This is a genomic window from Anaerobacillus arseniciselenatis (assembly GCF_001865995.1).
GTDB lineage: Bacteria > Bacillota > Bacilli > Bacillales > Anaerobacillaceae > Anaerobacillus > Anaerobacillus arseniciselenatis.
In genome coordinates this window covers 230,687-288,357 of the sequence record NZ_MLQQ01000001.1, presented here as the reverse complement: position 1 = coordinate 288,357, position 57,671 = coordinate 230,687, and the positions used below count along the sequence as shown (strand labels likewise).

Here is a 57,671-nt window from a genome sequence, read left to right as displayed (position 1 = left end):
TGAAGGAGAATTGGTTGCGCGTTGGATCATTGAAAAAGCACATGTGAAAAAACCTGTGAAACGACTTTGGATTTCGTCTGTCACTGATAAGGCAATTAAAGAAGGCTTTAAGAACTTAAAGCCAGGCAAACAATATGAAAATTTATTTGCTTCTGCTGTTGCTCGCTCAGAGGCGGATTGGTTTGTCGGTATGAACGCTACGAGAGCGTTGACGACAAAGTTTAATGCGCAACTTTCTTGTGGGCGCGTACAAACACCTACAATAGCGATTATTGCTAAACGCGAAGAAGAGATTAAACAGTTTAAACCGAAATCGTTTTACGGAATTGCTGTGCAAACTGATAAAAATTTAAAGCTTACTTGGCAAGATGAAAAATCCAAGGATCTGAAAACATTTAATAAGGAAAAAAATGACGAGATACTAAAGCAGCTAAAAGGTAGTAAAGTTGCCGAAGTGGCAGAAGTAACTAAAACAGCGAAGAAAAGCTTTGCACCACAGCTTTATGATTTAACAGAACTACAACGTGATGCAAACAAAGCCTTTGGTTATTCGGCAAAAGAAACACTTTCGATTATGCAAAAGCTTTACGAACAACATAAAATTTTAACGTATCCGAGAACAGATTCGCGATTTATCTCAACAGATATTGTTGATACGCTAAAAGAACGGGTTAAAGCCTGTGGTATTGGACCTTATGCAAAAGCGGCAGCGAAAATTGCGAAAGTACCAATTAAGGCAAACAAATCATTTGTCGATGACAGTAAAGTGTCTGATCATCACGCCATTTTACCAACAGAAGAATTTGTTAACTTATCAAAACTCTCGGATAAAGAACGAAAGATTTATGATTTAGTTGTTAAGCGCTTCTTAGCTGTTCTTTCGCCACCGTTTTTATACGAGCAGACGAAGCTGAAAGCAAAAATTGTTGGAGAAACGTTTATTGCTAGTGGTAAAATCGTTCAGTCCCTTGGTTGGAAAGAAGTTTATGAAAATCGCTTTGAAGATGAGGAAGACGGCGATTTAAAAGATCAACAGTTACCAAACATTACGAAAGGTGACAAACTTACGATTACATCGTTGAGGCAAACATCGGGTGAAACGAAGCCACCAGCACCGTTTAACGAAGCGACACTTCTTTCAGCAATGGAAAACCCAGGAAAATATATGGTAGAAAACGATAAAGATCTTGCGAAAACACTTGGGAAAACAGGTGGATTAGGAACGGTAGCCACTCGGGCCGACATTATCGAAAAGCTTTTTAATACGTTCCTTATTGAAAAAAGTGGCAAAGATATTTTTGTGACAGGTAAAGGAAAGCAGCTTCTTGACATAGCACCTGATGACTTAAAGTCACCAGCCTTAACAGCGGACTGGGAACAAAAGCTCGAAGCAATTTCGAAAGGTAAACTAGATAAAAATAGTTTTATTAATGAAATGAAAAGCTACTCTAAACTCGTTGTAAATGAAATTAAAAACAGTAAGAAAAAATTCAAACATGATAATCTGACAGGAAGTAAATGTCCTGAATGTGGGAAGTTACTACTTGAAGTGAATGGAAAGCGTGGAAAAATGCACGTCTGTCAAGATCGTGAGTGTGGCTATAAAAAGACGATATCTCAAACATCGAACGCTAGATGTCCAAACTGCAAGAAAAAGTTAGAGCTTCGTGGTGAAGGTGAAGCGCAAATTTTCGTATGTAAATGCGGGCATCGCGAAAAACTGTCAACCTTTAAAGAACGTAAAAACAAAGAGAAAAACACGAAAGTATCGAAAAAAGAAGTTTCAAAATATATAAAGCAGCAAAATAAGCAAGAAGACGAACCGTTTAACAATCCGTTTGCCGAGGCGTTAGCGAAGTTGAAGAAATAGTTAAGAATATCTGATTAAAAGAGGTTGGGCCAAAACAAGTGTCAGACACCGTTTCACACCTACATATAGACATACATTAAAGCCTTTTTGTCTATATAAAGTAGTTTACTTGTTGTGTCAGACACTTTTGGCCCAACCTCTTTTTAATTTAAAAACCTCACATGAGTAATTAAGCCGTTTTCAATTTTATATACGGCTACGACATGGCGTTCTTCACTTGAGCCACGAGATCCAGTCACGCGTTCTTCATCTAATACATAATTTTCAAGAACAATACGAGAAACTAAGCGGCAATGAAGATCTGGACTTTCTTGAAAAAGAAGATCATAACGCTTTCGCATTGCGTCTTTATTCTCCATTAAAATGTTCCCTGCACCATCTTCAACAACACAGTTTTCAGAATAACACTCCATAAATGCATCGATATCTCGATTGTTATAGGCTTCTAATTGTCTTTGCGCAGGTATTGAAATGTCTGACATAATGTTACCTCCAACTTTTTTTTACTACGCTTGTATTATACACTTTTTTTAGTTGGCTAGTTGGTTTGTTGGTTAGTTAGATAGGAAAAAACACGATTAATACATATTTTTACTTTAACAGGATATTGCCAAGCTAATAATTATCATTCTTGTTTTAGAAGATGGTTGTTTTTATATGAAAATAAAATTGCTGGCCGAGTTTCTTGAGCTAGCCTCTAAAATTCGGCAGATAAAAAAATGCAGGAATTTTAAAGGCTTTCTAGAATAATAGTAAATTAGGCTGATTATTATTCAAGGAGGCATTTTTATGAAGATTATAACTAGTAAAATATCAATACTAGTCGTCATATTTACTTTAGTTTTTAGCTTTTTACATGTTGTACCAACTGAGGCGAATAATGACTCATTTCATTACGTAGCACTTGGTGATTCGCTTACTGTCGGTTTTGAACCGCAACACCTTTGGGACTCTGATGCAAAAGTTTACGGGTTTGTTGATCGTGTATTTGAAGAGGCATTAAGCTTTAATGCTGAGGCTACGATGTCTAATTATGGTGTCATTGGTTTAACTAGTACGGGACTTAAAAATCTTCTCGTTAGTATGGATGAAGAGAAATCGGTTAGAAGATCTGATATTCAACCTTGGTTATTAGATCCTCGCTTAAGGCAAATCATTGGAGACTTTCCAGCAATGAAGGAAGATATTAAAAAAGCAAATTTAATGACGATAACGATTGGTGGAAATGACTTCGGTGCAAGAACGTACTTAGATATTCGTGACCTTGACGATAAACAGCTACAGCAGTTTTTAGATGAAAGAATTGAAGTGTACAGAAAAAATATTGAAACAAGTTTAAATATTATTTTTCAATTAAATCCCGATGTAAAAGTTGTTATTACCGACCAATACAACCCTTTTCCACACTTTAATGGAGAGATGTATGAAAAGTTAAACCTTCTTACTACTCAATTTTCGAAAGAAGTAAAAGAGGTTGTATACAGCTATCAGGAGGATGATTTTAACATTGTTTTAGCACCAATAGCAGATTCATTTGTGCATAGAGAAGCATTATTTACCCACATTTTAAGGGCAGACATTCACCCTAACCAGCGAGGATATGAACGCATCGCCAATGTCATTACTGAAACTGTCTGGGGTGGTGAAGAAGAAACGAGTTCATATTCTTTTACAAGGTTATTAAAAAATTGGGTTTCTAATAATTGAGTGAATTTCATAATTACAAATAACGAGCCACATCACGCAATATATAGTTTGCAAATGGTTTTGACGGCAACTATATATTGATCTTCGTGGCGAAAATAATGAATTATGAAATTCATTAAATTAATCAAAAATTTACCAGATGTTCACATGCATCGTGATGCTAATTTTTATGAAAAAAAGTCCGGTCGAGTTCTCGAGTGAGCCTCTAAATTTTGTTAGAGGTTTAAAGCGAAGCGAGAGAACTCGGCCGGCATTTACATTTCTAGATGGTGACGGGACCTGTCATTAATGTTTTGTAAGATATTTGCCTTTAAAATCCTCCTAATTAGGTTGCATTGATTAGTACATACTAAAAAAGTGCCAATCGGGCTACGTACATAATTACTGCGGATTTAATATAGAGGAGTGGAAAATATGTATCGGTTATATACGCATAATGATTTAGACGGGGTTGGGTGTGGGATTGTCGCTAAACTAGCGTTTAATGGTAATGTAGAGATCCGCTACAACTCTTTAATGGGTTTAGATTTTCAAGTTACACGGTTTCTTGAAAAGCCGAAAAAAGGTGACTTTGTTTTTATCACCGATCTTTCTGTTAATGAAAAAAATGAAAAAGGTCTAGATGATTATGTCAGTAAAGGTGGTCAAGTCCAGTTAATTGACCACCATAAAACCGCTCTTCATTTTAACAACTATAGCTGGGCGGATGTACAAGTTGAATATGAAGACGGCCGTTTAGCATCAGCAACTAGTCTTTTTTATGAATACCTAAAAAATGAAGGATTAATTACAGCGACGGAACCCCTCGATTATTTTGTTGAGCTAGTTCGACAATATGATACGTGGGAGTGGGATAAAAACGATAATAAAGAAGCAAAGCAGTTAAATGATTTATTTTTTATGCTTTCTATTGATGAATTTGAGGAACGGATGGTCGAAAGGCTAAAGAAGAATGAGGCGTTTCGTTTTGACGAGTTTGAAGAAAAGATACTAGAGCTTGAAGAAGACAAAATTCAACGTTATCTTCGTAGAAAAAAGCGTGAAATCGTACAAACGTTTATTGATGACTTTTGTACGGGAATTGTTCATGCGGAATCGTATCATTCAGAGCTAGGAAATGAACTGGGAAAAGACAATCCTCACCTTGATTATATAGCGATTGTTAGTGTCGGTGGCAAAAGAATGAGCCTTCGAACGATTCATGATCACATTGATGTATCAGATGTTGCAGGAAATTATGGCGGTGGAGGACATGCGAAAGCTGCAGGGTGCTCGCTTACACCTGATGCTTATGAAGCGTTCGTTGCAGAACCTTTTAAAATAGAGCCGATGCGCGCTGATGCGTTTCGAAACCAATACAATTTAAAGGAAGCGCCACATGGCTCCCTTTATGAAAACCGCGGTGATGATCAATTTTTTATTTACGCAGCAGATCAGAAAAACTGGCTAGTTGAATGGAACGGGTCATTAATCGAAGAGGAGTTTTCCACCTTTAAAGAAGCAGAAAACTACGTTAAACGCTATCATTCAGCGTGGCTCGTACGAGATGAATTCTTTATTCGCTTCCTTATGGAAAATGCCATCGAGTATAGGCAATTGAAATTAACGGAAGAATTAGATGAAGACGTAAAGCCGTATATGAACGTTACTAATGAAAATGAAGCCGATCAACTTCATCATTAGAAATAACAAAGGGACTGTCCCAAAAGAAAGTGTCAGACACCGTTAGGCACCAAATATAGACGGATAATAAATTAATACGTCCATATTTAGAAGTTCTACATGGTGTCAGACACTTATGGGACAGTCCCTTTGTATGAAAAAAGAGCGAGTGATTTCCTGAACGAGCCTCTAAAATTCAATAGAAGTTTAAAGCGAAGAGAAGGAAATCGCTCGTTCTTTTATATAGGAGATGGTTACGTTTTATATGAAATATCCGCTATTTACGGATTTACTTTATCATATTCCTTTGATCATTATTGATTTTGTTTCTTGTAATTGCTGCTGGGCTTCTTCTAGCTGCTCACGTTGTTCTGGAGATGCATCTGTCAATAAATCATTAATTTCCTCATCAAGCTCCATGATCTGATTCATAATAAAAGGATATTCAGTCGGGTCATTTTGTTGAATTAACTTCACATCTAACAATTCTTTATGAGCACTATCAATCGCATCTTGTGCTTTATGTAAATATTCATCAACTTGATCTTTTTGTAGCATGGATCCCGCCTCCGTTTCACTCATTTCACTTTCTAATTATTTGTTTTAATTTTATCTTTTATGCAGGATGTCGTCGATCCGTAATACCTCGGGTATGTTTTAAACTAGTACAAGTGGGTATTGATTGAATATAAGTAAAAAGATTAAGCGAACTTAAATTAATTTATTTATAAAGGGGAGATTTACTTTCGTGTAAAGATAGGAAACAAAATCGGACAAGCATAACAAATACTATAACTTTACAAGGAGAGTTCAAAATGGATAAACAAAAAGGGTTAATTTTAGGAACTGTGATTGGTGGTGTAGTAGGAGCGACAGTTGCTGTACTTACGACACCAAAATCTGGGCCAGAGCTGCGTGATGATTTAAATGAACAATATGAAAATAGTAAAAAGAATGCTGAGGAAGCAGCAAGTTTATTAAAAGAAAAATTTGATGCTTTTTCAAAAACTTTAGATGAGCGATCTGCAGATATTTCAAAAAAGGTAGTGGAAGAAGGTAACCATCTTTTAAATGAAGCGAAAAAAACACTTGAAGAAATTCAACAAAAAGATGAGATTAGTGCAAAAGAAATTAGAAAATTAGTGAAAAGTATAATGAAAGAAGAGTTTGAGTCCGGAAAGGAAATAGGGAGAGTTGTTAAAAGTGAAATGAAAGATGTTCAAAAAGAACTAAATAAGGAATTAGAGGCTGTAGTAAAAAAGATTTCATAAATTATTCAACATTTTAAGGAGTGTTACAATGTTACACAATATGAAAGAGTTGAGTAGCTATGATATTTTAGCGACAGATGGTTCCATCGGGACGGTACACGACCTTTTAATTGATGACAAGTATTGGACGGTACGCTATTTAGTTGTTGACACGATGAAGTGGTTACCTGGGAGGAAAGTGTTAATATCACCAATGTCGATTAACGACTTTGATTTTGTTAATGGCAATGTGGCGTTATCATTAACAAAAGAAATGATTAAAAATAGTCCTTCTATTGAGGCAGATTTTCCAGTTTCTAAAAAGTATGAAATCGAATATAATAAATATTTTGGGCTCAGGCCTTATTGGAGTGGTGAAAGGACTTGGGGGTCATATTTTTATCCGACCGAATTAGCGAGGGTACCAGTTGAGAATGATGAAATCGTTGGTGAAGTCGAGGATCCAGAAAGCTCAAATTTACGAAGTTTTAAAGCGATTTCTGGTTATGGAATTGAAGCAAAAGACGGAGATATTGGTCACGTAGAGAACTTTGTCATCAATGATGAGACATGGAATGTTCGCTATTTAGTAGTCGATACGAAAAATTGGTGGCCAGGAAAACATGTTTTAGTTTCACCACATTGGATTAACTATATTAGTTGGGTAGATAAGGTCGTTCGTATTGACTTATCAAGAGATACCATTAAAAACGGTCCTGAATATGATCCGAATCAAAGTATTTCAAAAGAATTTGAAGATGAAATATTTACAAAGTACGATAAAGATAGACCGTGGTTCTGGTATTAATTTTTGAAGGTGAGGGGCTATCCCCTCGCCTTTTAGATGATGTTCAAAAAGTCCGGTAACACAAGCTTGCGAATCTCTTCGTTGGCTCGCTTCTGCGCTGCTTCTGCGGTTACTCGTCGCACGCAAACATTGCTCATGTATTAATTAATAGCATACATTCTGCTGCTCGAAGCTTCACCGCCTCGACCTTCTCGGCTCTGGTTATCCTCCTTTTTGAACACGTACTTTTACAATTTTTTTAAAAGTAATGTCCTATAATGTTTTATTGTGCAAGTTTTTCGAGGGAACAGCCACTTAATTAATCAATGCTTGTAGTGGTGCAGGAATTCTTCCGCCGCGCTTAATAAGTTTTTCAGAACTGAAAGGATTGACTCCCATGACTGGAGCTCTTCCCAGTAAACCGCCAAACTCCACCATTTCACCTTCTTTTTTACCAGGGACAGGAATGACACGGACAGCTGTTGTTTTTTTATTAATCATCCCGATCGCTGCTTCATCTGCAATCATCGCAGATAAGGAAGCGGGTGATACATCGCCAGTAACAGCGATCATATCAAGACCTACGGAACAAACACAAGTCATCGCTTCAAGTTTAGACAATGTAAGTGCGCCTTCTTCAATACCGCGAATCATCCCGTTATCTTCACTTACTGGAATAAAAGCACCGCTCAACCCACCAACGTATGAGCTAGCCATTGCTCCACCTTTTTTAACGGCATCATTCATTAAAGCTAGCGCTGCAATCGTTCCGTGTGTTCCGACTCTTTCTAAGCCAATTTCTTCTAGTATTTCTGCAACACTATCGTTAACAGCGTTTGTAGGGGCAAGTGATAAATCCATAATCCCGAAAGGTACGTTTAAACGTTCTGCGACAACACGACCAATTAATTCACCAGCTCGAGTGATTTTAAAGGCGGTTTTTTTAATAACTTCTGAAACAACACCGAGATCAACATCTGGATAACGGCGTAATGCATTGAGAACAACACCTGGGCCACTAACGCCAACATTTAAAACGACTTCACCTTCACCAGCTCCGTGAAACGCACCTGCCATAAATGGATTATCTTCAACAGGATTACAAAACACAACGAGTTTTGCACAGGCAATTCCATTTGCATCCTTTGTTCGTTCGGCTGCTTCTTTTATGATGAGCCCCATTTGTTGAACAGCATCCATATTAATTCCTGTTCTCGTTGTGGCAACGGAGATCGAAGAACAAACACGTTCCGTTACACTTAAAGCTTCAGGTAATGCATCAAGTAATGTTTGCTCACCTTTAGAAATTCCTTTATGAACTAAAGCAGAGTAGCCGCCAATAAAGTCAACCCCGAGCTTTTTAGCAGCTTTATCAAGTGTTTTCGCAAGCTCTATCGCTTGTTCTTTCGTAGCATCACCTAAAATTTCAGCGATCGGTGTTATAGAAATTCGTTTATTAATGATTGGGATTCCAAATTCTTTTTCAGCGGTTTCAGCAACTGACGTTAAATTTTTTGCATACGATGTGATTTTTTCGTATACACGCTTATTCATTTTTTCAAAGTCTGAATCAGCACAATCACGGAGGCTAATCCCCATCGTTACAGTGCGGATGTCGAGGCTTTCCATTTGTACCATTCTAATCGTTTCTTGCATTTCCGAAAGTGCTATATTCATCATTCATTCCTCCTAGTTTCTATACACGATGCATCGCTTTAAATAAATCTTCAAGCTGAATATTAATTTTTAAACCCATATCTTCGTTGATCGGATCGAACTGTTCCTGTAACTTCTCAAGACTTTCAATTTCTGAGACATCGACAAGCATCATCATTGTAAAAAAGTCTTGGAGAATCGTTTGACTAATATCGAGAACGTTTACTTGATTATCCGCTAATACGTTTGTTACCTTTGCGATAATTCCGACTTGATCTTTCCCAATAACACTAACAACTGCACGTTTTTTTTCCATTTTCATCACCTCATTAAATTTTAAAGCAAGCTTTTTGGGGTATAGTGCCATTTTAGTGGTTTACCCCTGTAAATAATTAAAGTTAAAGAATAATAAAAAGAGATTGGGGTTAAACCAATCTCACAGGCCATAGAATAACGTACAAAAATATGTATTAGTTACTCTTCTGTCCTTTTGCCTGAGATTGTGAATCCTTCGGCGCCGCAGAAGTTGCGGACTCTCCAGAAGCTGCTCCTACTATAGTTTTATCCATAGTATTCATCGCGTGCTTTTTACACTATTAGAATTTAAAAGTTGATACGATTTAATGAATTTCATAATTCAATATTCCCGTCACTAAGATCAATGTATAGGTGCACCAAAACACTTTGCAACTATATATTGTTTGATGTGACTCTTTTTTGGTAATTATGAAATTCACTTGATTGTAGAAAAAATAATTAAGAAGATAGTACCAACTTTAAAAATAATAGTCAAGATAAATTTTCAGTATTTGTCGAATGTTTAAAAATTAGACAAGGATTTAGATTTTTTTCTTTTATAAGAAATAATACTCTATTCCAATGCGATATTAAAAGTAATGCTCTTATGAATTGATTTCTCGTAACTTTTGATCGTTAGGTAAGAAAAACGTTAATAAACCTAGGAGGGGTAATGAAACAACGAAAAGCATTGTGTTTGTTAATCCGAATAAATCAGCAAGGATCCCTAAGGCGACAGAACCTAAAGCACCCATTCCAAAGGCAAGTCCGACAATTAAGCCTGAGACCATCCCGATTTTTCCAGGCACTAATTCTTGTGCATATACGACAGAAACAGAAAAGCTTGATAAAATAATAAAGCCGATGGCACCTAAAAGTACATAGGACATTGCTTGCCCAGCATGTGGTAAATAAAGGGCAAGAGGAGCAGACCCTAGCATCGAGATTAACAGCATATTACGTTTTCCGTAACGATCAGCTAGAGGACCTCCAGCAAATGTGCCAATCGCTCCCGCTGCTAAAAATATAAAGATATATATTTGCGACTGTTGAATCGTTAAGCTGAATTGTTCAATTATGTAAAATGCATAAAAGTTCGTAATACCAGCGTGGAACCAAGACCGTGCAAATACTAAGAAAACTAGTAACGTAATCGCAAAAATAACAAGTTTACGAGTTTGTGAACTTTGCTTAGTAGTCGTTTTCTTTGCTAGTTTTGTTTTAGCGATTATTGCGACTTGTTCTGAATACCACCTTGCGATATAAAATAATAGGCCGATAGCAAGAGCTGCAACAAGTGTAAACCAGATTGCCCCAAATTGCCCTAAAGGAACTAAAATGAGTGCGGTGATGATCGGAGCTAATGCTTGTCCGGCATTACCGCCGACTTGGTAAATCGATTGTGCAAACCCACGCCGGTTCCCTGCAGCCATATAAGCAACACGAGAGCCTTCAGGATGGAACGTAGCTGAACCTAGTCCAATTAAGATGACCGACATAACAACAAGCCAAAACGATGGCGCCAACGCTAAACCTAATACACCAATAAACGTGAAGCATAAGCCGATTGGTAACGCATATGGGGATGGTTTCTTATCCGTATATAAACCAACAAGAGGTTGGATTAAAGAAGAAGTGAAATTTAAAGCAAAGGCAATAATACCTAACTGTGTAAATGTTAGCCCCATGGATTGTTGTAAAATTGGAAACATCGCCGGAACGACGGCTTGGATCGCATCATTTAATAAATGCACAAAGCCAATGATTAACAAAATGTTATACATTGTCTTTTGTTCAGGTGCTGTTTTTGATAGTTGTTTTTGTAGTTGCATGATTTGTTCTCCTTCATAATAAATCTTCTAGATTAATCTTAGCACTTTGTGGAAAATATTTGTATGGAAAAGTTGGTTTGTTGGTTAGTAGTTTGTTGGTTAGGAAGGGCCTCGGCCTGACTATTCTATATTAGCTGGTGAGGGGTGCCCGTCATGTTGGTTTTGTATGAAAAAAGGCAGACACTTTCGTGAACGAGCCTCTGAGATTCGTAAGAAGGTCAAAGCGAAGTGAAGGAAAGTGTCCGCCTTTTCACCTTAGACGGTGACGGGTAATCGTCATGCTGGTTTTATATGAAAAAGGCAGATGATAAGATAAAAACTATTAATCTACGACATTTTTTGATATGATTAAACTTATGAGTTTTTCAAAGTTATAAAATTATATCTAGAACGATTAACTAACAATCAGGAGATGATATTTTGTCTAATAAAGATTCGTTAATGATTATTGATGGCATGGCCTTGCTCTTCCGAGGATTTTACGCCACTTCATATAGCGGTTATATTATGAAAACGAGTAAAGGTGTTCCGACGAATGCGATTTATGGCTTCGTGAAATATATGCAAGACGCGATTCGAACATTTCAACCAACTCATGTACTTTGTTGCTGGGATATGGGGGCAAAAACGTTCCGTAATGAACTTTTCCCTGCGTATAAAGCAAACCGTGGCGAGCCACCTGAAGAGTTGATTCCGCAATTTGATCTAGTAAAAAAAGTAGTTGATAGTTTTAATATTCCAAATATCGGTGTTGAGGGCTATGAGGCTGATGATTGTATTGGCACTATTGCTAAAAAATATAGTGATCAGTTACAAATTCAAATTTTAACTGGCGACCGTGACACTTTGCAACTTGTAACCGAAGCGGTTCAGCCGATTATTATGAAAAAAGGAATGTCCAACTACGAAGTGTACACACCTGAAAAATTACTAGAAGAAAAAGGGTTAACACCAGCGCAATTTATCGATTTAAAAGGTTTAATGGGTGATCCAAGTGATAATTTCCCTGGTGTAAAAGGTGTTGGTGAAAAAACAGCGATTAAGTTGTTGACACAGTACGAATCAATTGCTGGGATACTAGAAAACTTACCAAACCTTTCAAAAGGAATTAGAAATAAAATCGAGACAGAATTAGACATGCTCCATTTATCGCGAAAACTTGCTGAGATTCATTGTGAAGTCCCTGTCGAGATTGAACTAGACAAATGCATTCGTAATATGGAAGAAGAAAAAATTATTGCGATGTTACAGGAACTAGAATTTGAACGTCTCCTTAAAGATGGTTCTTTTATTGAAGGATTAAAAGTAAATGTCGAACCGTTAGTGTAAAGTAAATAAGTCGGAATTATCATACCAATCCCTACTGTCTGGAAAAGCTTAGATAGTGGGGATTTTTATGGTTAGTTTGATAGTTGGTTTGTTGGTTAGTGGTTAGGACCTTCCCGTGACATTTTAGGTTAGATGGTGGCGTCAGGAATGACGACATATATGAGGGTTTTGTATGGAAAAAGGTGGGTGTTTTTGCGAACGACCGTCTGAGCTTCGATAGAAGGTCAAGGTGAAGTGAGTGAAAGCACCCGCCTTTTCCATGTTAGATAGTAATGTTTTTCGTCATTACTGTTTTGAATTTATTTGTAACTTTCTTATTCTTTCTCTCGTCTATACATAAAATGGAAAGTGGAGGTCGATGATATGAGAACCAATTGGAAATATTTCATAACAAGTTTAATGTTACTAATTTTCTTGCTTATTACTGGATGTAGTAGTGGTACCGAATTTGCTAAAGATGATGGACAATACATGGCTACGGAAGAGGCTGCTATGGATTATGATGACGCGAGTGGTCGAAGTGGCTTTAGTAATTCTTCTGCTGAAATACCTAAAGCACAAAGTTTTAACTCAACAGAACGAATGATGATCTATAACGCAAATCTTTCAATTGAAGTAAAGGATTATCATAAAGTTGAAGCTGAAATTCAAGAAAAAGTTAATAACACGGGTGGTTATATTGTTGAATCAAGTATTTATTTTAGTGGTGAAGATCGAATTAGTGGGAACTTAGTTGTAAAAGTACCACAACAAAATTTTCATAGTTTTATTAATGAAGTGGAATCAAATAGCATCAAAGTAAATGAGCGTCGTGTTCATGGGAATGATGTAACGGAGGAGTATATTGATCTAGAATCACGTTTGAAATCAAAACGTGTCGTTGAAGAAAGGTTACTTGGGTTTATGAAGGAAGCAGAAAGAACTGAAGATTTATTAAAGATTTCTAGCGACTTATCAAGAGTACAAGAAGAAATTGAGCAAACCCTTGGTAGAATGAATTACTTAGAAACGAATGTTAATTATTCTACTGTGACTATCCATATGTCTGAAAACCTTGTAAATGTCGCTACTATTCAAGATAGTGAGGCGTTAAACACATGGGGAAAAGCTAAAGGATTGTTTATAGATAGCATTAATGGGGTTATCTCATTTTTTTCAAATGTCATCATTTTCTTGATTGGTCGAAGTCCAATTATTGTGCCTTTAGCATTAGTAGCACTCTTGATCACTTATTTTGTTAGAAAAAAAGGGAATGCTCAACCTCCTTATGAAGGATAAATGAAATTAGGGCTGTCCAAAAAGAAAGTGTCAGACACTTATGGGACAGCCCTGATTTTTTGTTCAAAGAGAAGTATTTGAACTTTTCGGTAAAAAATATAATGAAATTTTGTTGTTAAAAAAATGCATGATCGCTTTTTATGAAGCGCGAGCTAGAATGAAAAAGGGGCGGAAAAAAATTCATTAATTTGAAAAAATTCATTTATAATACATGACATTTGTCACCACTTCTTATTACTAGGTAATAAAACATTGCATTTGACCTCACAAATTGGTACGATTTTATTAACAACATAGGTAAGATCATATTACTATCTGGTAATAATTACAGTTAGTAGCTAAAGTATATACAGACTGAATGAAAACGCTTGTCAGACGAGGCGTGAACCTTTAAGGAAAGCGGAGTTACCATAGAGGGTAATGAGTATGGACTCAAGGGTGAACAACGAAGTATGCGAGCGTTTGTCGGCAGTCTGAAATTATTACTAGGTAATAATTATCCATATATCTTATGTTTAATTGAACTTATAAATGAGGGGGAGCTCTGTTGAATATTCCACAGTTAAAAATTGCTCATATGACACCAAAGGTACCAATTATGCAAGGAGGTATGGGAGTTGCTATTTCGTTAAGTGGACTAGCTTCGGCTGTTGCCAACGCTGGCGGAATTGGTATTATTTCAGGAACAGGTATTCCGATAGAGGAAATGAAAGCCGAAATTCGCAAAGCACGCGAACTGACGAATGGCGAAGGATATATAGGCGTTAATGTTTTATTTGCGATGACAGATTTTCAAAATACGATAAAAGCTGCGATGGAAGAAAAAGTTGATTTTATCATTTCAGGTGCAGGTATTTCCCGTGACATGTATCAGTGGGGGAAAGAATACGGTGTGCCAGTTATCTCAATCGTATCTTCAGGTAAATTAGCGAGAATTTCACAAAAACTCGGAGCTGCAGCTGTTGTTGTAGAAGGATTTGAAGCAGGTGGCCACTTAGGAACGGATCGTCCACTTTTTGATATTTTGCCTGAAGTTATTGATGCTGTAGATATTCCAGTAATAGCTGCAGGTGGTATATTGACTGGTGAAGACGTGGCTAAAGTCCTTAAAATGGGAGCAAGTGGTGTACAAATGGGTACTCGCTTTGTTGCTAGTGTCGAATGTGATGCGCCAGATGCATATAAACAAAAATATTTACAAGCTGAAGAAGGAGATACTGTTTTAGTAAAAACAACAGTAGGTCTTCACGGAAGAGCGATTAAAAATAGCTTTGTTGAAAAAGTAAACAACTTAGAGAAAATAAAAATTGAAAAATGTCATTCGTGTCTTAAACAATGTAATTACCAATTTTGTACGTTAGATTCTCTTGTTCAAGCTGTAAAAGGGAATGTCGAAAATGGAATTGTGTTTGCGGGATCAAGAGTTCCTGAAATTAAAGAAATTCTTCCTGTACAACAAATTATTAACGATATAGTCGATTCATGTAACCGTAGCTTATCGGTAGAACCAATTAAAACGAATGAAAGTATTTCTTAAATTAAAAATAAGGGGCTGCCCAAAACAAAGTGTCTAACACTTTGGGGACAGCCCCTTATTTTTGTATCAATATATGTCAATGCTTATATAAAAGGGAAGAAAGCTTTCACTACATTTGTGCTAGAGCCAACCTATTAAAAGTATTGGAGTGGTTTATATGGATCGACAACAAATTGACAAAGGCTTAAAAGGTTTACAAGCGTCATTAAGGTCTTCAGGAGTTGAGATTAGTGAAGTGTACATGGATTTGATGCGTGAAAAATTGAGCGGTGAGATTAATGCCGAACAATTTATTCGAAAAGTAAGGGAAAACGCTAAAAAATAAAATGTTAGGTGTGAATTAACAAGTTACGCTTCTTTATTTGCTAGTCACAAAACAAGCCAACAAATTGTAATTGTTTTTCAATTTATTTTCAAATGTTCTCTATCCTTACATTCCTGCATATTTTGTAACAAAGGAATGTGAGGGGGAGATACATTGAATCGCTTTGCATATTACAGTGAAGATCCCGAACAGGTTGAGGAATATGTAAAATCAATTTTGCCATTTATCTCTGATATTCGTGAATTTGAGCTGTATTATATAGATAAAACACCTTATATCGAAGTTATTGAAAGAAGTGGACACCTCCATCGAAGGGTCTTTTATAGTCGAAAAGAATTTGATGCAAGTATAAAGAACTCTTACCGAAAGCTTATCAAACAGCATAACTTCACGTTTATCTTGAGAGATGACACCTTAAACGAAGTTTGGTTAAACACAAACGGGAAAATGATTGAAACGTTAAATATTCTTCATATGTTAGGAATTAAAGAATTTCATCATTATCGACATAAAGCATCGTACAAAGCAACAAATCTTAAGCCTAATCATGATTTAAATATATTAGTTGAGAACGATGCAGCTAAAAAACAATTTTTAGCTAAATTTCGATTTCCTTACGCATGTAAACGAATTAAAGCTGTTGAGTATATTCAACAATTTGGTTACTTAAAACCATACGCAACGAAGTTTGATTATGGCAACGACCTTTCTTATTTTGATAAAAATACGATACGTGAAGCAGAAGCATTTGAATATGCTACCAATAATTCGTTTCTTTTTGAAGATGAAGGTATTGATTTAAATACTGCCAAACGCATTTTTGAAGAAGTCGGAAAGCTTTCAGGTGGAGATGTTAATATCGTCCTGTTTTCGGATTAGTTGCGTGAGTTACTTTAAATAAAAACTCATGGTAGCAGCTTTGTCCACATATATATTAGCAACAAACGAAATATGTGGAGGACGGTATGCTGAAAAGAGCAGAAAGTTATTTAACGGAAATAACGGCGACGGTGATTTTCTTTATCATTGGATATCTTTTTTATATGAGTTTGAAAATGTCGGGAAAGACATTATTAATACCTGATTCAATATTAATCTATAATACAGTTTTTGTAAGTATTTTAATAGAAGCACTTCCGTTTGTTTTAATAGGTGTATTTGTTTCAGGAGCTATCCAAGTTTTTATTACTGAAGATCATATACGTCGCCTTATCCCGAAAAACCCCTTTTTAGCAGTGACGTCTAGCTGTGTCATTGGGGTAATGTTTCCCGCCTGTGAATGTGGTATTGTTCCGATTGTGCGTCGTTTAGTCGCTAAGGGGGTTCCTATATACGCAGGGGTAGGCTTTCTATTGACAAGTCCGCTTATAAATCCAGTTGTTATCGGCTCAACGTATATGGCTTTTGGTAATGATGGTAAAATAGCCTTATTACGCATGTTGATCGGTTTTATTGTCGCAATGATTGTAGCAATTGTTATTAGTTTCTTTTTTAAACATGGACAAGTAAGAAAAAAGGTCACTGACATACCTGTATCTAAAGAAATGAACCGTGCACCTTTAACTAATAGAATCAAAGAAGCTTGTCGCCATTCGATCGATGAGTTTTTCGGAGTTGCTAAATTTTTAGTGATGGGGGCTCTATTAGCAGCGTTCGTTCAAACATATGTATCAACAGGTTCACTGCTCGGAATTACGGAGGATCTCGTTACTTCAACGCTTATCATGATGGGACTGGCATACGTATTAAGTTTATGTTCAGAAGCAGATGCTTTTATCGCGGCATCGTTTCGCCACCTCTTCCCGACAACAACACCTATTTTAGCGTTTTTAGTGTATGGACCAATGCTAGATTTGAAGAATACGTTTATGCTCATGGGTGCATTTAAATTTCGTTTTGTGATCACATTAATGTTTTTAATAACGGTTACAGTGTTTGCTATTGTATTGTTAATAGCTTGATAAAGATTTACATGTAAAAAAGAGGCTGGGGGAAAGTAATAGTGAACTTTTCAATTCAACATGCCATAAAAGCGTTGCTTCTATTAGGCTTTACTGCATTTTTATTTAAACTTCACTATAGTGGTGAAATATTAAAATATGTTAATCCGAAGTTTATTATTTTTACCCAAATCGCTTCTATTATTCTACTGGTTATGTTTTTTATTCAAGTGAAACGAGTATGGGAAAACAGTGACAATATTGACTGCGCGTATCATGAGCAACATGAAAAACAGTTTTCATTTGGACAACTTTTTGTATATTTACTAGTGTCATTACCGTTGATTACAGGTTTATTATTAGCCCCAAAAGAATTAGATGCTAATTTTGCAGAAAAACGAGGGATCCTTTTTCAATCGAAAGGAAACGAGAAGGAGAGTGGCGATTGTGGTCAAGGGGAGGAGCCCCCTAGAACTGCTTTACAAGAAGAATTGATTGAAAAAATGCTTGCAGAGTCACCGATAGTTATGTCAAAAGAAAATTTTTCCTCTTATAGTGATGTTCTTTTTCAAAACCCAGAAATATTTAAAAATAAACAAATTTTTTTAGAAGGGTTTATTTTAAAAGGTGAGCAATTAAAGGAAAATGAATATGTCGTTGGTCGTTTTTTAATTACTCACTGTGTCGCTGATGCTACGGTGATCGGTATTTTAAGTGAATTTAAGGACGGTGTTACGTTTCCGGATAATAGCTGGGTTAAATTGTTAGGAACGGTTAATGTTGCGAATCATAATGATAAAAAGCTCCCGTTGATTAAAGTAACTCATTGGAAATTGACCGAAAAGCCGGAAGAGCCATACGTTTATCCACCACAGAAAAAAAAGTCTAAAGCCAACTGAGAAGGGGTGTCCTAAAAGAAAGTGATACCGTTAGACACCCAATTAATTAGTGGCTCTTAAAAGTTGATATCTGCTCTTTTGTTTCGTATTTTCTCGCCTTTCAATCAGACTCATTTGCAATAATAAAAATGAGGTTAAGCTTAATATGAGTAACGTTCCGACAATGACTCCAGACCAGCCCCAGTAATGCCAAAAGAAACCTAAATAAAAGCTCCCAAGACTGCCGCCTACATAATACGAAGTGAAGTAAAGTCCAGATGCGGAAGCTTTGGCAAACTTCGCTCGTTTACTAACCCAAGCATTCAGTGTTGAATGCGCAAAGAAGAATCCAAAACTTAATATGAGCAAGCCAACAATAATAGTAATGAGGTTGTTCACTAGCATCAGCAATGTTGCGATAACCATAAGCGAAATACCGATAGCGATCGTTAATGATTGAGACCATACCGTAATTGCTTTTCCAGCTAGTGTGGAACTAACTGTCCCTGATAAGTATGTTAAAAATAAGAAGCCAATAATTACCGTCGGTAACGAGAACGGTGGTGCGGTTAGTAAGTAGGTGACATAATTATAAAGCCCCACAAAGATAAAAAAGTGTAATCCACCGACAAAAAAGGCTAGGCGTAGCTTTCTGTTTTTTAGATGGGCCAGATAATCTTGAACCGCCTTATGTCGATCAAATTTTCTTGGCTGAAAATGATCCGACGGTGGTAAAAGCTTAAGGAAAAATAGAAAAAATATTAAACTTACAAAACCAATCGCGATAAAAGCAATTCTCCAATCATAAACATCTGTGAAAATCCCACTTAATACACGACCGCCCATCCCTCCAATTGAGTTCATGCTAATATAAATGCCAATTGCGACAGTTAACGCCCGTGGAGAAAACTCTTCACCGATATAAGCTAGTGCAACCGTAGGTATGCCGGCGATAAAAATCCCTTGTAAAATTCTTAGCAGTAAAAAAGCTTCAAAGCTTTGTACAAAGGCAATTGAAAAAGTAACAATAAACAGTAAAATCATCGCTACAATCATCACATTTTTACGACCAATGGCGTCTGACACTGCGCTATATAAAAAGAAAAAGACCGCAACAGTAAGTAAGGCAAAAGAAACTGTCAAACTCGCTGTAAGAGGTGAAACCGAAAACTCTTCACTTATGATCGGAAGTAGTGGTTGTGTAAAATAAAGGTTACTAAAGGCGATAAAAGCTGCTAACCCAAGTGCTATTGAGGCACGCCAGAAATTTTTTGACTTTAATTCAATCATCGTTATCCATCCTTCATGTAAATGTAGTTAATTTATTAATGCTTTCAAATTAAAGCAAGAGAGATCACCATCTAATAATGAAAAGGCGGATGATTTCCTTCTCTTCGCTTTGACCTTCTAGTGAATCTCAGAGGCTCGTTCACGAAATCATCTGCCTTTTTTCGTACAAAACCAGCATGATGATAAACTTAAACATTTACGATGTAAAAGGCTGGTGATTTCCTTTCCAACTAACCAACTGTCCAACATTTACACACAAAAAAGTTTACCGTCATGAGTGCCTTGTATTGGAACTGCTTACTATTTCATCTTACCGTCGCATTTAAGATAAATAAAATATATAATATTTATTAAGTTCATAAAAAATATTTATGTTAAAATGTTAGATAAAAATCGACTGGGGGGAAAGGTGTTGGAACTCCGTCAACTGCAATGTTTTTATGAAACAGCAAAGTTGAAAAGTTTTACGAAAGCATCGGAAAAATTGTTTATTGCTCAACCAGCAGTGAGCATGGCAATTAAAAAGCTCGAAAATGAGATCGGTGTAAAGTTGTTTCATCGTCATGACCGTGCAGTTCGTTTAACTGTTGAAGGCGAGCGTTTTTTAATCCATGTTGAAAAAGTATTTGATCAATTAGAAGAAGCGCGTTTAGAAATGGAAGAATTGCGTGGCTTAGAAAGAGGGGAGGTGAAGCTAGGGTTACCTTCAATGATGGGGTCTTTTTACTTTCCGAATATCATTGTTGCTTTTAAAAAATCGTACCCGCAATTAAACATTTCAATTGTTGAGGACGGAACGAAGCAAATTCAAACTCACATTGAAAACGATGAGATTGATATGGGGGTCATTGTTCTTGAAGAAATGACCGCAGATTTAGAAGCTATACCGATCATTGAAGAAGAAATGGTCGTATGTGTTCCGAAATCCCATCAATTAGCCAAACAAACTGAGATTACATATGAACAATTAGCAGACGAACCGCTCGTCCTTTTTAAAGAAGGGTACTTTCAAAGAGACCTTGTAATCAACCATATTCATGAATCGGGTTTAACACCAACGATTGCATTTGAAACAAATCAAATTTCATTAACGAAATCGTTGACGAGAAAAGGGTTAGGGGTAACGCTATTTTTAAAAATGGTCATTCAAGATGACACTGATTTAGTACCTCTTTCGTTAGTCCCACCAATTACCCTTTCTTTAGGTTTAGCATGGAAGAAGAAGACGTATTTATCAAAAGCAAATAAAGCTTTTGTAGATTTTGTCGAAAATGAAAAGTGGAATTAGGATGGTGATTTTGATAGTACTTGAGTGAATTTCATAATTACCAAAAAAGAGTCACATCAAACAATATATTGATCTTAGTGACGAAAATAATGAAATATGAAATTCATTAACTCATATATAATAAGGTATAATCTTATAAAGTTTATAAACAACAAGTAGAAATGGAGTGAAGTGAATGGAAGGAGTGAGGGTTCACCCGACTCAACAAGAAGAGCGGATTATCACGTTAGATGTGATACGAGGATTTGCACTTTTAGGTATTTTACTAGTTAACATGCAATTTTTCGTGGCACCTAAACTATTTTTAATGCTCTCAGGTGTTACGCTGTTTGAAGGTGCGATAAGTAATACCGCAGATTGGTTGATTACGATTTTTGCAACAGGGAAATTTTTTACGACTTTTTCATTTTTATTTGGACTAGGATTTTTCCTTTTTATGGAGCGTGTCAGCGCCAAGGGACTATCTGTTGGTAGGCTTTATTCAAGAAGGTTGTCGTTTTTATTAATGCTAGGACTTATTCATATTTTCATATTCTGGAGTGGAGACATCCTACTTAATTATGCGATTGCAGGATTTTTGTTATTGTTATTTAGAAAGTCTTCCATCGAAAAAATTAGAAAATGGGCGATTGGAATATTCAGTGTAGTTGTTTTTCTTACCGGCTTTTTTACGTTCCTATCGTCACTTATGGAAAACGTATTAGGTGAAGAGTATGCACCTATGAATGATTGGGCAAGTTTAGTAGAACAATCTGTGATAGTTTTTCAAAATGGGAATTTCTCAGAAATTTTAGCGTTTCGTTTAACGGAAGAAATACCATTGATTTTACCTAACTTTATCATTACTATACCGATGGTGCTTTTTATTTTCCTGATTGGATTATATGTTGGAAAAAAGGGCGTTCTAATGAACATCTCTGGTCATTTGGGGTGGATCCGAAAAGTCTGGAAAAAAAGTTTCATCTATGGTGCTGTTTTAACTTTTGTATATGTAATTTTAAAGGCGGAACTTTTTATCGTCCCATTTTATTTACATGAAGCATCGCTAGAAGTACTTTCCCTCATATCTGGTCTTGTCGTTTCCTTCTTTTATATCAGCTCTATTACATTGCTATGTCAACAGCGACAATGGAAAGTCCGTCTAAAATTTTTGGCCCCGGTAGGGCAGATGGCGTTGACGAACTATTTACTACAAACCGTTATTTGTTTAATGCTGTTTTATGGTTATGGACTTGGACTTTACGGCAAAGTAGCGCCTGAGGTAGGTATTCTTATTACTTTCGTCATTTTTACTGCTCAAGTCTTCTTAAGTAAGTTTTGGATGGCGAGATATAAGTATGGCCCGTTAGAGCATGTTTGGAGAGCTTTTACGTACAAAGGAGTTTAACGATCAGTGTAATTTTATTTGTTGTCGCTATTATTTTTGATCCGTCACTAGTGATCACTTAAAAATTTTATGAAAATCGTGCCGAGCACCTATCCACCTTTCCAACTAGCCAACAAACCAACAAACCAACAAACCAACAAAAAAGGACTTATGCCATTATACAATTGGCATAGTCCTTTTCTTTAGATAAGAAAGGGCAAGCTGTCTAACTCCGGCGCTTGCGCTTTTCTTAAAAGGTAAGAAAGTATATTTTGAACTTGGAAAGGTGTCTAGCTTCAGGCGCCATCGGCTCGACCACTTCAGTCCTTCCCTTGCGGTCTAAAATCTGACCGCTACGGGCAGGCCTTCCAGTGATTTTCGCCGATAGGCGGGCGCCTTGCGCTTTTCTTATTATAAAACTTCTTTTAAACTAGTTTGCTTATATATGAAATTAATAGTCGTATTGTTAAAATGTTCCGGTTGGTCGATATTGCAAACGTGGCCACAGTTTTTAATGCATTCTAGTTTAAGGTCTTTATTTTCTTCAACTAAATCTTTAACAGGTGGTAGAAATAAATAATCTTCTTCTCCCATGACAAATAACGTCGGAATGTTGAAAAAATCTCTTTGTAGTTTCCTTAAAAAAGGGTTGATTGCTCTAGTTACAGAGAACCAACGGATAAATTCTTTTTGGCACATCTTTTTCGCTTGGTCAACGAAGACGTTACGTGATTTAGAATGTGCCGACTTTGGCATAATAATCCAAGCGAATAAGCGATATAACCACATATATGGAATAATATATTTTCCTAGATTACCAAGTGTTAATAAAAATTTTGTTCGAACATTAAATTTTATTACTGCACCCCCAAGTATCATTGAACTGATACGATCAGGATATTTTTGAGCAAGTGTTTGAACGACAATCGTACCTAATGAAACTCCAATAAAGTGTGTCTGATTTATTTTTAAGTGATCTAATACTTCGATAACCTCTTCAGAGATTTGTAAAAAAGAATCGCCTTTTTGCCAGCGAGATTTTTTAGATTTTCCATGACCTCGTAAATCGATAAGGAGGACATTAAAATGCTTACGGAACTCTTTAATCTGTTTAAAAAACGTATTTGAGCTCCCCCCGGCACCATGAATAAAAGTGACCCAAGGTTTTGTATAGTCGTTAGTATATTGACGATAATATAGCACGTTTTTAGATCCTCACTTTATAGTAAAATACTTTTCACTATTATAACATGATTTACGAGAATACGGTTATATTCGTAATCTAGAATAAAGACTGTCAAATAATGTTCATAATTTTAATTGTTCCATCCTCTGTTGAATGTATCATTAGGCCAAATTTCGCCTTCATGGATCGTGCCATTGTTGTATTCCACGACGATACGGATTGAAGTCGGTTGTTCGTCAAATGATCCGATAATCGCACTATAATGCTGTCTTTCTTCTGGCAAGTCGGGGTAAGCTAGTTTAAATGGTGTTTCTTTTATCAAATTTTCCCCTACATAAGCTTGCAGACTTGCTTCTTTCATTTTGAAGAATTCAAATAGTGGTGGTTCAAGCATATCAATATACGCTTCAAAATCAGTAAGGTTTCCATATTGGTCTTCTCCGAAACCGTAACCATTGGAGACCATCTGCGTTGGTTTATATATCCGTTGTGGGATTTGCTTTATGTTGCTCGTAACAATAGTGCTATCCTTAGCTACAATTTGATATTCATAGTCATTGTCACTCGATAAAACTAGATGAGCGATATAATTTGTACCATTAGTGTTAGAGGCTTCAATTTCTTTCCAGTCAACAGTGCTATTTTCGCGAAAAAGTAAAGTGACTTGAGCATTTGTTTCAATTTCTTTGAATGTCCACTCGAGGCTAACGTGAATTTCTTCAGGTGACGATTTCTCTTCATTGGCTAAAAATTCTTTTTTTATGATCCACTTTTCTTGCTCTTGTATGTCATGTAATTGACGGCTTAATGAATTGACTTGTTGGGCAATACGGTCGTTCTCCCATTGAAGATCACTGTGGATTCGATCAACCGCAGTACTTAAATTCCCGATTCGTGAAAAGCTATAAAAATTGAAGATGAGACTAATTAATAATAGAAAGATAATAACTTTTAAAAATTTAGATTGTGCTTCCATAAGCCCTCCATGACGTAAAGATTTTTTTATGAACTATGATGTAGACCGACTGCCGCCATCAATTATAAATATGGTCATTCATTACTTAAATTGTATCATATAAAAAGGTGAAAAAATGGTAATTTTCTAAATGGAAGGCTCCCTTAAATATCAAAACCATCGACTTTTTATATAAGTCAATGAATTTCATCATCCATTATTCTCTCAACTAAGATCAATATATAGTTGCGTCAAAACCATTCGCAAACTATATATTGCGTGATGTGGCTCATTTTGGTAATTATGAAATTCACTCAAGTAGCCTTATGTAAAAAAGGTATATACTTGCATAATTGAAATGGATAATAATCTCTGTTTAAGTAAATACTACCTCCGAAAATAAATTAAGGAGTGATATAAATGAAAAAAATGGTGATTAGTTGGACAGTGGTTATGCTTTTAAGTATGGGGGCTGTTCAAAATACATTTGCGCACATGGAAGATGAGGGCATAAATCAAGTTGAATTAACGGAAGAACAGAAACAAGAAATATCGGGGTTAGTAAATGATATCATGGAAAAGAAAAAAGAATTGATTAATAAGTATGTGGAATTCGGGGTTATAAGTGAAGAAAAAGGCGAAAGAATCATTTCGAAGTTTGACCAACATTACAACAAGCTTGAAGAGAATGGGTTTGTTCCAAATTGGGATAAGCATAAAGAAAAATATAAGCATAAAAAGTGTGAAAAACAAAACAATTAGTATGATTGGGGGTTGTCACTTATATGGCGGCCTCCTTTTATGTTAAAAATCGTTGAGAATGAAACATTAAACTTAAAGTTCGTATAAACTCCTATGATCAGCTAAAAATAGGCTTATTAATACAAGTTAGAAGCAAAAAATAAAGACCATGTCGCCAAAATTTTGACGGTGCTTAAGGGAAACGGTTATGAAATCGAAGTGTTAATATAGAAGGGCAAGGGGGGATGGGTGAGCAATACTATTGATATAGATGAAAAATAAAAAAAGCTGAGCTTAGGAAACAACCTAGCTCAGCTTATAATATGAACTTAAAATTTTTGCCGCGATAATGTCTCTGTGTCACTCTTTAAAACCTTAAAAAACAAAAGCCCTACCTCTCTTTTATCATTACGGCTCCTTGGCCGTGCCACTTATAATAAGGTGCTAAGTGTTTAAAGATGCCAGATGATTTTACTCGTAAATATTTGATATCCGTTAAGGATACTAGTTTTAATTTTACACTATCAGAATTTAAAGAAAGTATAACCAAAGTATTTATATACCTATATAAATCGTCATTTACGTGAAATGTGAAAATCCAAAATTTTAAGTGCTCATAAGCAATAAATTTTATTATACCGTTTTTGTTTTGAAATAGCAAACTTTTAATAAACGAGGTTCCACTCAATGTCACCACTTTTAGATTCTTTATCGATATTTACTTTAAAATTATGCTTTTTATAAAAGTGAACGAGGCGCTCTTTGTGATCCCAGTCTCGTTTGGCGATATCTCCTGTAATGTACTGAATGTTTTGCTCTTTAGCCACTTCTTTTAAGTAGTGCATACAGATGGAGCCATAGCCTTTATTTTCGGGACCTTTAATATCGCCAATATGAATGGTGTTCTCATTAGCGTATTGAGCTTGAATAGAGAAGTCCCACATCCCACGAAATGCACTATCGCATTCATTGAGCATTATTTTACACGTGTCACCATCATCTGAAGCATAAATAATTACCCAATTGTTTTCTTTCGTTTGTTCAATACCGATCACTTGCCATTTTTTAGCGATTTCTTTTAGGTTTTCTTGCATACGAAATACTTGAAATTCTAGGTCTTCGATTTCCTCTTTTAATTCTTCAGGATTTTTATTTTCTCTTTCATCAATAACAAAAGCAGATTTTTGGAACATCATTTTTCTCCTTCCTTATTGTCATTTTCAGCCACTAAGGGGGGAGGAATTTATATTTTATCTTTATGAAAAAACAAGAAATATGTTCTTATTTTAAAAATTTCCCCACAAACACAGTTAAAAATTTTACTAGAAGATACGGTTTGAATCAACCCGTTTCGGCAAAAAAGTTTCTTCACTATGTAAAAATGGAGTTTTATTAAAAATTCCGATATACTCTATTGTAATAGTAGTGTAAAAGAAACAGCGAAGAGAAGAGGTTATTATCAATGAAGGGAATTCCAATTTCGTATGTACGTACTAATCAATTAATATTAGTAATTTTAACTTTGAGTGCCGTCGTGCTTCAAAGTGGAATGTTGCTATTAGTAGCGTTTCTTTTTGTAACTATGCCACTATTTATAGGACCAAAAGCAAATATTGCTTTTATTTTGGCGAAGCGAATTTATTCGAATACTGACAGACAACAAACAGAATCAGCCGAGTTACAAAAATTTAATCAAACGATTGCAGCGGCACTATTAACGGTTGCTATTGTTATTTATTTTGTGATTGGTAGTTGGATCGCTTGGATTTTTGTTGCAATGGTAACTTTAGCTGCTACAATAGCACTTTTAGGTTTTTGTATTGGGTGTGTTTTATATTTTCAATTTAAAAAACTTAAATATAAATTAAGCAAATAACTTAATCGGGGGAAATATTGATGGAAAAAATTTATGTTATACATGAAAATGAAGAATGGACAAATCACTTAACAAAAAGGTTAAATGAATTAGAACTACCGTACGAAGAATGGAATTTAGCTGAAGGAGAAATCGATTTAAGTTCAATCCCACCTGAAGGTGTTTTCTATAATCGTATGAGCGCTTCATCGCATACGAGAGGAAATCGTTTTGCGCCAGAATTTACAGCTGCTGTCCTATCATGGCTAGAACGACATGGTCGGAAGGTATTAAATGGAAATCGTGCCTTGCAACTAGAACTTAGTAAGGTCAGTCAATACATGGCTTTGAATTTAGAAGGAATAAAAACACCAAAAACGATTGCAACAGTAGGGAAAAAGCAATTGGTTGAAGCTGCAAAGCAATTTGAAGGTCAGTCATTTATTACAAAACATAATCGTGCTGGGAAAGGGTTAGGTGTGCAATTATTTCACACTGTTAATAGTTTGAAAGAGTATGTATACAGTGACAATTTTGAAGAGCCAGTCGACGGTATAACTTTAATCCAACAATATATTCTAGCGCCCGAACCGGTGATTACTAGATGTGAATTTATTGGCGGTAAATTTCTTTATGCAGTCAACGTAGATACATCAGGTGGTTTTGAACTATGTCCAGCAGAAGCTTGTCAAATTGGCGATTTATTTTGTCCAGCTGGTGAAGAAAAAGAACAAAAACCGAAGTTTCAAATTGATGTTCATTTTCATGACCCTATTATTAGTAAGTATGAACAATTTTTAAAAGCCAATGATATCCAAGTTGCCGGAATTGAATTCATTCGAAACGAGAGCGGGGACATCTTTACGTATGATGTTAATACAAATACAAATTACAACCCAGAAGCAGAGGCAGTGGCAAACAAATATGGAATGCTAGAATTAGCTAAACATTTAGGACATCAATTATCTAAAGTAGTTGGTTAGTTGGACAGATGGTATGTTGGAAAGTCGAAAGTTGGAAGGAAAACATCAGACTTTTAAATATATTATATAGTGGCGGGATGCCGTATTGATGCTTTGTATGAAAAATGTCGGCCGAAATCTCGAGTGAGCCTCTAAAATTCGATAGAAGTTTAAAGCGAAGCGAGAGAATTCGGCCGGCATTTATATTTTTGATGGTGACTGTTATCGTCATGAGTGTTTTTATGTGGTTAGAAGTTTTCATTTACTTTTAAAACATATCGTAAAAGTTGTCCCTTTTGACCCCGTCGTAAAATCAATAGTAGCATTATTACGTTCAGCGATAGAATAACAAATGGACATACCGAGTCCAGTCCCAGATTCTTTTGTACTAACAAATGGTGTACCTAGTTTTTTTGTTATACTAGGACAAATACCATTTCCTTCGTCCTTAATAACTAAGCAAACATTCTCATACTTATCAGTAAAAGTTTCAATATAACAAACACCATTATCAGTCATAGCTTCGAGGGCATTATTAACCATATTCAGCAGTAACTGACGTACTTCGTTTCTATTTATAGATAAGTCAACGGTGTCGGATAAATTAGGCAAAATCAGTTTGTTTTCCTTCAATGCTCTTGTTTCTAGTAAAGGCAATAGTGACTTTATGATTGAATTTATATTTGTAACTTGAGCGATCGATGGTTTGTTTTTTGACAAATCTAGAAATTCAGTAATAATTTCGTTGGCCCGATCTAATTCTTCGACCATTAATTTGAAAATATGATGGTTTTTTTGTTCGTTTTTATCCTGAGCTAAAAGTTGTAAAAACCCTTTAACAGTAGTCATTGGGTTCCTTATTTCGTGAGCTACTCCAGCGGCCATTTCACCGATCGTTTTTAACCGCTCTATATACGCTGTTTCATTTTCCACTTTTTTATTATCGGTAGATGTTTGAAAGATTATTAATACCCCTAGTTTAGTAGGGTGAATTTGCATTTTTTTAAACTGTTGTTCACATCTCAAAACTAGTGTTTGTTTTTTATTCTCTTCATATGCCTTTAGGCACATAGGTAATAATTTTGTACCTTTGTACTTAGGTAGTGTTTCCCAGATCACTTTGTTAAGAAGTTCTTCCTTAGATTTATTAAAGCTAGTAATAGCGGCATCGTTTATAAAGATAAACTGCCAATCTTTATTTAAAATATAGCACCCGTCAGATATGTCGTTAAGGATTTTATTAATTTCTAAATTATATTTAGTAGATTCCAATGTGTAGATTCACCAACTTCCTTAAAAATCCATCCTTAAGATAATACTATTATTTATATAAAATATTAATAGTACCTTTATTCCTATTTATTGTAAAAAAAATATAACATAAATCGATTTAGTAATTTCTACCTATTACAAAGTTCTTCAAGTAGTAGTAAGGGTGAACTGCCGTATTAAGCTTTTAAAAGCCTGTTTTCGTAAACTTTGTTGCTTCACGCTAGGCGTGAAGAGCCAAGCAATGGCTTGGATACGACCCAAAAAGCTAATAGCAAAGATCTTTTGGAAAATAACCTTTAAAAAAGATCCTTTTGTAAATTAATTAGTCAGAATATACTGACTAATCAGAAGTGAGATGTTATATTTAAAATAAGTGATATTAAAACAGGTATTTATTAAGAAGCTGGTCAATGAATTTCATAATTTATATTATCGCCATTAAGTAACTATATGTAGTTGCGATAATGTGTTCGCAACTACATATAGTTTGATATGGCTCAATTTAGGTAATTATGAAATTCACTCGGTTAGTAGTTAGTTGGAAAGAGCTTCGGCCGACTTTTACATATTAAATGGTTACGGTGTACCGACATGGAGATTTTGTATGTAAAAATACTTGGAGGAGGATTTTCTTTCACGAGCCTCTAAAATTCGATAGAAGTTTACAGCGAAGTGAAAGAGAATCCTCCTCCAATTTACATTCTAAATGGGTGACGGACGAGATTCTTAAAAGGAGCTGAGGGATATGAAGGTTGAATTTCATAACAAAGAAGAATGGTTTCAATTTTATGATGTAAATGGAAATTTGATTAAAAGAAAAACAGAAATTCGTTTTGACCCTTTGACAAAAGAAACTTCAAGGCTAGTTTTTGATCCTGGTTTAACATTATCACCACCTGATTATTCGAAGGAAGCTGTAAAAACTAGTGGGCAAAATTGTCCTTTTTGTTCAGAAAATATCCTTAAACTAACTCCTGTACTACCTAAAGAAATCGAAGAGAGTGGACGTATTTCAAGGGGGGAAGCGCTATTATTTCCAAACCTTTTTCCGTACAGTAAACATAATGGGGTTGTTATTTTTTCAGATGATCATTACGTACGACTGAAAGAATTTTCGAAAACAATGGTGAAAGACGCTTTAATGGTCGGGCAAACCTATATTGAAAAAGTGATGGCAACAGATCAGCAAATGAAATCTGCTTCTATCAATTGGAATTATTTACCTGAGTCTGGTGGGAGTATTCTTCATCCACATATGCATATTCTTGTGTCTGAAGAGCCGACCAACTATCAATCAAGGACAAATGTATTTACAAAAGCTTTTAAAAATGAGACAGGTGAAGATTATTTCAACTATTTATATGAAGTTGAAAAAGAACAAGGGGAGCGCTGGATAGGGCAAAGAGGAAATGTAGCTTGGATGCATGCGTATGCCCCAAAGAGTCATAATGATTACATTGTAGTTTTACCGAAAGTCACATCTATTGCTGAAATTAAAGAACAAGATTGGCTTGATTTTGCGACGAGCTTAACTGCGATTTTTTCTACGTTAGACGAACAAGGCTTAGCAAGTTTTAACATGATCTTAAACTTTAATGAAGAGACAGATGGGGTTTCGATTCATGGACGCCTAATTCCTCGATTAACGATAGGGCAGCTTAACACGAGTGATGTTAATTTTTTTCAAGCGTTACATCAGGAACCACTCTCATATAAGATACCTGAAGAAATAGCCAAAATCGCAAGAGGGCATTTTACAAGAATCTTATAGTTAATAGATGGTTTTTGCGATAATTGGTGAACAAGCTTATACACCCTCTATTCCTGCACATATTTTATAGTAAGGGAAGGAGGGTTGTATGATGTGTTGTGAAAAAGATTTCAAAAAAAGAAAGAAACGCAAGAAGAAAGTAGAGAGAAGCTTCGATTTCCGTACCGTTTGTATTAGTCGTAAATACCAACTAGATTTTACAAATGTAAGAGGGATCGAGGATTGTGTTCCTTTCCATTGCTGTGAAACACCTTCTTGTCTTTGCTTTAAATGTTAACTTTATAGAGGCTCGCTAAACGGCGAGTCTTGTATTTTTTGTTTTAGAGGATATTAAGTTTCCTTCAAAACAATATTGTCACCACTCTTTAATTGTAGTTGCTCAATTGTACCAACAGGAAGTTCGAGTACCGAATGTGCCCCTTTTACAGGTGGAATAACTTTCCAAGGCTTAACTTTAGGAAATACCTTAACAACTTTTAAATTTTTGTCGATAAAAACTACGTCGATCGAAATAAACATAAAAAACATATGTATTGAATTACAAGGGATGATCCAAATGCCTTCATTTTCTAAAGGTTGTCTTCGAAACATTAACCCCCTAAATCGAGTAAAAAATGTATTATATTTCTTTATTTTTACCGTACATCCATTCCTATTTCTCCCATTTACGAATAAATCCATGTTTTCGACCTCATTTTCTATAAATTATTCCACACTAACCTAAATTTACATTTTGAGAAATAATACTTTCCTGATATATTAAATTTGTAAGCAACGATCAAAGCAAAACTAAGGAAACTTAGTGACGCAAAGCTATAGGAGCTAAGCTTGTAAAAACAAGTATGCTAGCCAGTTGCCGTTAGTTTAGCACAGTTCATGCTAGCCTCGGAATAAGTTGTCTTCAAAAAACTTATCAAAATTTTAGGAGGAACATCAATGTTCACAAAATTAATCAATCTATTTAAAGAAGAAAAAGGTCAGGGCATGACTGAGTATGGTTTAATCTTAGGACTTATCGCACTTGCAGTAATTGCTGCTTTATTTACAATGGGTGGAGCGATTGAAGAGAAATTCCAAGAAATTATTTCTGGGATCACAAACAATAACGCTGGAAATAACCCAAACAATTAATACTTATAAAACTATATCAATATAGTTTAAATAGCCCCATCGCCCTGCTTTTGTACAATTTGATACAGAAAAGTAGGGCTTTTTTTATACATTGAAAAACTTCATTTATATAAGAACAGTTAAAGGAGTGTGACGAATGATACTTTCGGTCATATTAATGTTTATTTTAATTATATCAGTAATTACCGACATAAGAGAACGACGTATATTAAATATTGTCACATTCCCAACAATACTGTTTGGGCTTATATTTCATACGTTAAATAGCGGTTTAAACGGCTTCATATTTAGTAGTCTTGGCTTATTATTAGGTATAGCTTTACTGTTTATTCCATACGCACTTGGCGGCATGGGTGCTGGAGACGTTAAATTATTGGGTGCTGTAGGAGCCCTACAAGGCTCATTATTTGTTTTCCAAGCCTTTTTATATACATGTATAGCTGGAGCGCTATTTGCGACAATTGTTTTGTTGAAACGCAAACAGTTTTTTGCTCGTTTTAAAAACATGATGAATGTAATAGCTATAGCGAAAAGCAATCCGACTTACTTGAATCAGTTAGATAAAAAAGATTTATCGCATTCGATTCCATATGGCGTGGCGATTTGTATGGGAACTGTTTTCACGCTCGTTAGGGGTGGGATGATTTGATCAAGTCTGAAAAAGGACAAGCAACAGTAGAATTAGCAGTTAGCCTCGTGATATTAATGCTCCTTTTATTTGGGATGGTTGATTTTGGCAGAATATTACACTCGTATCTTTCTTTAGAGCATTCAGGGAGAGAGGCGGCAAGGGTAATTAGTGTCGGTGGTACTAATGAGCAAATGAAGGAAACAGCTTTTCATACATCATCTCAACTCGATCACAATAAAATGGTCATCAATGTATCGCCAGATGAATCTGCTCGAAAACGAGGTAGCTATTCTACCGTCACCTTAAATTATGAGATTGAAATGTTAACACCGATAATGGCAAGAATTTTACCAAATCCTTTAACGCTTACGAGTACAACAGTAATGAGGGTGGAGTAAATGATTCGATTATATAAAGAAGAAAAAGGCGCTGTAACTTTATTAGTGGCTTTTATGATGGTTGTTTTTATTGGGATAACAGCGGTCGTCATCGACGGAGGTCATCTTTATTTAAAAAAGAGTACGTTACAGAAAGCGGTTGACGCTGCAGCTCTTGCGGGAGCTCAAGAGTTACCAACGAATTATCAGAGAGCTATCAAAGAAGCATATTCAACTCTTGAAAAAAATAATGTTCGCACGTCGGATGTCAATATCACTTTTTCAAACAAGCATACAATGATTAACGTTAGCGTAATAAAAACCGTACCACTTTTTTACGGTGGATTTTTTGGATATGAAAACGTAGATGTGAAAGCGAACGGAACCGTACAACTACAAACACTCACTTCAGCAATTGGAACCGTTCCTTTAGGGGTGAAAAACGATACAGACTTGTCATTCGGTGACACAGCCTATTTAAAAGTTGGCGATTCGACCATTGGGAATTTCGGTGCTTTGGCTCTTACAGGAACAGGAGCAAGTAACTTTGAAGCTGATTTAAAAGAAGGATACAAGCATGAAGTATTTGTTGGTGAAAAGTTAGGGACACAAACAGGTAATATCGTTGGACCTACACAACGAGCAATTGAGGACCGGATCAAGAGATGCCCGATGAAAGATGCTACTTACACTAATCATCCGAGTGTTTGCCCACGGATAGTTATGGTACCCGTTTTTGAACCTGTCAAAACCGAACGAAATCAAATTAGAGAAGTAAAAGTAATTGGCTTTGCATCGTTTTTTATTGAAGGTATGGATGGAAACGATGTCGTTGTCGGTCGGTTTATTGAAAATACGTTTGCAGGAAGTATGGACCCGACAGCTGAAAATTTTGGAACATATAGCTTTAAAATCGTGCAATAGAAGGAAGGAAGATTATGAAAAAAATATGGATGTTAGCTATTGTTTTTGGTCTGATTTCTTCGAGTTTATTATATTTGCTTCTTTTCTCAAATAACGATCACACGCAAACGGGGGATGAAACGGAATATCAAATAGAGGACTTTGAAGAAATACAATCAGAGGATGGCATTATTAATGAGGAAACCGATCTTTCTCTCGATCTGAAAAAAAACTTTGAGATTAGCGATGGAAAACGTGCGATTTCAATCGAAATAAGTGAAGTGCAAGGGGTAACAGGTTTTATCCAACCTGGAGATTATGTTGACGTTATTTCTGTTTTACCGACGTCTCAAGAAAAGGCTTCAACGAGTGAATTATTGTTACAAAACATTAAAGTGTTAGCGATTAGTGGTCCTGGTTTTTTTGAAGAGCAATATGAACTACAACGATTTAAAACCGTGACACTAGAGGTTGTACCTAATGAAGGTGCCACTCTAGCACATGCGGTTGAACACGGAACAATTACTCTAATGCTTCGTGGAGAAGAGGATGCTTCAACCGTTCAAAGTTCAACTTTAAGCATTGGGCAAGAGATAAATGCTAGTCAAGATGTAGGTGATGAAACAGTTGTGGAAGAGGTGAACTCCGAATGAAGATACAATGGATTGGTTTTTCAGAAAAGAGTTCCCCGATTGAATTAAGACAAAGTTTAGGCGCGAAGGGGAAAATGATTACTTGGTATTCTGAAATTGATCAGTTAGAGCAGAGTATTAATGATCCAAGTGGCATTGTGCTTTTTTTACATGAAAGTGAAACGTACAGTGTATATGAACTTAGTCGTGAGATTAGCTTAAAATATCCGGTAGTATCAATTGTTTTATTAGTTTCCGAGGTGGATTACAAAAAAGCAATGTACTCTGGGGCGATTGATATTGTCTCATTACCGGTTGTTGAAAAAGAAGTTGCCAAAGCCGTTTCTGAAGCCGAAAGGTTAATAGAAGAAAAACTATCGACTCATACAAATCCTGTTGAAAATAAACAAGGAAGCGTAATTACGGTTTGCAGTACAAAAGGCGGCGTAGGGAAGACAACCGTCTCCGTTAATTTAGCGGTAGCCTTATCGAAGCTTAATAAAAAAGTCGTTGTACTTGATTTAGATTTACAGTTTGGTGATGTTGCCATCCTTTTTGACGTTCAACCGAAAAAAACGATTTATGAGTGGGTCAAAGAATGTTACGAACAAGACGGTGAAAATGTTCAATCCTTTATTACGAGTCACTCCTCTGGCGTTGATGTGTTAGCTGCTCCCTTACTTCCGGAGTTTGCGGAGCTAATTTCAGGAATACATGTAACGGCGGTGATTGAGCAGTTAAAAAAACATTATGATTTCGTCATTATCGATACACCACCATCATTAGTAGAAACTGTGCTAGTATCATTGGAACATTCAGATGAGATTTTTTTAATTACATCAATGGATTTACCAACGCTAAAAAATGGGAAGTTAGCCATTGAAACGTTACAGTTATTAGGGATAAAGGATAAGATAAAAATCATCCTAAATCGCGATACGGAAATGGAAGGAATGAAAGTAGACACCGTCGAGAAAATTTTAGCAACGAAGGTAGATGCAAAAATTCCTAGTGATTATAAAACTGTTGTGCAGTCGTTTAATAAAGGAACGCCTTTTGTATACTCACATCCTAAAATAGCGGTGTCAAAAGGTATTGTTTCATTAGCAGATGAAATGGTTAATGGACCGGAAAATAACACAAAGAAAAGAAGTGTTTTTCGAATGTTTTTCCGAAAAAGGGGGAAGGTAAATGTCACTTCTTAAGCGGCTAAGTGAAAACCAGCAGGTGTCTACTACGTCAACCTCGCAAATACAAGCGCCTCCTAAAAATACGGAAGAAAAAAAGGTGCAAGAGCCAAGCTTTAAGGTGAAGCTTCAAAAAAGTCTAGTCGACGAAATTCAAAAACAAAATGATGAGTTAACTGAGGATGAAACGAAGCAACTTATTCAAAACGTAGCAATCTCTTTTTTTGAAAAAGAAGGAGAGCGGTTAACGTTTGAAGCGAAACAAGAAATCATCAATAGTGTTACAAATGAATTGATCGGTTATGGACCGATTACTCCACTTTTAAATGATCCAGATGTTTCGGAAATCATGGTAAATGGTCCAAACCAAGTTTATGTAGAAAAGAAAGGTCAATTAGTTATGACAAATTCCTACTTCCGGAGTAATGAGCACGTTTTACAAGTGATTGAAAAAATCGTTGCTCCTTTAGGGAGGAGAATTGATGAAAGTTCTCCGATGGTCGATGCGCGCTTACCGGATGGTTCACGTGTAAATGCAATTATTCCCCCGTTAGCATTAAATGGACCTTCAATTACGATTCGTAAGTTTCCGACCAATCGTTTGGAGATTAGAAATTTAATTGGATTTGGTACGTTAGGCGAAGAAATGGCAAAATTTTTAGAAGGATCTGTCAAAGCACGCTTAAACATTTTTATTAGTGGTGGAACAGGTTCAGGGAAAACAACGTTATTAAATATATTATCAGCGTTTATCCCATTTGATGAGAGGATCATCACGATTGAGGATGCAGCAGAATTGCAGCTTAGCCAAGATCATGTTGTGTCATTAGAAACGAAGCCTCCTAATATTGAAGGAAAAGGTGAAATTACGATTCGTGATTTAGTGCGAAACTCATTACGAATGCGCCCAGACCGGGTCGTTATTGGTGAGGTTCGAAGTGCGGAAGCTTTAGATATGTTACAAGCGATGAATACAGGTCATGATGGTTCATTAGCGACGGGACATTCGAATAGTCCACGTGACATGTTAGCTCGTATCGAAACGATGGTTTTAATGGCGGGGGTTGACCTCCCTGTACGTGCGATCCGTGAACAAATTTCTGGAGCTATCGATTTAATTGTTCAGCAAAGTCGTTTAAAGGATGGAAGTAGAAAGATCACTCATATTTCAGAAGTGATTGGTATGGAAGGTGAAACGGTCGTTTTACAAGATTTATTCGTGTTTAAACAAACAGGACTTACTCCAGATGGAAAAATTGTAGGAAAATTTGTTTCGACAGGAATTCGTCCGAGTTGTACAGAGAAACTAGAGCGATACGGAATCGATGTGCCAGCTGAATGGTTTCGTGAGGAGTGATAAATGTGTTGATCATCCTTTTTATGTTATTTACATTCCTATTCTTTTTAATTTTTCGCCTCGCATATCAGAAGCAATCTAGTAAATACGAAGATCGAATAAAAAAATATATTCCGAGGGAACAAGAACAGATCACTGTGAAAGTTCAATCGAAAACTAAAAATATTCGTTTTGAAAAACGTCTAATCGAATCTTTAGCGAAGAGATTTCAAGGAAGAGCATTTTTAAAAAAATGGGAAAGAAACCTTGAGGAAGCTGGCCTACCTTTAAAGCCAGAGGAGTTTTTTGTGTTGCGACTAATCATGGTCATTCCTGCATTTATGTTTTTTCTTATTCTCGGTTTTGAGGGTGCAGCATTAGTTATTGCATCTTTTAGTGGATTTATGTTGCCGACTTTATATTTAAAACGAAAAAAAAGATTAAGGTTAGAGCGTTGTGCAACACAACTTCCGCAAACGTTAAGTACAACGGCTACATCATTAAAAGCGGGATTTAGTTTTATGCAGGCGATGCAGGTAATTGGTAAAGAAATTCCTGATCCGATCGGCCCTGAATTTAAAAGAACGTTAAAAGAAATGAATTACGGTGTGCCGGTTGAAGAAGCGTTAGAGAACTTATTAAAACGCGTTCCGAATGCTGATTTAGAGATGGTGATTACCGCTTTATTAGTGCAAAGAACGACTGGTGGAAATTTAGCAGATATTTTAGAGACGATGAAAGAAACGATCGAAGAACGGGTTAAAATTAAAGAAGAGTTAAAAGCTTTAACATCACAAGGAAAGCTCTCAGCGATCGTCATTACATTATTACCAGTAATTTTAGCGGTCATTTTAAATTTTATGAACCCTCAGTTTTTTGAACCGATGTTTTCGCATCCACTCGGATTAGCGTTTCTATTTGTCGGAGGCGTGTTAATTACAATTGGTTGGGTCATGATCCAGAAGATTGTTAATGTTGAGGTGTAAATAATGTTACAAGTTTTCTTTTTATTAACGAGTTTTATCTTTATCACATTAGTAATCTATTGCATACTTTCTTTGATCTATAAAGAAAAATATGCCATTCAAAGAAGGATTGGAGAACTAGAGGCAGACATAATTCAAGTGACAACATACCAGCAAAAAAATAAAGGGAAAATGATTGAAAAAGGCTCATTTTTTGTACGGATTTTTCAGCCTATGTTCATAAGGATAAGAGAAAATATGTTTAAGAAGATGTCTGAGCAAAATGAGGCGATGATTACGAAAAGGCTGAAAGATGCGGGGAGTCCGTTTCGCCTGCAAGCGGTTGACTTCAGATTAGTACAAATCGGGTTAAGTATCGTCTTCTTCCTCCTTTTTGTTTTTATGTTTTTACCTTCTGCAGAAAGCGTAGGTAGTGTACTCATTTTTGGAATAATCGCTAGTTTATTCGGGCTCTTTTATCCAGAATATTATTTGAAGTTGAAAAAACAGCAAAGAGTCGATGCGATTCAAAAAGAAATGCCAGATTTTTTTGATATGGTAGGAGTGACGATTGAAGCAGGGATGGGTTTAGATGCAGCCTTAAACAAAGTTTCAAAGCAAATGAAAAGTCCACTTTCTGATGAGTTTTTACGAACGTTAGATGATATGAAATTAGGGATGTCAAAAAGAGACGCTTTTTCTGAACTACGTGATCGTGTCCCATCCGAACAGTTCCAAAGTGTCATTAACTCTTTAATTCAAGCGGATCAGTTAGGGATTGCGATGTCGAAAGTATTACGGGCGCAAACGAAACGAATTCGGGAACAACGTCGCCAACAAGCAAAGGAAAAGGCAATGAAAGCACCGATTAAAATGATGATCCCAATGGTGCTCTTTATTTTTCCGACGTTATTTATTATTTTATTAGGACCGGTCATTTTACAACTGATGATTAATTTCTTTTAAATGAGTGAATTTCATAATTACCAAAAATGAGCCACATCAAGCAATATATAGTTTGCGAATGGTTTTGACGCAACTATATATTGATCTTAGTGGCGTGAATAATGAATTATGAAATTCATTGAAATATAGGCTCTTTTATAAAATGAAAAAGTTACTAGCGCTACGACTTTCGTAGCGCTTTTTGCCGAACAACGACTTCTTTTTAGAACATTTGTCACATAGAAGGAAAAATGAGGTATCAATCTTTAATAAGAATATTAAGCGAAGGTGACGTTCTAATAATTTTAAAAAGAGGTGTTTGTAATGGTAGATGAAAACAAAATGTATACGATAAAAGATGTTTCAAGACAGTTAAAAATACCAGTGGGAAGTTTAAAAAAATGGGAGAAGGTGTTTGTAGATTTTTTTGAAGTTCACAGAACAAAGTCGGGCTCGAGAATTTATCGTGATGGAGAGTTGAAAGTTATCAAAAAAATAAAGCTAATGAAAGATAAAAATTTGAGTGATGATTTAATCAAGTTCATTTTAGACACTGATAATGGAGCAAATAATGAAGTTCCTGAACAAGTAGCTAGTGAATACGATTTAAAGTATGCTGAGATTGTTGCCTTGCAAAATGAAACGGTCCAAGCTGTTCAAAATATATCCGATTCTTTTGAGCAATTAAAAGATGAGTTTAAACAAGAAACGAAAGAAATGAACGAAGAACTGAAAACAGCTGTAAAAAAAGAGATCAATGAAGGGAATGCAACAACAGAAGGAATTGTCAAAGCATACTCCGAAGAAGCGCTAAATAATTATAACTGCACTCATAATGAGTTTAAAAGTGATTTTAAAAGTGAATTCAAAGATGTAAATGAAGAGTTAAAAAGTGAAATTAAAAAAGAAGTTGCAAAAGGTAATGCCATTACTGAAGGCGTGGTGCAAACATATTCTCAAGAAGTGCTAGATAATTACAGTCGAACTTATAAGCAATTAAAAAAATTAAAAGAACAAGTTCAAAGAGAACAAGAGGAAAACTTATTTTTGCAAAAAAAGGTTGAAGAAAGAGAAGAATTATTTCAAGAGTTCGTTCAAAATTATCGCCAAGTTGCAGCATCTAATGAAGAAAATAAACAAAAGCGAAAGTTAGGGAATATCTTCAACTCATTGTTTGGAATAAAAAAATATATTTAACCAAAACTTGCATCCATTTAGCGTTTGTAAAAATTAAATGATATAATGAGTTTAAGACAAGAGACTAGGACAAAAGTGTCTGACACCACGCGGATCCTACTAAATATAGACGTAAAGATCTATCTTATGTCTATATTCGGTGTCTAGCGGTGTCTGACACTTTGTTTTGTCCCAGCCTTTTATCCTTTTATATTATTTAGAATCGGTGTTCAAAACGGAGTGTGATGACAACTAATGAGGTTTAAGAGAAGTATTCCCAACATGTTCACGTTAGGGAATTTATATTGTGGATTTTTATCGATTGGCTTTGCGGCTGATGGTCAGTATAAAAATGCAGCAATTTTAATTTTAATTGGGATGATGTTAGATAGTATGGATGGAAGAGCGGCAAGGATGTTAAAAGCTGAAACTCCATTAGGTAAAGAGTTAGATTCTTTAGCTGATATTGTTACATTTGGTGTAGCGCCATCATTTTTAGTGTACTATACATATTTTTATCAATTTGAATTGCTAGGGTTTGCGGTAGCTGGACTATTTCCACTGTTCGGGGCTTATCGATTAGCGAGGTTTAACGTTAGCACGAGTACGACATCTAAAGATTATTTTGTTGGAGTACCAATTACGGCAGCAGGTGGAATTGTTGCATTGTTAACTCTTTTTGGTGAGACTATTCCTAGTATTATAACGACGGTTGTTTTTACCGCGTTATGTTTCTTGATGGTAAGTAGACTTAGAATTCCTAGCTTAAAAGAAGTTCCATTACCGAAATACGGAACGATTGTTACTTTATTTTTAGGAGCAACTTTATTCGTTATTTATAAAGGTACATACGCGGAATTTCCTTATTTAATTTATATCGCTACTCCGCTTTATATTGCTTATGTTACGTATCGGTTTATTCGCGGGAAAAATAAAAAGAATATAGATTAAAAAATGGCCCTTAAAGATCAGTGGGGCTAATTTTCAGTTTTTTCACTAAGTGTTCAAAAAATTATTCATTTCTTCACAGTTCTTTTACACTTTAGTAGTAGTATAGTGCTATCACTTCAAAGAAATGGAGAAATGTTATGGAACCACTTTTTAGGATCGGCCCAGTTTCAATTTATTTGTTCGGACTAATGATTGCCATCGGTGTTTTAGTAGGATTATATTTCTTTTTAAAGGAAGCGAAAAAAAGGGGATATGATGAAAAACAGTTAATAGACGCTGTGCTTCTTTCATTTATTGGTGGAGTGGTAGGAGCAAGAATTGTCTATATTCTCGTTTATAACCCCTCATATTACTTTTCTAATCCTATAGAGGTTTTCTTCATCCATAAAGGAGGACTTTCCATTCACGGTGGCTTAATAGGGGGGCTCATTGTCGCTCTATTATATTTAAGAAAAAATAAATTGCCAGTTTTGAAAACGCTTGATATCGCAGCGCCATTTATTATTCTTGCCCAAGGAATTAGTCGCATTGGTTGTGATGTCTTCGGTGCTCCAACAGCCGCTGATTCATTTTGGAACATTAATGTAGATGGAGTTTATTACCATCCTGCCCAAGCTTATGAGTTTGTCTTGAACTACTTTTTATTTGGATATTTATGGTTAAGGTTGAAGAGTAAACATTATCATGGTCAAGTGATTTTACATTATTTCGTTGGATTTTTATTTATTAGAGGATTAGTCGAATTCTCTAGAGTTAATCCGATGATCTTTGGTTTAAGTGTGAGTCACATAATGAGCATTGTTGGTATAATTATTGGGTTTGTTTTTATGTTTTACTTAAAGAAGAAAGAACCACTTAAAGTAGCAAACGTAGAGCGTTATGAAATTGCGAAAACTTGGTTTTACGTTTGGGGAGTAATGATCGTCTCATTAATAGCTTATTATTTATTGCAAGGATAAAATGTCTTTTGTTTTTGCGCTGTCCATAAGTGTCAGTCACCATATAGTACCTACTAAAAATAGAGACGTATAAATTTATTATACGTCTCTATTGGGTGCTTAACGGTGTATGATACTCTTTATCGGGACAGCGCTTTTCTTAATAATGTAAGAAAGCGTAAAAAATTCGGAAAGCTGTCTAGCTTCAAGACTCTTCATTGAAATACTTCAGTGCGAGTTTTGCGACGAGTAACCGCAGGAGCAGGCGCCATCGGTTCGACCACTTCAGACCTGCCCTCGCGGTCTAAACCCTGACCGCTACGGGCAGGTCTTCCACTGGTTTTCGCCGATAGGCGGGCGCCTTGCGCTTTTCTTATGTTCAATTATTAGCCATAAACTCGTGTCTATTTCTTCAAACTTTCTTGATGATTTCTTCATAAGTTTCGTGCATTTTATAGATATAGTATTTTTACAGAGAAAGAGTGGTGGTATTAATGTCCTTACCAGAGAAGAAACTACCAGGATCAAGTAAAAAACCATTTAACTTTTTAGATATACCATTCATCAATAAATTTATTAAAAGTAAGTGGTATCCGGGCATTTTTCAATGGCTCGGTTTAGCAATTTTTGGGCTCATTATTTTTGAATTAATGACTGGAACAATTAATCCACATCGTAACTGGGGTACGGCAATGGTTTGGGTTTTATGGTGGCCGATCATCCCGATTTTATTTATTGCTGTCGGTCGCTTTTGGTGTGCAGTATGTCCATTCGGTAAAATAAGTGATATTGTTCGTAGGTTAGTAGGTAGCGAGAGCCCAATGCCTAAATTTTTAAAGAAATATGGGATCTGGCTAATTGATATTTCGTTTATTGTTATTACTTGGGCCGATCATATCTTTGGTGTAGTACACTCACCGCGTGGCTCAGGGATCTTATTGTTATTACTATTAACGATGGTCGTAGCCACATCTGTCTTTTATGAGAGAAGGACGTTTTGTAAATCACTTTGCTTTTTAGGTGGATTAGCTGGAAACTATTCACGTGCTGGAGCGTTAGAATTAAGAGGGAATATAGACATTTGCCGAACTTGTAAAACTCAATCATGTTACAAAGGAAGCGAAAAAGCTGAAGGCTGTAATATGTTTCAATTCGTTCGCACGATGGACAATAGTCATGAATGTAACATTTGTGGTGATTGCATTAAAAACTGTCCCAATGACTCGATACGTATTACGCCACGTAAGCCAACAATGGAATTATGGGGCATTAAAAAGCCAATGTTGGAACAATCGTTTTTAGCAGCAGTTATCATGGGTATTGTTTTAGTGCAAAATGTTACGATGCTCCAAATCTGGGAACAAATTTTAAATGGTATTGGAATGGTAACACGTACAACCAGCTATAACGTTAACTTTACCATCGCATTTATCATTGCGATGATGATACCAATTGCTGCGCTTTGGTATGCTTCAAAACTAGGATCAAAAACATATTTCGATACATCAACAAAACAAAATTTTATCCGGTTTGGATACGCCTATATCCCAATCGATCTAGCGGGTCACTTAGGGCATAATTTATTCCATTTATTAACAGAAACAAAAGCATTATACTTTACAACACTTCAATTTTTCGGCGTTTATAAGTCGGGTAACTTAGCGGTTGTTTCTGATCAAACAGTACAAATTTTACAATTTGCCTTAGTGGGTCTTGGTACTTGGCTATCAATGTACGCAGTATATAGAATTGGTGAGAAGAAATCAGTGAAACAATTGTGGCCATTTTACTTATTAATTCTAATTTTTGGTATAGTAAACTTCTTGTTATTCACACTGCCGATGGATCATCGAGTACATTAAGAAAAGCGCAAGGCGCCTGCTCCTGCGGTTACTCGTCGCAAAACTGCACTGAAGCAAATTCGGTGATGAGTCTTGGAGCTAGACAGCTAAGAAAAGTGCAGGAAATTTTAAAAAATAGATACGTTAATCGTAAAGGAGGGTGTCCGATAAGCGTCATCTCACCAAAAAATAGCACTAGAAATAGACTTATCTGAAAATCTGTCTTTATTTAGTGGGCTGACGGTGAAAGACGCTGATGTTTAGGACACCCTCTTTTTAGCTAATTTGAAGGGGGATCAGAAAATGGAAATTTTTACGACGGCACTAAACTGGTTTTTATTAATTGTTCTTGTTATGTTATCTTTTTCCTTTTTTAAAAGGATGAAAGAAGAAAAGAAAGACGGTTGCTGTGGTGGAAAAGGTGGAAATTGTTGCGGTGGTGAACACGGAAATCATGGAGAAAAAGGTTGTTGTAGCGATAGAAAATGAAGCTAGTTAACTAATAACTCTAAAAAACACTTGAGGTTTAATTCTATAAAGTAATTATGAAAGTAGGGAGTTGTTTGGAAAATAGTGTATTAGAAAAGATAGTTGAAGAGTATCGAAATGATTCTGAATCTGTTTACAACACTTGGTATTTACAAAATAAAGATCGCTTGAAAGCTTTTCGAACAATTAAAGCAGGAATTAAGGTAGTTATCCAAGAAATTGAAAATAAAACTTTCGGAAATGACTTTAAAGGATCTAGTTTAGAAACAGTCGTTACAGCGATAGCTGAACAAAAACAAGTTTTTGAAGGAGCAGCGCACGCTTTTTATTGGAAACCAAAATTAAGAATTCCTGACATTTATGAAGATGAAGAGAATAAGAAAGCTTTTGCCTCTTTTTTGAAAGCTTGTCTGCATGCAAAAGATGAAAATAAAGTAATTGAGGAAATATTAAAGCTAAATGAAAAGAAAATTAAAGGCTTAGGGCCGGCTGTAGCTAACATTTTATATTTCCTTCACCCTACATTTTTTCCTCCATTTAATACAGCCATCGTAAAAGGATTTAATACTTTATTTCATAAAAAAATAAAACTAGGATCTTGGGTTTCCTATTTAGAAATGCGTGAAAAGATAGTTGAGATAAATCAAGAATACCGTCATTTATTCTCAAAAGATTATGGTGTAATTAGTGGCTTATTGTTTGAGATAGGGATAGGCAGGCAAGTCATACGTGAGAATGCATTAAAAGTTATTGAAAATGATGATGAAAAGAAAATTAAATTAATGAAAAAAAGGCATAAGCAAGTACTCGATGATTTACAAGAGGAAAATGAGCATAATGAAATGCAATATTTACTAGCAAAACTAGGTAGGGAAATAGGTTATCGTGTCTGGATTGCACAAAATGACCATAAAAAAGAGTGGTCTGGGATAGTTTTAGGCGATTTGTCAATAAAGAATTTACCAAAAGCAAGTTCTTTAGGAGAGGTTCAAAAAACAATCTCATTAATTGATGTCATTTGGCTAGATGAAAATGATCGCTTTATAGGTGCATTTGAAGTAGAAAAAAGTACATCGATATATTCAGGAATATTACGTCTTCACGATCTAGCAACTTCAATCGAAGACGGCAGTTGTAATTTATATTTAATTGCACCTAATAAAAGGGAAAAAGAAATCAGAGCACAATTATTAAGACCTTCGTTACAACCAGCATTGAAAACAATGCCAATTTCTTATATTACTTTTGTTGATTTTAGATCTGATTGTGAGGCAATGTGTAAGTTTGGACACGATGTAAGTGTATTAGAAAAGGTTGCGAAAATATGTCATTATTGATGGTTGTTATTCAGTATTAAAAAAATGTTACCACGTGTTATGTGGTAACATTTTTTTAATATAAGGTTTTTAATCAACGAACCCTCTCATCATTCCAGGTCCATTACCTCTTTGGCCATTTTCTCCGTGGCAAGCAATATACATTTGTTCAAGTTGATCTTCATTTAGATCTGGGTGCATTTGCTGCATAAATGGTAGCATGTCTTTAAAGTTTCCAAAAACTTCACTGTCAGAGTTGGCTAAAGTAACTGTGCCAAGTCCTAAAACTAATGCAGTGGTAGTGATTGCGACGATCAATTTTTTCTTCATTTCTTTCAGCTCCTTATTTAGTTGATGTTCAAAAAGTCCGGTAATACAAGCTCTTGAATCTCTTCGTTGGTTCGCTTCTGTGCTTCTAGTGTATTAATAGTATACATTCCGCTGCTCGAAGCTTCGCCGCCTCGACCTCCTTCGCTCTGATTATCCTCCTTTTGAACACTCACTTTTATTATAATTACATTGTAACCACAACTTATAAAGAAGTTATGAAGAAAATATAGAGTTGTCATGAAGAATAATGAATATAGCAAATTTTATGCTATACTTTTTTCATGATATATAGGGAGTGATAGAAATGTCTCTAAAAATTATGGTTGTTGACGATGAACCAATGATTATTGATGTGATTAAAGCATATCTGCAAAAAGAAGGTTATGATGTTTATTCTGCTGAAACTGGATCCGAAGCGTTAAGAAAAATAGATGAAATTAAACCAGACTTTCTTATTCTTGATTTAATGCTTCCAGATTTTTCAGGGGAAGAAATTTGTAAGTGGGTTCGTGAAAAAAGTGATGTGCCGATTATGATGTTAACTGCCAAAACTTCAGAAGATGATCGGATCAATGGCATTGTCATTGGTGCTGATGATTACTTAACAAAACCATTTAGCCCTCGTGAAGTCGTCGTAAGAGTGCAGGCGATATTACGTAGGACGCAACAGTCAAGTACGAAGGAAGTATTATCATTTAATAATAACGATTTAGTTATTGATACATTAAGAAAAGAAATTATAGTACGGGGAGAAAATGTCACGTTAACACCGATAGAATTTAAATTATTAGTAGGAATGGCACAATACCCAGGTAGGGTTTATAGTAGACTTGATTTATTAGAAAAAGTTCAAAATGAAAGCTATGAAGGTTATGAACGTAGTATTGATGTCCATATTAAAAATTTGCGAAAAAAAGTAGAACGAGACTCTAAAAAGCCAGATTATATAATCACTGTATTTGGTATGGGCTACAAATTTGGGGGTAAATTAGATGTTTCGAACGCTTCAAGGTAGATTGACGTTCTTTTTTCTACTCATTTCATTATCAGGAATTATAGTTGTTAGTTCGGCGATTCAACTCGGCTTTTTTGGAAGCTTTCGAGATTATTTAGATACGAAAAGGTTGGAACAAGTAGAAAGTGTTATGGATGGATTAGAGCAAGAATATCGAGTACACGGTAAAATTACTGGTAAGACGATGAGTGCTATCTTTCATCATCAAGGCGTTGTTGATCATTTGTTTTATCGATTTGTTGACCCGGAAGATAGGCTCATTTTTGATTCAACGAGGCATTATAATATGATGCCAGGTATGATGGGGCGCCAAAGGATGGAGATGCCTAGTTTAGACACCCTTGAAAGTGAGTTGTATCAGGTTGTTATTGATGGAAAAGATATTGGTACATTAATCGTTTATTACCCTTTAGAATATGTAAATATCGATTCGCAGTTCTTGGAACAGTTTAATAAGTATATTATTGTAGCTGCAGTATCAATGATATTAATATCGATTGTTGTAAGTCTTTTAATATCAAAAAAGCTAACAATTGGATTACGTCAAGTATCTAGTGCGACACGCGAACTTCAAAATCACAACTTAGACGTTCGAGTTCCAGAAGTGAAGCAAGTAGAAGAAATTCAACATTTAGCGAAGTCTTTTAACGAACTAGCCGAAACTCTAGGGAAACAAGAGCGTTTACGAAAACAATTTACGAATGATCTAGCCCATGAGTTACGAACTCCTCTTGCTACATTACGTAGTCAAATTGAAGCTTTCTTGGATGGAGTGTGGGAACCTACTCCTGACAGATTAAAGCAAGGGCACGCCGAGTTAATGCGTTTAGTTAGATTAGTAGATGATTTAGAAAAACTGTTAGCAGCTGAAAACCCACAAATTCAATTGAATATAACACAGCTTAGTGCAAAAGAAGTGCTTAAATCGCTACGAACTACATTTCAGCCACTTTTTGCGGAAAAAGAAATTACTTTTACGGTTGAGGAAACTTTGTCTTCGGACCGTTTTTTTGCAGACCGTGATCGCTTCATTCAAATAATGATGAACTTACTCAATAACGCTCTAAAATATACGAATGATGGTGGAGTGGTATCAGTTAAATGCTCAAAAGATCAACAGTTTATATATTTTAGCGTAGAAGATAACGGTCAAGGAATTTCGGCGGATGACTTACCGCATATTTTTGAGAGATTTTATCGTGGTGAAAAATCACGCAATCGAAAAACAGGTGGTGTAGGTATTGGTCTTTCGATTGCTAAATCTTTAGTTGATGCACATAGCGGTGAAATAATGATTGAAAGTGAGCAAAATAAAGGAACAAAAGTTGTCGTAAAGTTACCGGTTGAACGGCAAGATTAACTTATATATGAATACGGTTATCCAATAAGTGTCAGTTCACCTAAAATAGTCTTAAATATAGTTGTACAATGTATACCCGACTATATTTTATTATTTCCGGTGACTGACACTTTTTTTCAAATATGTTTGTTCAATGATCATGACGATCTTCATGTAAATCTTTATCGGTGCTTTCGTTAGTATGTTCGTAATGTTCGATCTCGTTATTTGTCGTCGTAATTGAAAAATGGTGTGTTAAATAAAACGCAAAGAGGATCACTAAAAAAAGAGGTAATCGATGAAAAAACAATTTATTTTTCCAATCATTTTCTTTAAATTTCACCTCTGATTGGATCATTAAAAATAAAATAAATAAGATACCCCCACTCAGTATGACCATGACATTAAATGTAGCATTAATAGCTTCAGTAGTAATCATCACACCTAGCATTGCTCCCATCATTCCCCCCATTGCTCCAGAGAGGAACCCATCTAAAACTGCCATGATACTAAATGGTAACCCTGCAATGACTCCAAGAACGCCACCGATTAATATACCAACAACAGTCATTTGAAAAAATTGATCAGGATATAGTAAGCCAAGTAGTGTACCTATTGTTAATCCTAAACCCATGCCAATCGTCATCGCTATCATCATCCCGGCCATACAGGTAATTTGCTTCCTATATAAAAAGATGAAACTAAAAATCCAGAGAATGATAAAAACGTAAACGAAAAGTAATAAATAAACTGATACCATAATAAAACTCCTTTCTTTAATAAAATCTAGTAACTTTCATACAAAACTAGCATGACGGTAACCGTCACCATATAATAAGGAAAAGGCGGGTGCTTTCCCTCACTTCATCTTGACCTTCTAACGAATCTCAGACGTTCGTTCGCAAAAGCACCCGCCTTTTTTCATACAAAACCCTCATGGTAGCATTCTTGCCGCCACCATCTAACATGAAAATTCGGGCGTGGGTCCTAACCACAAACCACAAACCACAAACCACAAACCAACTAACCAACAAACCAACTAACTACTAAATAGATATGAGGCTGTCCATCAAACGATACTTATTTATTTGAGATTGAGTATTTTTTCATATTTTCTTTATATTTTCTTCATAAGTTGACGGCTTTTCTTTACTATTTCTCCATATTTGTCGTGTAGTTTTATTCATGAGTGAAGTAATTAACATAATGAAGAATACAAACATAAGGGAGGAAGTTATGTGATGAAGTACAAGGGTATAGCGATCTTTGGATTAGTGATCATTTTAATAGGTGGGGGGCTATTTTTTTCAATAAACAATAATAACGCTTTAACGGCGCCAGTTTTTTATGTTGCTAATGCAGGTGATGGTACAATTTCGCAAATAAATTTGCAAGACAGTTCCCCAGTTCAATCTATAAGCTTAAATACTGAACAATTGTCCCATGGAATTGCAATTTCACCTGATGAATTAGTCGTTTATTATGGAACTGGTTTTCAAGGAAAAAGCTTACAAGCATATCATGTAGACACAAAAGAAGTAATTAATGAGTTAAATTTTAATGAAGGTATTCATGGGATTGATATTCATCCATCTGGAAAATATTTATACGTCTCATTAATGGCTGGCCTTGGTGAAGAAGGTGGTGTCATTTCAGTCGTTGACACAACTACATTTGATGAAGTTGCGGTGATTGAGACAGACGATGGGCCAGCGCATGTTAGTGTGACAACGGATGGCTCTCAAGTTTGGGTGACGAATGTAAATGCAAATACGGTGAGTGTCATTGATGCTTATAGTTATCAAGTGTTAGCGACGATCCCTGTAGGGGATGTTCCTAATGAAGTAGCAGTTAGTCCTAATTTTGATTATGCTTTTGCAGCAAATGTGAATTCTAATAGTTTATCAGTCATCGATATGATCACATTTGAGGTTGTAAAAGAGATCGAAGTCGGTGAGGGGGTTCACGGCGTAACCGTATCTCCGGATGGTTCCCAAGTTTGGACGGCTAACAATCATTCAAATGATGTTTCAGTCGTAGATATTGAGACGTTTACAATAGTAACTACGATCGAAACGGGATCATATGCAAATCATATATCTTTTTCTCCAGATGGTGACTTGGCTTTTGTTACTCATCGCGATTCCAATTCATTAGCTGTTATCAATACAAGAAAATATGAAGTGATTAAAGACCTTGAACTAGGAAACGAACCACATGAGATGACATTAAAGGGTATGGAAATTATAAATGATGAAGAAAGTGCGAAAGAGAGTGAAGAAAGTGAAGTTTGGGACGCCTCATTAAAAATGAGGTATGCAATAAATGGTGAATCTGGTGCAGAAGGTGTCGGTATAGAAGCAGGCTTTTTGTCACCTTATAATAGTGAACATATGCTTTATACGATAAGCGATATTGATGTTGATCCGTTTAATTATTTTGCTGTAAACATTGGTATGACTACTCATTCAGGTGATCTCTTATCAATCCCCTTTGAAGAAAGAGTAGTGCTAACGAATAATTTAGGAGCTGAAGTTAGACCCGAGCACTGGATCGTTGTAAGTAACGACTCTCATCATCCGCTATTTTTAGCTCTATTTGAGAAAACTATAGATAAAGCGCCATTGTTAAAAAGTACAGACACAGAGTTATTACTAAAATTTGAACCATTTATTATAGATGAAGTAGTAGAATTGAAGTTGAATTAGAAAAAATTAGTTACCTTAGATCATTTCACATATAACAATAAAAAAGATAGGGAAAAGTTGGACGGGTCTGTTCAAAACTAAAAGATCTGACATCTTTAGGCACTGCAATATAGACGGATGTATTTAACATCCGTCTATATTGCAATCAAATAACATCAAATCTACATAGTTTTTTATAAGTTGAAAAGTTTGTCATGTGCTTTAACGAAAGACGAAATTGGTCAACTTTCAACTTCGGTAAGTTTAATGAACCATAATTTAAAGAAGTTAGTCTCACAGTCGACGAATTCAAGTAAACATGTGCTTCGTTCCTCCGGTCATTTACATAAAAATATTAACGATGTTCTCAGTTTTTCAAAAAAAATCACATCTTCTATCCAAGAGGTTTCTGAGGAAACGAACGGGTTAATAAAAGGAAATGAAAAGAGCCTGGATAGTTTGAATGAAATGTCGAGTGAAATTAAAGAAATTGAAAACTACTCAAAAATGGTCAAAGGACTTTCAGAAAATGCAATAAAAGAAGCTTTGAATGGTGAACAATTAATAAAACAAGCAAAACAACAAATGAATTCAATTAGTGAAGTAGTTAATTCATCAAGAGAAGAAGTTGAAAATTTGAGTACAAAAAATGAAGAAGTTGGTAAAATTACAGATGCAATCGCTCATCTGGCTTCACAAACTAACTTATTAGCTTTAAATGCTTCAATCGAAGCTGCTAGAGCTGGGAATGCTGGACAAGGTTTCTCGGTTGTTGCAAATGAAGTAAGAAAACTAGCTGAGCAGACCGATAGCTATGCAAAAAATATAACAAAAATAACTTCAGAAATTCAATTAGGAAGTGTACAATCTCGGAAAGCAATGGAGCAAGTGACTAATGAAGTTAGTAAAGGGACTGAGATTATCGATAAAGGTAGTCAAGGATTTCATTCCATTTTAAATCGGACACGGGAAGTATCAAAAAAAATAAACTCAGTGTCACAGTTTTTAGAGTCTGTAGCTGAAACGTCAGTCAACGTGTCTTATAGCTTAGAAAAGGTAGATTCAACGACAAAGACTTCTTGTGCAAAGTTCCAGGAGGTGGCAGCAGCTACAGAAGAACAATTACAATCTTTAGATGAGGTTTTAAAGTTCGCAAACACTCTTAAAGAAATGTCTAATGAATTAGATGATGAAATCAATCAATTTAAGGTAAGTTGAAAAATTGAAGTCCTATAGTGCGAAATTTGTAACCGAATTTCAAAATTTCACAAGAAAACTTCATCGTTTCTTGATAGAAAAAATTTATAATGCAATTTATACCCCATAGTAGTATAATGAGTTTAGGTTATTGAAAAGCATATTTTAAAAAGGTGAAATATGATTAAAATTAAAATACCCTATCAAAATGACGGGAGGACTTAATAATGAGCATAGAAACAAAAACATTTGACGTCATCGGCATGACGTGTGCATCTTGCGTGAATCGTGTCGAAAAAGTAGTGAAAAAAGTAGATGGCGTTGAATCTGTTAGTGTAAACTTAGCAACGAACCAAGCTCAAGTGAAGTATGATCCAACAACGGTGAAAGATGAGCAAGTAGTAGCTGCTATTACAAAAATAGGATTTGAAGCAAAGTTAAAATCAGATACCCCTGAAAAAAAGTATCTTTTTTCAGTGAAAGGGATGTCTTGTGCTTCTTGTGTAGGTAGAGTTGAAAAAGTACTTTCAAAAGTAGATGGTGTCGAAAGTGTTACAGTCAACTTAGCTTCACATCAAGCTCAAGTGACAGTGAAAGACAGTAGCTTTCAAACACAAAAAGTTATTGATGCTGTAACCAAGTTAGGCTATGAAGGTGCACTACTTGATGAAGTTAGTGAAGATACAACTGCTGATGATCAAGAGAAAGAAAGAATTAAATTAAAAAAGGACTTTACGTACGCTGCCATTGTAACGACGATCGTTTTAATTGGTAGTATCCCTCATATGATGCACGGTTGGGGAGAATGGGTACCAAGCTATTTATCTAACCCATATGTTCTGTTACTATTAACGACTTATGTTCAATTAGTACCTGGTTGGAGATTTTACCGTAACAGTTATAAAATCTTAAAAAATAAATCAGCAGATATGAACGTTTTAGTTGCTATGGGTACGACAAGTGCTTGGCTCTATAGTGGAGCGCTTACCTTGTTCCCAGTGACGTTAACGAATATGGGTTTTCCGAATGAACTTTACTATGATGTGACGACAGTTATTACGACATTAATTTTATTAGGAAGATACTTTGAAGCAAAAGCAAAAGGGAAAACTTCGAATGCGATAAAAAAATTAATGAGCTTACAAGCAAAAACAGCTCGTGTGGTTAGAAATGGCCAAGAAATGGAAATTCCAATTGATGAAGTAATGCTTGACGATGAAATTACAGTAAGACCTGGTGAAAGAGTACCTGTTGATGGTGTTGTTATTAAAGGAAATTCTTCCGTAGACGAATCGATGTTAACTGGTGAATCCATCCCAATTGAAAAGTCAGCTGGTGATGAAGTTATCGGTGCAACGATTAATAAATCAGGTAGTTTTACATTCCGTGCAACAAAGGTTGGGAAAGAAACAGCACTTGCGCAAATTATTCGCATGGTGAATGAAGCGCAAGGATCAAAAGCACCGATCCAAAGAATTGTTGACGTTGTTTCAGCATATTTCGTGCCGGTAGTTGTGTTTATTGCGTCATTATCAGCACTCGTTTGGTATTTCATCGGTCCAGACCCATCACTTATATTCGCGTTATCAACGTTTATTGCCGTGTTAATTATCGCTTGTCCGTGTGCTCTAGGGTTAGCAACACCAACGGCAATCATGGTTGGGACTGAAAAAGGTGCTGAAAACGGTGTCCTTATTAAAGATGCTGCTAGTTTAGAAAAAGCTCATAAAACAAATACAGTCGTTTTAGATAAAACAGGAACGATCACAGAAGGTAAGCCTGTATTAACTGATGTTGTGGTTACTTCAACTACACTATCAGAAGATGAACTATTGACGATTGCCGCTTCCATTGAAACAGCTTCTGAACATCCACTTGGTGAAGCAATTGTAAATGCTGCAAAAGATCGCGGGCTTCAATTATTCGAACCAGAAAACTTCCAGGCGATTGTAGGTCACGGGATTGAAGCAACATACGATGGAAAAGAAATCTTAATTGGTAATTTAAAATTAATGAAAGAAAAGAACGTAGAAATCGAAAATATTAAAGCAGAAGCAGAAAAACTAGCTCATGAAGGAAAAACGCCGATGTATGTGGCTGAAAATGGTGTTTGCGCTGGAGTTATTGCCGTTGCAGATACATTGAAAAAAGATTCAATAAAAGCAGTAAGTGAAATGAAAAAGATGGGCTTAGAAGTAGTAATGATTACCGGAGATCACTACAAAACTGCTGAAGCGATTGCTAGACAAGCGGGAATTGATCGCTTTATTGCTGAGGTGTTACCTGAAGATAAAGCAAAAGAAGTAAAAGTACTTCAAGACGAAGGTAAAGTCGTAGCGATGGTTGGGGACGGTATTAATGATGCACCAGCCTTAGCACAATCGGATGTTGGGATAGCGATCGGTACAGGTACTGATGTAGCGATGGAAACTGCGAATATCACGTTAATGCGTGGAGACATTATGAGTGTCGTAACAGCTTTACGTTTGTCAAAAGCGACAATGAGAATGATTTGGCAAAACCTTGGATGGGCATTCGGTTATAACATTGTTTTAATTCCAGTAGCTGCAGGTTTACTGTTCCCAGTCTTTGGGCTCCTATTAAACCCAATGTTAGCAGGGGCGGCGATGGCATTTAGTTCCGTATCGGTTGTATTAAATACACTAAGATTACGAAAGTTTAAAACGATATAATAAGACTGTCATAAGTGTCAGTTACCTCAATAAAAAACTATATCTATTAATGGCTGTCCATGGTTTATAGTTATTATTGATGTGGCTGGCACTTTTCTTTTAAGGATATCAAACGCCTGAAGACTTTCACTATAAGTCTAGTTTTTAAAAAGAAAGGGTAGTTATTGATGAAAAAAACGATTATAAGTCTCTCGTTGTTACTATTCATTCTGTCTTTTCCCTCTTTTATTGTACAAGCTACTTCTTTTGGTGGTGAACATGATACATATGATTCACCGTTAAATCAACTAGATGAAACTGAATGGGATGAGTGGTCAGACCAAGATAACTCTCAATATGATAGTTCCTATGAAATGGTAACTACGGAAGGGAAAGTATTAGAAATTTTAGAAAGAAACACTGATATGGACCCCTTTAGTGGAGTCGAAATGGAGCACCATGTTGTTAAATTAAAAATAACCTCTGGAGAGTACAAAGGTGATGTCATTGTTGCTGAAAGTTATAATTACCCTGGAGATGGTAGAGGGTATGGAAATTTTCAGCTCAAAGAAAATGATCGGGTATTTGTTCAAATCCAGTTTGAAGATGGTCTCGTAATAGCTGCAGATATTACGGATTATAAAAGAGATCGTTCTACGATACTACTAGTTGGTATTTTTATTGCTCTATTAGTGATCTTTGGGCAAAAACAAGGCTTCAAATCTATTTTAACTTTAGGATTTACCTTGTTTATTATTTTTAAATTTATGGTGCCTTATCTTTTTGCTGGTTACCATCCGGTGTTGTTAGCTATTGTAACTGGTGCGATAGTTACAGCTGTTACATTTGTTACTGTAAGTGGTTTTTCAAGGAAAACGTTAGCAGCTCTTGCTGGAACCGTTGGTGGTTTGGCTTCAGCGGCGATCATATCAATCATTTTCTCAAATGCTATGAAACTAACAGGTTTTCATGGTGAAGAGGAAAGAATGTTGCAACTTTTTCATAATGAAGTTAATATAGATTTTCAAGGTTTGTTGCTTGCAGGTATTATTATTGGTGCCTTAGGTGCCGTAATGGATGTTGCGATTTCCATAGCTTCATCGATGGATGAAGTAAAAAAAGCAGATCCAACAATTAAAGCGAAACAATTGTTTCAGTCAGGCATGAATGTTGGAAAAGATATTATGGGAACGATGGCCAATACGTTAATACTTGCCTACGTAGGTGCAGCACTACCTTTATTAATGCTTTTATACGCCTATGAAAATACGTTCTCTGAGCTGATTCATATGGAGTTTTTAGTCGTAGAAATATTAAGGACGGTTGCTGGTAGTATCGGTTTAATTTTGTCAATTCCAATTACTGCTTTTGTCGGGGCTTTCTTTATAAAGTCTACGAGAAAACGAAGGCAACAAAAGGAAATCATTTAAGGATACGAGAAAAAGTTAACAATGGAGTGAATTTCATAATTGCCTAAATGGAGCTATATCATACTATATGAAGTTGCCAGCGGTATAACGCAACTTCATATTGTTACTTAATGGCGATAAAATTGATTATGAAATTCATTAAATGAGCAAAGGAAAAAGCTGATATTCATACTTTGTTCATATTTCCTTGTTAGAATGAGGAAAATGAAAGAAGGTGAATTTGATTAAAGGTTGGGTAAAAATTATTTTATTCCTTACTATTTTATTAGTTACTATATATTTTCTCATAAATTCAGAACTGTTTTATACACTGAGAGCAGGCGAATTGGATCATTTATATAATACAGTTAGTGATCAATTACCTTTATTGTTGTTAGTAACATTTATCGTCATACTGATTCAAAATACATTAACTATTTTTCCGTTAATTCTAATTTTAACGAAAAACATTGCGTTTTTTGGTTTTTTCTACGGAGTCATTTGGAGTTGGATTTTTAGTGTCGTAGCTGCAGCTATCGTCTTTGTTAGTATTCGCTATTGCTTTAAAGATTTTTTAGAGAAAAAAGTTAGTGTCAATATTAAAGAAAAAGCTGAAAAAAATGGGTTTATGTACGTATTGTTTGCAAGAGTTGTTCCGGTTGCCCCGACAAGTATTATTAATATGGTCAGCGGGGTAAGCTCGATAAAATTTAAAGATTTTATTTTAGCTACGAGTATAGGTAACCTTATTTACTTTAGCGTTTTATCTCTTGTTCCGTTAGGGATTATAAATGGAACATTTGATCAATTGATGATTTTTCTAATCATTGCAATTGCGTTTGTTGTATCCTTTATTTATATGAAATATAAAAAGAAGAAAAAGTCAAATGCATTAAGGTTTACACAGTTTTTATAGATGTACGAAAATTTTATACTAAAAAAAGAGCTTGGAGACGAAAATCTCTTAAGCTTTTTTTGTATGGAAGTTGGTTAGTTGGTTAGTGGTTTGTTAGTTAGGTCCGTAGTGGTGTGTCGTCATGAAGATTTTGTATGAAAAAAGGCGGGTGATTTTGCGAACCAACGTCTGAGAGTGCTCCTGCGTCTACCAGTATAGCTTTGAAGTAGGCTTCCTCGTCGCAAAGCAGCATGAAGTTAATTCTAAGTTGAATT

At 35.6% G+C, this 57,671-nt stretch carries 53 protein-coding genes and 2 riboswitches (1 of these 55 cut by a window edge); of the genes, 40 read left to right on the top strand and 13 right to left on the bottom strand.

Features of this window, described 5'->3' with window-relative positions; all coding sequences use genetic code 11:
- Nucleotides 1-1,870, top strand: the 3' portion of a protein-coding gene (locus tag BKP35_RS01470) for a DNA topoisomerase III (RefSeq protein WP_071311615.1). It extends 320 nt beyond the left edge of the window; 1,870 of the gene's 2,190 nt are visible here — the last part of the coding sequence; its start codon lies beyond the left edge, outside the window; it ends in the stop codon at nt 1,868-1,870.
- Between the two features lie 143 nt (nt 1,871-2,013).
- On the opposite strand, the gene BKP35_RS01465 is transcribed toward BKP35_RS01470, so the two are convergent.
- On the bottom strand, nt 2,014-2,352 hold the full coding sequence (locus BKP35_RS01465) for a nuclear transport factor 2 family protein (protein WP_071311614.1): 339 nt from the start codon (nt 2,350-2,352) through the stop codon (nt 2,014-2,016).
- A gap of 307 nt (nt 2,353-2,659) precedes the next feature.
- Here BKP35_RS01465 and BKP35_RS01460 point away from each other — a divergent pair, with 307 nt between their 5' ends.
- The gene (locus BKP35_RS01460; RefSeq protein WP_071311613.1) at nt 2,660-3,577 is read left to right on the top strand and encodes an SGNH/GDSL hydrolase family protein; all 918 of its coding nucleotides are present in this window, start codon (nt 2,660-2,662) and stop codon (nt 3,575-3,577) included.
- 414 nt (nt 3,578-3,991) lie between these two features.
- Complete coding sequence (locus BKP35_RS01455) at nt 3,992-5,260, top strand: DHH family phosphoesterase (RefSeq protein WP_071311612.1); 1,269 nt, start codon at nt 3,992-3,994, stop codon at nt 5,258-5,260.
- A gap of 276 nt (nt 5,261-5,536) precedes the next feature.
- Here the strand turns inward: BKP35_RS01455 and BKP35_RS01450 are convergent, their stop codons facing one another.
- Nucleotides 5,537-5,797: a DUF2524 family protein gene (locus tag BKP35_RS01450; RefSeq protein ID WP_071311611.1), complete on the bottom strand. Its 261-nt coding sequence runs from the start codon at nt 5,795-5,797 to the stop codon at nt 5,537-5,539.
- A 257-nt stretch (nt 5,798-6,054) separates the two neighbouring features.
- Here BKP35_RS01450 and BKP35_RS01445 point away from each other — a divergent pair, with 257 nt between their 5' ends.
- Nucleotides 6,055-6,510 carry a YtxH domain-containing protein gene (locus BKP35_RS01445; protein ID WP_071311610.1) on the top strand — a complete coding sequence of 152 codons (456 nt, stop codon included), beginning with the start codon at nt 6,055-6,057 and terminating at the stop codon, nt 6,508-6,510.
- 28 nt (nt 6,511-6,538) lie between these two features.
- Nucleotides 6,539-7,297 carry a PRC-barrel domain-containing protein gene (locus BKP35_RS01440; RefSeq protein ID WP_071311609.1) on the top strand — a complete coding sequence of 253 codons (759 nt, stop codon included), beginning with the start codon at nt 6,539-6,541 and terminating at the stop codon, nt 7,295-7,297.
- Nucleotides 7,298-7,591: 294 nt separating this feature from the next.
- Here the strand turns inward: BKP35_RS01440 and BKP35_RS01435 are convergent, their stop codons facing one another.
- The 3 genes from BKP35_RS01435 to BKP35_RS01425 form a co-directional block, all read right to left on the bottom strand.
- Nucleotides 7,592-8,953: a PFL family protein gene (locus BKP35_RS01435; RefSeq protein ID WP_071311608.1), complete on the bottom strand. Its 1,362-nt coding sequence runs from the start codon at nt 8,951-8,953 to the stop codon at nt 7,592-7,594.
- A gap of 19 nt (nt 8,954-8,972) precedes the next feature.
- A complete protein-coding gene (locus tag BKP35_RS01430; RefSeq protein WP_071312204.1) occupies nt 8,973-9,248 on the bottom strand; it encodes an ACT domain-containing protein in 276 nt (91 codons plus the stop codon).
- A gap of 156 nt (nt 9,249-9,404) precedes the next feature.
- A riboswitch (glycine riboswitch) is annotated at nt 9,405-9,483 on the bottom strand.
- 351 nt (nt 9,484-9,834) lie between these two features.
- Nucleotides 9,835-11,061, bottom strand: a complete 1,227-nt coding sequence (locus tag BKP35_RS01425; RefSeq protein WP_071311607.1) for an MFS transporter — start codon at nt 11,059-11,061, stop codon at nt 9,835-9,837.
- 441 nt (nt 11,062-11,502) lie between these two features.
- Between BKP35_RS01425 and BKP35_RS01420 the strand changes: the two genes are divergently transcribed.
- The 7 genes from BKP35_RS01420 (at nt 11,503) to BKP35_RS01395 (ending at nt 18,369) form a co-directional block, all read left to right on the top strand.
- Nucleotides 11,503-12,390, top strand: coding sequence for a 5'-3' exonuclease (locus tag BKP35_RS01420; RefSeq protein ID WP_071312203.1), 888 nt, complete (start codon nt 11,503-11,505; stop codon nt 12,388-12,390).
- 363 nt (nt 12,391-12,753) lie between these two features.
- Nucleotides 12,754-13,668 (top strand): DUF4349 domain-containing protein, encoded by a 915-nt coding sequence (locus BKP35_RS01415; RefSeq protein WP_071311606.1) that lies wholly within the window; start codon nt 12,754-12,756, stop codon nt 13,666-13,668.
- Nucleotides 13,669-14,245: 577 nt separating this feature from the next.
- Nucleotides 14,246-15,205 carry an NAD(P)H-dependent flavin oxidoreductase gene (locus tag BKP35_RS01410; protein WP_071312202.1) on the top strand — a complete coding sequence of 320 codons (960 nt, stop codon included), beginning with the start codon at nt 14,246-14,248 and terminating at the stop codon, nt 15,203-15,205.
- 157 nt (nt 15,206-15,362) lie between these two features.
- Nucleotides 15,363-15,530 (top strand): hypothetical protein, encoded by a 168-nt coding sequence (locus tag BKP35_RS19295; protein ID WP_169819114.1) that lies wholly within the window; start codon nt 15,363-15,365, stop codon nt 15,528-15,530.
- Nucleotides 15,531-15,683: 153 nt separating this feature from the next.
- Nucleotides 15,684-16,409, top strand: a complete 726-nt coding sequence (locus BKP35_RS01405; protein WP_071311605.1) for a hypothetical protein — start codon at nt 15,684-15,686, stop codon at nt 16,407-16,409.
- Nucleotides 16,410-16,495: 86 nt separating this feature from the next.
- Complete coding sequence (locus BKP35_RS01400; protein ID WP_071311604.1) at nt 16,496-17,491, top strand: permease; 996 nt, start codon at nt 16,496-16,498, stop codon at nt 17,489-17,491.
- 41 nt (nt 17,492-17,532) lie between these two features.
- A complete protein-coding gene (locus tag BKP35_RS01395) occupies nt 17,533-18,369 on the top strand; it encodes a TIGR03943 family putative permease subunit (RefSeq protein WP_071311603.1) in 837 nt (278 codons plus the stop codon).
- Nucleotides 18,370-18,411: 42 nt separating this feature from the next.
- Here BKP35_RS01395 and BKP35_RS01390 read toward each other — a convergent pair whose 3' ends face one another.
- Nucleotides 18,412-19,638 carry an MFS transporter gene (locus BKP35_RS01390; RefSeq protein ID WP_071311602.1) on the bottom strand — a complete coding sequence of 409 codons (1,227 nt, stop codon included), beginning with the start codon at nt 19,636-19,638 and terminating at the stop codon, nt 18,412-18,414.
- A 412-nt stretch (nt 19,639-20,050) separates the two neighbouring features.
- On the opposite strand from BKP35_RS01390, the gene BKP35_RS01385 reads away from it, so the two are divergent.
- Both BKP35_RS01385 and BKP35_RS01380 read left to right on the top strand, forming a co-directional pair.
- Nucleotides 20,051-20,926, top strand: a complete 876-nt coding sequence (locus tag BKP35_RS01385) for a LysR family transcriptional regulator (protein WP_071311601.1) — start codon at nt 20,051-20,053, stop codon at nt 20,924-20,926.
- Between the two features lie 175 nt (nt 20,927-21,101).
- Nucleotides 21,102-22,313: a DUF418 domain-containing protein gene (locus tag BKP35_RS01380; RefSeq protein ID WP_084031395.1), complete on the top strand. Its 1,212-nt coding sequence runs from the start codon at nt 21,102-21,104 to the stop codon at nt 22,311-22,313.
- 390 nt (nt 22,314-22,703) lie between these two features.
- Here the strand turns inward: BKP35_RS01380 and BKP35_RS01375 are convergent, their stop codons facing one another.
- Nucleotides 22,704-23,495, bottom strand: a complete 792-nt coding sequence (locus tag BKP35_RS01375; RefSeq protein ID WP_071311600.1) for an alpha/beta fold hydrolase — start codon at nt 23,493-23,495, stop codon at nt 22,704-22,706.
- 113 nt (nt 23,496-23,608) lie between these two features.
- Nucleotides 23,609-24,454 carry a hypothetical protein gene (locus tag BKP35_RS01370; protein ID WP_071311599.1) on the bottom strand — a complete coding sequence of 282 codons (846 nt, stop codon included), beginning with the start codon at nt 24,452-24,454 and terminating at the stop codon, nt 23,609-23,611.
- Nucleotides 24,455-24,853: 399 nt separating this feature from the next.
- Between BKP35_RS01370 and BKP35_RS01365 the strand changes: the two genes are divergently transcribed.
- Nucleotides 24,854-25,195, top strand: a complete 342-nt coding sequence (locus BKP35_RS01365; RefSeq protein WP_071311598.1) for a YckD family protein — start codon at nt 24,854-24,856, stop codon at nt 25,193-25,195.
- Between the two features lie 644 nt (nt 25,196-25,839).
- Here the strand turns inward: BKP35_RS01365 and BKP35_RS01355 are convergent.
- Complete coding sequence (locus BKP35_RS01355) at nt 25,840-26,370, bottom strand: GNAT family N-acetyltransferase (protein WP_071311596.1); 531 nt, start codon at nt 26,368-26,370, stop codon at nt 25,840-25,842.
- Nucleotides 26,371-26,636: 266 nt separating this feature from the next.
- Here BKP35_RS01355 and BKP35_RS01350 point away from each other — a divergent pair, with 266 nt between their 5' ends.
- Together BKP35_RS01350 and BKP35_RS01345 are read left to right on the top strand one after the other, a co-directional pair.
- Nucleotides 26,637-27,050 (top strand): DUF4395 domain-containing protein, encoded by a 414-nt coding sequence (locus BKP35_RS01350; RefSeq protein WP_071311595.1) that lies wholly within the window; start codon nt 26,637-26,639, stop codon nt 27,048-27,050.
- Nucleotides 27,051-27,070: 20 nt separating this feature from the next.
- Nucleotides 27,071-28,012: an ATP-grasp domain-containing protein gene (locus tag BKP35_RS01345; protein WP_071311594.1), complete on the top strand. Its 942-nt coding sequence runs from the start codon at nt 27,071-27,073 to the stop codon at nt 28,010-28,012.
- A gap of 237 nt (nt 28,013-28,249) precedes the next feature.
- Here the strand turns inward: BKP35_RS01345 and BKP35_RS01340 are convergent, their stop codons facing one another.
- Entirely contained in the window at nt 28,250-29,263 is a 1,014-nt protein-coding gene (locus tag BKP35_RS01340; protein WP_071311593.1) for a two-component system sensor histidine kinase NtrB, read from the bottom strand.
- A gap of 745 nt (nt 29,264-30,008) precedes the next feature.
- Here BKP35_RS01340 and BKP35_RS01335 point away from each other — a divergent pair.
- Complete coding sequence (locus tag BKP35_RS01335; protein ID WP_071311592.1) at nt 30,009-31,034, top strand: DUF4931 domain-containing protein; 1,026 nt, start codon at nt 30,009-30,011, stop codon at nt 31,032-31,034.
- Between the two features lie 330 nt (nt 31,035-31,364).
- Here BKP35_RS01335 and BKP35_RS01325 read toward each other — a convergent pair whose 3' ends face one another.
- On the bottom strand, nt 31,365-31,715 hold the full coding sequence (locus BKP35_RS01325; RefSeq protein WP_071311590.1) for a DUF192 domain-containing protein: 351 nt from the start codon (nt 31,713-31,715) through the stop codon (nt 31,365-31,367).
- 91 nt (nt 31,716-31,806) lie between these two features.
- Nucleotides 31,807-31,895, top strand: a riboswitch (cyclic di-GMP riboswitch).
- 75 nt (nt 31,896-31,970) lie between these two features.
- Between BKP35_RS01325 and BKP35_RS01320 the strand changes: the two genes are divergently transcribed.
- The 15 genes from BKP35_RS01320 (at nt 31,971) to BKP35_RS01250 (ending at nt 45,873) form a co-directional block, all read left to right on the top strand.
- A complete protein-coding gene (locus BKP35_RS01320) occupies nt 31,971-32,165 on the top strand; it encodes a Flp family type IVb pilin (RefSeq protein ID WP_071311589.1) in 195 nt (64 codons plus the stop codon).
- Between the two features lie 136 nt (nt 32,166-32,301).
- On the top strand, nt 32,302-32,814 hold the full coding sequence (locus BKP35_RS01315; RefSeq protein ID WP_071311588.1) for an A24 family peptidase: 513 nt from the start codon (nt 32,302-32,304) through the stop codon (nt 32,812-32,814).
- Entirely contained in the window at nt 32,811-33,194 is a 384-nt protein-coding gene (locus BKP35_RS01310) for a TadE/TadG family type IV pilus assembly protein (protein ID WP_071311587.1), read from the top strand. The genes BKP35_RS01315 and BKP35_RS01310 overlap by 4 nt, the downstream gene beginning before the upstream one ends.
- Nucleotides 33,195-34,097, top strand: coding sequence for a pilus assembly protein TadG-related protein (locus tag BKP35_RS01305; protein ID WP_071311586.1), 903 nt, complete (start codon nt 33,195-33,197; stop codon nt 34,095-34,097). It abuts the gene before it with no gap.
- 14 nt (nt 34,098-34,111) lie between these two features.
- Nucleotides 34,112-34,729, top strand: a complete 618-nt coding sequence (cpaB, locus tag BKP35_RS01300) for a Flp pilus assembly protein CpaB (RefSeq protein ID WP_071311585.1) — start codon at nt 34,112-34,114, stop codon at nt 34,727-34,729.
- On the top strand, nt 34,726-35,913 hold the full coding sequence (locus BKP35_RS01295) for a CpaE/TadZ family protein (protein ID WP_071311584.1): 1,188 nt from the start codon (nt 34,726-34,728) through the stop codon (nt 35,911-35,913). The genes cpaB and BKP35_RS01295 overlap by 4 nt, the downstream gene beginning before the upstream one ends.
- Complete coding sequence (locus BKP35_RS01290; protein ID WP_071311583.1) at nt 35,900-37,252, top strand: TadA family conjugal transfer-associated ATPase; 1,353 nt, start codon at nt 35,900-35,902, stop codon at nt 37,250-37,252. Before BKP35_RS01295 ends, BKP35_RS01290 begins: the two co-directional genes overlap by 14 nt.
- Before the next feature lie 5 nt (nt 37,253-37,257).
- Entirely contained in the window at nt 37,258-38,217 is a 960-nt protein-coding gene (locus tag BKP35_RS01285; RefSeq protein ID WP_071311582.1) for a type II secretion system F family protein, read from the top strand.
- A gap of 3 nt (nt 38,218-38,220) precedes the next feature.
- Nucleotides 38,221-39,162, top strand: coding sequence for a type II secretion system F family protein (locus BKP35_RS01280; RefSeq protein ID WP_071311581.1), 942 nt, complete (start codon nt 38,221-38,223; stop codon nt 39,160-39,162).
- Nucleotides 39,163-39,465: 303 nt separating this feature from the next.
- A complete protein-coding gene (locus BKP35_RS01275) occupies nt 39,466-40,338 on the top strand; it encodes a helix-turn-helix domain-containing protein (RefSeq protein ID WP_071311580.1) in 873 nt (290 codons plus the stop codon).
- Nucleotides 40,339-40,572: 234 nt separating this feature from the next.
- Nucleotides 40,573-41,268 (top strand): CDP-diacylglycerol--serine O-phosphatidyltransferase, encoded by a 696-nt coding sequence (gene pssA / locus BKP35_RS01270; protein WP_071311579.1) that lies wholly within the window; start codon nt 40,573-40,575, stop codon nt 41,266-41,268.
- 137 nt (nt 41,269-41,405) lie between these two features.
- Nucleotides 41,406-42,227, top strand: coding sequence for a prolipoprotein diacylglyceryl transferase (gene lgt / locus BKP35_RS01265; protein WP_071311578.1), 822 nt, complete (start codon nt 41,406-41,408; stop codon nt 42,225-42,227).
- Between the two features lie 473 nt (nt 42,228-42,700).
- Nucleotides 42,701-44,068 (top strand): 4Fe-4S binding protein, encoded by a 1,368-nt coding sequence (locus BKP35_RS01260; protein ID WP_071311577.1) that lies wholly within the window; start codon nt 42,701-42,703, stop codon nt 44,066-44,068.
- Nucleotides 44,069-44,350: 282 nt separating this feature from the next.
- Nucleotides 44,351-44,536 (top strand): hypothetical protein, encoded by a 186-nt coding sequence (locus BKP35_RS01255; RefSeq protein ID WP_071311576.1) that lies wholly within the window; start codon nt 44,351-44,353, stop codon nt 44,534-44,536.
- Between the two features lie 74 nt (nt 44,537-44,610).
- Nucleotides 44,611-45,873, top strand: a complete 1,263-nt coding sequence (locus tag BKP35_RS01250) for a hypothetical protein (protein ID WP_245741821.1) — start codon at nt 44,611-44,613, stop codon at nt 45,871-45,873.
- A gap of 69 nt (nt 45,874-45,942) precedes the next feature.
- Here BKP35_RS01250 and BKP35_RS01245 read toward each other — a convergent pair whose 3' ends face one another.
- Complete coding sequence (locus BKP35_RS01245) at nt 45,943-46,182, bottom strand: CUE domain-containing protein (protein WP_071311574.1); 240 nt, start codon at nt 46,180-46,182, stop codon at nt 45,943-45,945.
- Between the two features lie 304 nt (nt 46,183-46,486).
- On the opposite strand from BKP35_RS01245, the gene BKP35_RS01240 reads away from it, so the two are divergent.
- Together BKP35_RS01240 and BKP35_RS01235 are read left to right on the top strand one after the other, a co-directional pair.
- Nucleotides 46,487-47,197, top strand: a complete 711-nt coding sequence (locus BKP35_RS01240) for a response regulator transcription factor (protein ID WP_071311573.1) — start codon at nt 46,487-46,489, stop codon at nt 47,195-47,197.
- Nucleotides 47,175-48,557 carry a sensor histidine kinase gene (locus BKP35_RS01235; RefSeq protein ID WP_071311572.1) on the top strand — a complete coding sequence of 461 codons (1,383 nt, stop codon included), beginning with the start codon at nt 47,175-47,177 and terminating at the stop codon, nt 48,555-48,557. Before BKP35_RS01240 ends, BKP35_RS01235 begins: the two co-directional genes overlap by 23 nt.
- A 130-nt stretch (nt 48,558-48,687) precedes the next feature.
- Here BKP35_RS01235 and BKP35_RS01230 read toward each other — a convergent pair whose 3' ends face one another.
- On the bottom strand, nt 48,688-49,296 hold the full coding sequence (locus BKP35_RS01230; protein ID WP_071311571.1) for a hypothetical protein: 609 nt from the start codon (nt 49,294-49,296) through the stop codon (nt 48,688-48,690).
- 481 nt (nt 49,297-49,777) lie between these two features.
- Here BKP35_RS01230 and BKP35_RS01225 point away from each other — a divergent pair, with 481 nt between their 5' ends.
- From BKP35_RS01225 to BKP35_RS01205, 5 genes are all read left to right on the top strand, one after another.
- Entirely contained in the window at nt 49,778-51,244 is a 1,467-nt protein-coding gene (locus BKP35_RS01225; protein WP_071311570.1) for a YncE family protein, read from the top strand.
- 180 nt (nt 51,245-51,424) lie between these two features.
- Nucleotides 51,425-52,441, top strand: coding sequence for a methyl-accepting chemotaxis protein (locus tag BKP35_RS01220; RefSeq protein WP_169819113.1), 1,017 nt, complete (start codon nt 51,425-51,427; stop codon nt 52,439-52,441).
- Nucleotides 52,442-52,647: 206 nt separating this feature from the next.
- On the top strand, nt 52,648-55,113 hold the full coding sequence (locus tag BKP35_RS01215) for a heavy metal translocating P-type ATPase (protein WP_071311568.1): 2,466 nt from the start codon (nt 52,648-52,650) through the stop codon (nt 55,111-55,113).
- 167 nt (nt 55,114-55,280) lie between these two features.
- Nucleotides 55,281-56,522 (top strand): YibE/F family protein, encoded by a 1,242-nt coding sequence (locus BKP35_RS01210; RefSeq protein ID WP_071311567.1) that lies wholly within the window; start codon nt 55,281-55,283, stop codon nt 56,520-56,522.
- A gap of 220 nt (nt 56,523-56,742) precedes the next feature.
- On the top strand, nt 56,743-57,417 hold the full coding sequence (locus BKP35_RS01205; RefSeq protein WP_071311566.1) for a TVP38/TMEM64 family protein: 675 nt from the start codon (nt 56,743-56,745) through the stop codon (nt 57,415-57,417).
- Nucleotides 57,418-57,671 lie beyond the last annotated feature (254 nt).

Excerpts from the sequence above, each read along its gene's own strand:
- BKP35_RS01295 (WP_071311584.1), top strand. The coding sequence starts at position 34,726 with ATGAAGATACAATGGATTGGTTTTTCAGAAAAGAGTTCCCCGATTGAA.
- BKP35_RS01320 (WP_071311589.1), top strand. The coding sequence starts at position 31,971 with ATGTTCACAAAATTAATCAATCTATTTAAAGAAGAAAAAGGTCAGGGC.
- BKP35_RS01355 (WP_071311596.1), bottom strand. The coding sequence starts at position 26,370 with ATGATGTTCCAAAAATCTGCTTTTGTTATTGATGAAAGAGAAAATAAA.
- BKP35_RS01210 (WP_071311567.1), top strand. The coding sequence starts at position 55,281 with ATGAAAAAAACGATTATAAGTCTCTCGTTGTTACTATTCATTCTGTCT.
- BKP35_RS01315 (WP_071311588.1), top strand. The coding sequence starts at position 32,302 with ATGATACTTTCGGTCATATTAATGTTTATTTTAATTATATCAGTAATT.
- BKP35_RS01370 (WP_071311599.1), bottom strand. The coding sequence starts at position 24,454 with ATGGAAGCACAATCTAAATTTTTAAAAGTTATTATCTTTCTATTATTA.
- BKP35_RS01425 (WP_071311607.1), bottom strand. The coding sequence starts at position 11,061 with ATGCAACTACAAAAACAACTATCAAAAACAGCACCTGAACAAAAGACA.
- BKP35_RS01450 (WP_071311611.1), bottom strand. The coding sequence starts at position 5,797 with ATGCTACAAAAAGATCAAGTTGATGAATATTTACATAAAGCACAAGAT.
- BKP35_RS01260 (WP_071311577.1), top strand. The coding sequence starts at position 42,701 with ATGTCCTTACCAGAGAAGAAACTACCAGGATCAAGTAAAAAACCATTT.
- BKP35_RS01435 (WP_071311608.1), bottom strand. The coding sequence starts at position 8,953 with ATGAATATAGCACTTTCGGAAATGCAAGAAACGATTAGAATGGTACAA.
- BKP35_RS01445 (WP_071311610.1), top strand. The coding sequence starts at position 6,055 with ATGGATAAACAAAAAGGGTTAATTTTAGGAACTGTGATTGGTGGTGTA.
- BKP35_RS01240 (WP_071311573.1), top strand. The coding sequence starts at position 46,487 with ATGTCTCTAAAAATTATGGTTGTTGACGATGAACCAATGATTATTGAT.
- pssA (WP_071311579.1), top strand. The coding sequence starts at position 40,573 with ATGAGGTTTAAGAGAAGTATTCCCAACATGTTCACGTTAGGGAATTTA.
- BKP35_RS01415 (WP_071311606.1), top strand. The coding sequence starts at position 12,754 with ATGAGAACCAATTGGAAATATTTCATAACAAGTTTAATGTTACTAATT.
- BKP35_RS01305 (WP_071311586.1), top strand. The coding sequence starts at position 33,195 with ATGATTCGATTATATAAAGAAGAAAAAGGCGCTGTAACTTTATTAGTG.
- BKP35_RS01255 (WP_071311576.1), top strand. The coding sequence starts at position 44,351 with ATGGAAATTTTTACGACGGCACTAAACTGGTTTTTATTAATTGTTCTT.
- BKP35_RS01420 (WP_071312203.1), top strand. The coding sequence starts at position 11,503 with ATGATTATTGATGGCATGGCCTTGCTCTTCCGAGGATTTTACGCCACT.
- BKP35_RS01335 (WP_071311592.1), top strand. The coding sequence starts at position 30,009 with ATGAAGGTTGAATTTCATAACAAAGAAGAATGGTTTCAATTTTATGAT.
- BKP35_RS01325 (WP_071311590.1), bottom strand. The coding sequence starts at position 31,715 with ATGGATTTATTCGTAAATGGGAGAAATAGGAATGGATGTACGGTAAAA.
- BKP35_RS01290 (WP_071311583.1), top strand. The coding sequence starts at position 35,900 with ATGTCACTTCTTAAGCGGCTAAGTGAAAACCAGCAGGTGTCTACTACG.
- BKP35_RS01460 (WP_071311613.1), top strand. The coding sequence starts at position 2,660 with ATGAAGATTATAACTAGTAAAATATCAATACTAGTCGTCATATTTACT.
- BKP35_RS01455 (WP_071311612.1), top strand. The coding sequence starts at position 3,992 with ATGTATCGGTTATATACGCATAATGATTTAGACGGGGTTGGGTGTGGG.
- BKP35_RS01400 (WP_071311604.1), top strand. The coding sequence starts at position 16,496 with ATGCTGAAAAGAGCAGAAAGTTATTTAACGGAAATAACGGCGACGGTG.
- BKP35_RS01365 (WP_071311598.1), top strand. The coding sequence starts at position 24,854 with ATGAAAAAAATGGTGATTAGTTGGACAGTGGTTATGCTTTTAAGTATG.
- BKP35_RS01275 (WP_071311580.1), top strand. The coding sequence starts at position 39,466 with ATGGTAGATGAAAACAAAATGTATACGATAAAAGATGTTTCAAGACAG.
- cpaB (WP_071311585.1), top strand. The coding sequence starts at position 34,112 with ATGAAAAAAATATGGATGTTAGCTATTGTTTTTGGTCTGATTTCTTCG.
- BKP35_RS01430 (WP_071312204.1), bottom strand. The coding sequence starts at position 9,248 with ATGGAAAAAAAACGTGCAGTTGTTAGTGTTATTGGGAAAGATCAAGTC.
- BKP35_RS01235 (WP_071311572.1), top strand. The coding sequence starts at position 47,175 with ATGTTTCGAACGCTTCAAGGTAGATTGACGTTCTTTTTTCTACTCATT.
- BKP35_RS01230 (WP_071311571.1), bottom strand. The coding sequence starts at position 49,296 with ATGGTATCAGTTTATTTATTACTTTTCGTTTACGTTTTTATCATTCTC.
- BKP35_RS01380 (WP_084031395.1), top strand. The coding sequence starts at position 21,102 with ATGGAAGGAGTGAGGGTTCACCCGACTCAACAAGAAGAGCGGATTATC.
- BKP35_RS01345 (WP_071311594.1), top strand. The coding sequence starts at position 27,071 with ATGGAAAAAATTTATGTTATACATGAAAATGAAGAATGGACAAATCAC.
- BKP35_RS01280 (WP_071311581.1), top strand. The coding sequence starts at position 38,221 with ATGTTACAAGTTTTCTTTTTATTAACGAGTTTTATCTTTATCACATTA.
- BKP35_RS01350 (WP_071311595.1), top strand. The coding sequence starts at position 26,637 with ATGAAGGGAATTCCAATTTCGTATGTACGTACTAATCAATTAATATTA.
- BKP35_RS01465 (WP_071311614.1), bottom strand. The coding sequence starts at position 2,352 with ATGTCAGACATTTCAATACCTGCGCAAAGACAATTAGAAGCCTATAAC.
- BKP35_RS19295 (WP_169819114.1), top strand. The coding sequence starts at position 15,363 with ATGGATCGACAACAAATTGACAAAGGCTTAAAAGGTTTACAAGCGTCA.
- BKP35_RS01440 (WP_071311609.1), top strand. The coding sequence starts at position 6,539 with ATGTTACACAATATGAAAGAGTTGAGTAGCTATGATATTTTAGCGACA.
- BKP35_RS01410 (WP_071312202.1), top strand. The coding sequence starts at position 14,246 with ATGACACCAAAGGTACCAATTATGCAAGGAGGTATGGGAGTTGCTATT.
- BKP35_RS01225 (WP_071311570.1), top strand. The coding sequence starts at position 49,778 with ATGAAGTACAAGGGTATAGCGATCTTTGGATTAGTGATCATTTTAATA.
- BKP35_RS01390 (WP_071311602.1), bottom strand. The coding sequence starts at position 19,638 with ATGATTGAATTAAAGTCAAAAAATTTCTGGCGTGCCTCAATAGCACTT.
- lgt (WP_071311578.1), top strand. The coding sequence starts at position 41,406 with ATGGAACCACTTTTTAGGATCGGCCCAGTTTCAATTTATTTGTTCGGA.
- BKP35_RS01245 (WP_071311574.1), bottom strand. The coding sequence starts at position 46,182 with ATGAAGAAAAAATTGATCGTCGCAATCACTACCACTGCATTAGTTTTA.
- BKP35_RS01215 (WP_071311568.1), top strand. The coding sequence starts at position 52,648 with ATGAGCATAGAAACAAAAACATTTGACGTCATCGGCATGACGTGTGCA.